Consider the following 57,671-nt stretch of genomic DNA (forward strand, 5'->3'; position numbering starts at 1 on the left):
GTATTTAGATATCAAAACAAAAACCATTGCTCAAGTTAGAGGAACGGTTCAAGCAGATATTTTAAAAGAAGATCAAGCGCAAAACACATGTATTTTTTCTACGGAATTCGCGCTGCGCTTAATGGGTGATGTTCAAGAATATTTCATCGAGAATAATGTACGTAATTTCTATTCTGTTTCTATTTCAGGATATCATATTGCAGAAGCTGGAGCAAATCCAATTTCGCAATTGGCATTTACATTATCTAATGGATTCACTTACGTAGAGTATTATTTATCAAGAGGAATGGACATTAATAAATTTGGTCCAAACCTATCGTTCTTTTTCTCAAACGGAATCGATCCAGAATATGCTGTGATTGGTCGTGTTGCTAGAAAAATTTGGTCTAAAGCATTAAAAAATAAGTATGGTGCAAATTCACGAGCACAAATGCTGAAGTACCATATTCAAACATCTGGTCGTAGTTTACATGCGCAGGAGATTGACTTTAATGATATTCGTACAACACTTCAAGCGTTGTATGCGATTTATGATAATTGTAACTCGTTACATACAAATGCTTACGATGAAGCGATTACCACACCAACTGAAGAATCGGTTCGTCGTGCAATGGCTATTCAGCTGATTATCAACAAGGAGTTAGGTTTAAATAAAAATGAAAACCCAATTCAAGGATCGTTTATTATTGAAGAATTGACCGATTTAGTTGAGGAAGCAGTTTTATTAGAATTTGATCGTATTACAGAAAGAGGTGGTGTTTTAGGAGCCATGGAAACGATGTATCAACGTAGTAAAATTCAAGAAGAGAGTTTGTATTATGAAACGTTGAAGCATAATGGTGAATTCCCAATAATAGGTGTGAACACGTTTTTAAGTAGCACAGGATCTCCAACAGTTTTACCTGCGGAAGTTATTCGTGCTACAGAGGAAGAAAAACAATTTCAAATCAAGACCTTAGAGAATCTTCATAAAGCTAATGATACTAAACAATTGCTTAAAGATTTACAACGTAAAGCCATTAGTAATGAGAATATTTTTGAAGCGTTGATGGATGTTTGTAAAGTATGTTCATTGGGTGAAATAACAGAATCATTATTTGAAGTAGGAGGTCAGTATAGACGAAATATGTAAGCAGAGAACCAATTTTCTATTTCAGAAAATTGTGTGAATCGCTTATCCCAAACTTGTTTTGGGATCTCAACGAATTAATTTTCTATTTCAGAAAATTGTGTGAATCGCTTATCCCAAACTTGTTTTGGGATCTCAGAGAATCAATTCCGATTTTTTTTATCGGAATTGTATGAGTCGCTTCTGTTGAGCGTAGTCGAAGCAACTCATAAAGAAAAATTTTAAAAAAATAATTCGTTGCTTATCCCGGACTTGTTTGGGGATTTCAACGAATTATTTTTTTTGTACATTATTTCTTGGAAGTCTCTTATCCTGAACGTGTTTCGGGATTTCCATGTTTCATGATTTTATATACTAAGCATCAAAACTCATGACTAATTCTCACTTCAAATTCACTTTTCTATAAAGTTTTCATCATAAAATGCATCTTTTTCAAAACTTTATCGTCTAATAGATAAACGATAAATACATACATTATGAAAAATAGAGATTGTACTTGCAACTGTCAAGGTTGTTTAGACGGAAATTGTAAAAACTGTACATGTGATAACTGTTCATGTTGCAATTGTAACTGTTAAGTTATAATTAAATTCTAAAATGATAATGTCTGTTTTGGTAACTTTATACTGAAATAGACATTATTATATTTTTTCGATAATATGACTACAACAAAAGACATTTGGAAGCAGTATGCAGATGATATTAAGTACTTTATTTTGAGTAAAGTTAAGGATGTATCTGTTGCTGATGATTTACTACAGGAAACATTTATTAAAGTCCATACCAAATTAGGTACACTTAAAAATGACGATAAAGTAAAGTCATGGTTATTTTCTATTGCGAGATATACGGTTCTAGATTATTTTAGACAGCGTAATATTGTCTATGAAATGACAGACGAAGATTTTATTTTTGAAGATCAAAAATTAGAGCATACCAAAGAAGATTGTTTGCATGGTATTATTAAGAGCTTACCAAAAAAATATAGAGACCCATTATTTTTGAGCGATATAAAAGGATTGAAACAAGCTGTCGTTTCTGAGCAATTAGATTTACCATTGGCTACTGTGAAATCTCAAATACAACGTGGTAGAAAACTCATTGCTCAAGGGTTTATAGAGTGTTGTGATTTTAAAGTCAATGATGACGGTTATCTCGTTGGAGAACTAAAAGAAAAAGCAGATTGTAAAGTTTGTAATCATAGTTAAAGTATCATAATCCAACGCTCTTGTATGCGAGTTAACTTCTTTAACTTATTTTTGAATCCTATAAACTAAGTTTTGATTTAATTTTACAATGTTTAAAACACAATTTAAAGTACAAGCAAAGTGGTCTGCTAAAGATGCTTTAGATATTTCTGTTAACGGAAAAACACATCAGGTTTTTATAGACGATAAATCTCCATTGACGATTTCCGCAGCAAAAGCATTTAAAGGTGACGAGTCAAAATACAATCCAGAAGATTTATTATTATCTGCATTGACCTCATGTCACATGATGTCTTACTTCTATGTCTGTGCTCAAAACGGAATTGAACTTATTGATTATAAAGATGAAGCTGTTGGTGTTTTAGAATTAAAAGCTGATGGAAGTGGTGCATTCACATCTGTAATATTAAATCCTATTATTACAATTTCAAATAAAAAAAATATTGATAAAGCAGTGAGTCTTCACAAAGAAGCAAATAAACTTTGCTTTATTGCTAATTCATGCAACTTTCCAATTACACACAATGCCATAATAAATGTTTTAGATGAGAAATAACTTATAAAGTCATCATCCAATGACGTTGTAAGCGTTTGAACTTTTTCAACTCATTTTGAAGAATTGGTAAATAATCTTTGCCATTACTATTGCAATGCTGTAAGCGATTACAGTTAAGATGTAAACGATGTGTTAATCGTTCAAGAGCATCTAAATGTTTGTGTTTTCTTACTGAACAAAGTTCTGCCTGAGCTTTTTCAATTTCAGGAGCTAGAGATTCTGACTGCTGAATGATATCTCCCGAAAAATAAATATTAGAATCCTCTGAGCCATCAGGCCTTAGGTATGATAAATCTTGATTAATATACGTAGAGATATTTCTCGATAACACGAGAATATCCATAGCCTTTTGATATATAGGCAGTTCAGATAAATGAGATGGGATATTATAATTCATTTTTTTAATAGCAACGGTATCAAATTTAGTGACAAGTTTTGATATTACACTTTAGATATTAATGTAAATATGTATATTTGATTTAATTATTAACGTATATTTTAATATTACTTTAAAATGAATATTGATACTTTAAATTGGAAGATTTTAAAATGTTTACAGGTAAATGCGAGACAGTCTAATGCCGAAATTGGACGACAAGTAGGCATTAGTTCACCAGCAGTTTCAGAACGCATAAAAAAAATGGAAGACGCAGGAGTTATAGAAAGCTATAATGCGCTTGTATCTCCTTTTGAGGTTGGCTATCAATTAAAAGCGTTAATCACATTGCGTGCTTTTATGGGAATGTTGAAACCTTTTTTGGAGAAAGTAAAAACTTATGATGAGGTGATTAATTGCTATCGTATTACTGGTAATGAAAACATTGTTATGGAAGTCGTTTTAAAAAACCAGAAACATCTCGAATCATTTATCGATCAATTGATTGTTTATGGTGAAACTAAAACACAAATCGTTTTATCTCGTGTCATAAAACATAATGAGGTGAAACCGCTTAAGTAGTATTCAGTCGCAGTTTTCAGTGGTGGTTTTCAGAAAAGAAATCGTTTTTTTAAATATCATCAGGATCAAAAGATAAATCGTCATCAGGATCATGGTCATCGTACTGTATTCCTGGCGGATTAAAAAGTCCCCAACGATCTATAATATAATTCCATTGGTCAAATGTTTTTACCCATTCTGCAAATAAGATTCTAAATTCTTCGATTTCTGCTCTTAATAAATCGAGATATTCGATATCCTTAAAACCATTCATTTGTAAACCTCGTGCATCTGTGATTAATTCTCTGGCTGCTTTTCTAATGATTGCAGCGTTTTCCATTTTGATATCGTAAAGTGTATCTTCACTTTCAGCAATAGCAATTTTAGCTGGGATTATTAAGCTATTCTTTCTCAAAAATTTAAGATTACCTTCAATCATATCTGCCTGGTATTCTATTTTATACTCAATTTCAGTATGTTCAACAGCTTTCACAATGTGATCAACAAGTTTTTGAATGTCCATTGCTTTATTGAATAAAGGCATTTTAGTCCATTTATCAAATGGTTTCATGTCAGTTTTGTTTTATAATTAAATGAGGTACATTTTCTAATTCCCAATCAATCACCAATCCACCAGCCAAACTTTGAGCGATCTCTTTTCCGTAGAGAAACTCACAGAGATATAAGGCAGCTTCAAATGATTTTGCACCTCCTGCTGACGTGATGTATTTCCCATCATGCACAAACAAAACCTCTTTTCTAATATCTAAATTTGGGAAACGCTCACGCATCGTGTCAATATCACTGGGAAACGTGGTAGCTACCGAATTATCCAAAAGTCCAGCTTGTGCCAAAACAAAAGCTCCATCACAGTGAGATGTTATAAATTGTGCGTCTTTATCGACACGTTTTACAAAATCAATCATGGCTTTGTCCTCAAGATCTGTATCCAAATGATGCTCTGCACTTGGGACTACAAGAATGTCAATTTTTGGAAGTTTATCTGTGGTGTAATTATAATCTGGCAGAATACGCATCCCTTCAAAGGTCATAATTGCATCATCCGTATTTGCGACTGTAAAAACGTTCATAGGTTTGATGCTATCTCTAAAAATAGTGTGTTGAAAAATATCAAAAGGTGCAGTCAATTCTGTATTAAAAACGCCATCCATAATTAAAAAAGCAACATTGTAACGATTAGGCTCTATTACTGGAACGTACTTTTCTTCATGCTGAACTTGTTTCAGCATCTCATTATTAGCGTTTTCTTTTTTCTCTTCGGAAGAATTGCAACTTGCAAATAGGAGTATGATAAATAATGATAGTAAATGTTTCATTTTTATAATATAGTGGTTTGTTTTCGTAAATTTAGTCATTCAAAATTTAGAAAAACTATCTATGAAAATTCTTTTAAGACTCATCTTAATCCTCTCTATTGTTTTTACTTCATGTTCAAAAACGAATAAAGACCAGCCCATTTCCGAAGACAAAAAAGTAGAAGATACTTACGTAAAAGACAACTACAACAAGAAAGAAGTTACCATTGAAATGCGTGACGGAATCAAATTACACACCACCATATATTCTCCAAAAGATACAAGTAAAACCTATCCTATGTTGATGATGAGAACACCATATAGTTCTAAACCTTATGGAGAAGGTGAGTTTAAAACGAAGATTGGACCTAATATTCATTTAATGAAAGAAGGAAATATAATCGTTTATCAAGATGTTCGTGGTCGTTGGATGAGTGAAGGTGTTTATGATAATATGCGTGCTTATATCCCGAATAAAACCAATAATTCTCAAATTGACGAATCGTCTGATACTTATGACACTATTGATTGGCTCGTAAATAATGTAGAAAATAACAATGGTAATGTTGGTACTTGGGGAATTTCATATCCAGGTTTTTACGCTACATATTCTACAATAGATGCACATCCAGCTTTAAAAGCAGCATCACCTCAAGCCTGTATTGGAGATTTCTTTTTTGATGATTTTCATCACAATGGTGCTTTTTTATTGAGTTACTTTAGAGCAGTATCGCTTTTTGGAACTTCAAAAGATAAACCTACAGATTCTGCTTGGTATAAATTCCCTGAAATGAAAACACAAGATCAATATCAATTTTTTCTTGACGCAGGACCTTTAAGTAATTTAGATAAGTACTTTCAATATGACACACCAGATGATAAATCTGTATCGCAGTCTGATAGAATTGACGATGTCTTTTGGAAGGAAATTACAGAGCACCCAAATTATGATTCGGTATGGAAACCTAAAGGCTTAATTCAAAATTTGAAAACTATAAAACCTAGTGTAGCTACTATGATTGTTGGAGGTTTATTTGATGCAGAAGATTTATATGGTCCATTTGAAACGTATAAAACCATTGAAAAAAACAATCCAGATAATTATAATACCATGGTTTTTGGACCTTGGGATCACGGACGTTGGGCTAGGAGTGATGTGAAGAATTATGTTGGGAATTATTACTTTGGAGATTCTATTTCTCTAAAATTTCAACGAGATGTAGAAACGAAGTTCTTTAATCATTTCTTAAAAGGAAAAGGAGACAAAAACTCAGGATTGCCAGAAGCTTATGTTTATGACACAGGAAAAAAGGAGTGGAGTAGTTTTGATAGCTGGCCTCCAAAAGCTTCAGAGAAACTAGACATGTATCTCAACAAAAACCAAGAACTATCTACCACTAGAAAACGAAATTCTAGTGAGACTTTTGTAAGTGATTTAAAGCATCCTGTACCTTATTCCGAAGATATAAAAACCGTTTTCACACCACGAAAATATATGACAGACGATCAGCGATTTGCTGCGCGTCGTCCTGATGTTCTTATATTTGAAACCGAAATTTTAGAAGATGATTTAACTTTAGCTGGTGATATTTTAGCGCAATTAAACGTGTCAACGACAGGAACAGATGCCGATTGGATTGTGAAAATTATTGATGTACATCCTGCAGATACAGAGGAACAAGAAGAAGGTATGCAAGACCATTTATCAATGAGTAATTATCATTTAATGGTGAGGAGTGAAGTGATGCGTGGACGTTTTAGAAACAGTTTTGAACATCCAGAACCATTTGTACCTAATAAACCAACAGATGTTAATATCAAATTACAAGATGTGCATCACACGTTTAAAAAAGGTCATAAGTTACAAGTGCAGGTTCAAAGTACTTGGTTTCCGTTGATTGATTTGAATCCGCAAACCTTTGTGCCTAATATTTATAAAGCTAAAGAGAGCGATTTTAAAACCCAAACTCATCAAGTTTTTAATGCTTCTAAAATTGAATTTACGATTTTAAAATAGCGTTTTAGTTAAATACGCCAAGGTGGATTTTTTCTATTTTTTCCTGCGGAAAAGAGAATGATATGATTATTGTCTAAGTCATTAAGATGCGCTTCTCTCCATAACCAAGGTTTATCTTCAGGTAAGGAGGAGAATTCTATGCCTTTTTTCTGAAGGTTTTGCACAAGCTCATCAAGATTATCGTCTTCAAAATAAATAGAGATTCCTTCACCTGTTGGTAAGGTGTCGACCTTATGGATTGAGAACGTTGCATTTCCGTCAGGACATTCAAATCGCACATATCTTGGTAATGCATCTACAATTAAATGTAGCCCTAAAGTTTTATAAAAGGCTGTTGCTTTTTCAACATCTAAAGAATGTATAGTTATTTGATTAAGATTCATAGCTAAAGTGCTTTTTCAATGTGTTTTGCAATCATTTTTGCATGAATTCTAGAATTTTCAATAAACCATTTATGAGTTTCCGTTCCGCCACAAATCACACCAGCGAGATAGAGACCGTCAATATTAGATTCCATGGTTTCAGAATTATATTTTGGGATGAATTTTTCATCTTCGGAAAATTGAACACCTGCTTTCTCGAGAAACTTAAAATTTGGACGATAACCAGTCAAAGCAATAACGTAATCGTTTGCAATAGTTTCAACACCATCTGGAGTATTGATAATTACTTTATCGGTTAGAATTTCTTTTATTTCACTATTAAAATAGGCTTTGATACTGCCTTCTTCAATACGATTTATAATATCTGGACGTACCCAATATTTTACGCGTTCTCCAACCTGTTCTCCTCTAATAATCATGGTCACGTTTCCGCCTTTGCGATAGATTTCTAATGCTGCATCTACAGAGGAGTTGCTCGCGCCAATCACAGCGATATTTTGCAACGTAAAAGGATGTGCTTCTTTATAATAATGCATCACTTTTGTCAAGTTTTCTCCAGGCACATTTAGCAAATTAGGGATGTCATAAAAACCCGTTGAGATGATTACTTTTTTTGCTGAATATTCGGTTTTATCTGAAGTGACTTTAAAATGATTGTCCTCTTTTTCTACGGAAATAATCTGCTCATATAAATTGATGTTTAATTGATTTGAGGTGGTCACTCTTCGGTAATATTCTAAAGCTTCATTTCTTGTAGGCTTAGGATTATTACTGATAAAGGGAATGTTGTCAATTTCTAATTTTTCCGAAGTAGAAAAAAAAGTCATATTCAATGGGTAATTAAATAACGAATTGGTGAGTGCGCCTTTTTCTATGACGCGATAATTCCAATTGTGTTTTTTACACTCTAAAGCGCAGGCAATCCCAATAGGTCCAGCTCCAATTATTAATACATCTAGTTTTATCATGATTTAATTACGCTTAAAGGGTTTGTGATTTTTTTTGATTTGAGTCTGTTATTTAATATAAACAAAATTAGTGCGCATACAAATGCAATGCCTGTGACAATATACCAAGTGTTATCATAACCAAGATGTGCTGTCATTTGCATACCAGCATTGTGTCCAAAAATATGAGCAATAGAAAATGACATCGAATATAATGCCATATACTCACCTTGATTTCCTTTTTTAGCACGATCTACAGCAAAAGAATTTGAAAACGGAAACGCAATCATTTCACCAACGGTCATTAACAACATTCCTATAATTAAAACACCAGACCAAGTCGAAAAATTTAAAACTAAAATACTAAAACCAGTGAGTACTGCTCCAAAAAACATGAGTGATAGTTTTGAATATTTAGAGCCTTCCAGCCATTTGATGAGAGGCATTTCAAAAATGAAAATTAAAAATCCGTTGCCACCTAGGAGCAGTCCTATTTCAAATTCGGTAAGCGTGTGCACATCTTTATAGTAAATAGTAATGGTTGAGAAATATTGTAAAAATACAATCCCAAATAAAACCATGGCTACTAAAAATATTAAAAACGCTTTGTCATTGTACGCAGAATCTGGGTTGTCATTCACAATAGTATCCAGAATCTTCGCTTTTTTAGGATGCAATACTTTTATCATCACCAACGTAGCAATGATGCATGTAATCCCATCAACCCAAAATAAACCAGAATAGCTAAGTCCAGTAATGATGAGTCCACCAATAGCTGGTCCAGCAGAGAACCCAAGGTTAATTGCTAAACGAATGAGCGTTAGTGATCGTATCTTATTTTCGGGTTTGCTGTAAGCGTTTAAAGCCACAAACATTGCAGGTCTAAACGTATCTGCAACGAGCATAACCAGGAAGATACCAATGCAAATAGAGGCAAAAGAGTTTAAAAATTGCAAGGCGATAAATAGAAATCCCGTTGAGAGTAAACTTCTCACCATGACTTTATAATAGCCAATTTTGTCTGTTAATTTACCACCAAGCCATGAGCCAGCAACCGATCCTAAACCAAAAGCGCTCATGATCCATCCAACATCACTCATACTGAAATTCAAATCATCTTTGAGGTATAGAGACAAAAATGGAATCACCATGGTACCAGCTCGATTTATTAATGTGATTAATGCGAGCCACCAGATTTCTTGAGAGAGACCTTTGAAGGTATTGATATAATTATGAAATAGCTTTTTCATTTTGGTTGTTGTATAAATGTAAAAAGTCCGACGCTAGCGTCGGACTTTTTATGATTGGTTGGTTAAATAATTATATTACCATAACACATAGCAAAGCCGACTCTTGGTATAAGAGGTTTGTCTTTTTTTATATGAAATGACGTTGTTTTTCACTTTTTTCTAATTATTTAATGAAGTAAATCTATGAAAAATTTTTTAATAATCAATTTTCTTTGTTTTTGTTTTGCTGATACAGTTTTGAAAAGGAGGTTTGAGAATATCAATAGATTAGAAATACTAATGAGTCCTTTATGTTTTTAGATACTGACTTTTTTATAGTTTGAATTCAGTAATTTTTTCATTTGTATCAAAAATATGAGGATAATGTTCTTTAATATTTCTTGTCATGAATTCTAGAGGGACATCCTCAAAATGTCCATAATCTTCAGTGTATTCCATAAATAGACTTCCTTCATTATTGTATTGTTGTAAAAAGGAATTGTTTTCTCCATCAAATTCTAAAGGTTCTACTTTTAGCTTTACACATAACGATTTATTAAATGCTGGTGACATTTTGAGCCATTTGTTATCGAGATAAACGTTAACCATTCCGTGAGGTGTAAGTTCATTAGAACCAAATTTCTCCATCAATCTCTCTACTGCTACATGATTTTTAACTTTTCCTAAATGTAACCTTGCAGGTATTTTTAAAGCTCGTAGGCAAGCGATTAACAATATTGATTTTTCTACACAATTACCTGTTGGCTTTTTAGCAATGGAACTCGCCTTATAAGTTTCTTTTGAAAGACTGATGCTATATGGGTCATATTTCCAGTAATCTCTTACTTTGGTGTATGTACCAATAGTTTTTTCCTTGTTAGAGATAGCGTCATCTTTATAATCAGATATGATTTCTTGTACCAAATCATTCTCAAAATCAAAGTAATAGGATGATTCCAAATAGTTCATTTCAGTATGGAGTTGTTTGTGGTTTGTGGCTGATGTGTTTTTTGTGTGGTTGGTTGCGGTTGCAAAAACTAAATTAATAAAAGAAAACGAACCAGAGGAAAATCTGCAGGATTTTCTGAGTACACACAGAACCAGTAATTAATTATACTTGTTGTTGTGTGTAGTGCATTTTACAATATTTGAACACTACCTTCTTCATCCCTGGGTCTTACGCTTTTTAATAAATAACAAGAACTATTATCTTCTAAAATTGCTATATAATTAGACTTACTCTTTTTATCTAACAGTTCAGACTCCTTAATTAACCTAGTTTTCCAGTTAGGGAAATTTTCAGGAGGCTCAAAGTTTGCGATGATCTGCTTTAAATCTGTTTGACGTAATTCCAAAATTAATTTTTTAAAATAGTTGTTATATTCACTATACATATAATATTCTAGTTCCCTAAAACTATCAATTAGGCATCTTTTTACAGAATATACCACATACCACAATGACCACCAATAGTTATAATATTCATATTTTCCATCTACTTCAATAGTTAAAAATGCTCGCCTTAAATCATTTGATATAATAGATTCTTCTTTGAAGTATTTAGAAAAAATTGATTGTATGTCTTGAAACAAATTATCATTAAATTCTTCAATATTACCATTGAAATTGATACAATGAAAAGGGAATTCGAGTCTTCCTCTCAAAAGATCATTGTCTTCGATTTGAAAGATAGTATTTTTACGACTTTCTTTATCTATTATCAATTTAGCCTTTACTCTTTCTTCTTCAACCTGTTCTTTAGCAAAAGTTGATTTAATAGAATCGACTGTAGCTAGATGCAAATAGATATCTTTACAGCCTAATGATAATTCAGAGATTAGATTTATCAAACCATCAAAAGCAGCAGGGCTTCTTGCGATTGTTGGTCTATTTCCATTTCTTTCTATATCTCCTCTTGAAACCAAATTTCTTATTACTCTAATCCAATCTGAATATTTATCAGGATCAATTATTTCATTTACAAGGAAATATTCAGCTTGAGCAAAGAACAATAACTTTTGAGTATATGATGCATTTTCATCTTCAAAGACAACCTCTTTTAAGAAATTGGTCTTTGGTTTGTGTTGCCAAAACGGAAAATTTAGATTTAAATCACTTATAACTTGAAATTTCTCATTATATAACTCAAAATATTTTATAAGGTATTGAAAATCAATTTCATCAAACAATAGTGGTCTTACAAAATTAGGATTGTCTTGTAAACCTCTAATTATAGACAATCTTTCATCAGTTTTACCTTTTCTTTCAATAGATTGACGTATCATCGAAATTGTTGAAATAAAACGAATTAGTGCATCATCAATACGATTATCTTTTTTGAAATTATTCCAGAAAAAATCTGTCCAAATTGTATCAATTTTAAAAACAAATGTACTTTTAAGAGATTTTCCTTTTTCCCAATTATTATCATTGATGTGTTTTTGAAAACCAGCTTTAAAGTTTTCAAAAGATGACAATAATTTTCCACGAGCATTCATTTTTATATATAGATCATCAGTAAGACCAATATTTTCTAACTCAACGTGATAAAAACTAATTAAATTTTTATTTGAAATTAACTTACTCCATAAGTCGGGAATATTAAAAAAGAGATTGTGTATATCATCTAAGGTTCTTAACATAGCGTCAATGGTAGGGTCTTTTTTCCAAGAAAGAAAAAACCAAGAGGAGTCTATTATTTCAGAACTTAAGGAAGTTTCTTTAAATATTTCAATATCATTTGAAACTAGTGATGAACAAAAATCCCTTGAAGTAATTCTAGTTTCGTAACTAAATTTACCGAGAACACTTATTTTTTCTGTAGTTAATAATTTTTCCCTATTTGCACCATACCAATGTAGTAAGAACAGAGTAGTAAGTCTTTGCTGACCATCTAAAGGCTGAAAAGTCTCTTTAACATTACTCCCGTAAATGAAATCAAGTTTAATTGGATTTTCCTCTTCGATACTTGTCAAAAGAGCATTTAAAAACTTTAATCGAATTTCTTGCTTATCCTTTCTACCTTGAGCATAATCCCTTTGAATTATTGGTATTTCAATTCTATGTTTATTTAAGAGTTCATAGAAACTTAAAATTTCTCCTTTATACTTATCTTCTTGCATTTGAATTATTTTGAGGTTAGGTAACCGTTAAGTATATTGAATAAGTCTTTTTCATAATTTTCTCTATCATTTTGTGTCCAAAACGAAATCTTGGGAGGATATTCACTAAAGTATTTTAGAAAGACATTTTTTGTGCAAATCGGAATAAAAATTCCTTGCTTATCTCTATTTATAATAGTTTTTCTTTTTAATGGAAAAACAGCGTTTTTATAGCCTCTGTTAGTTTGCGAATCTAATAAAGTTAGATTTGATATGTCATTAATATCTTCATCTTGAAGTTCGGAATTAAAGTGGGCAACTATATCTTGAAATAATGATTTGAATTCGTCTTCTTTTTTTACAGAACATTTGTTTGCTCTTTTAAGCAAAATTTTCCCTTCTTTTTTTGAATTATCAATGAAAGTCTTAGCATCATTTAACCAATCCTCTCTATTTTTGTCAGGTATTTTATCTTTAACTGAAGTTATGTGTTCAATATCCCATTTTTCGTTTTTGTAGATATCAAAAGGGAAATAGGAATTATCTTTTTCACTGTTTAACATTGTTAAGATATTATATAATAATAAGACCTTTCTTACATTCTTTCCATCTGAGTATTGTAGTTCGTTTAAATTAATGTTCTTCAAACTTTGCTTTATGGAATCATCTAAAAATTGCTTGAACTCATTCTTAGTTTGATTTTCTGAATTTTTAAACAAATCCTTAATCCTTGTTGCATCTATTGAGATCAGATAGCCAATTTTATGATATAAATCTCTTTCATTATACCACTCATTAAATTTTTGGTAATAATTTTTGACATCCTTCCAGTTTTGCTCAATAATTTTTTCTTCTTTTTTTAAGAATTTTTTATTAAAAAACCTGAATGTAGAATAATTGTCATTACCATCAGGTTCTTCGTTCATTAAATCAAAAATAAATTCGATTCTATTAGTTTGTCTTTTGTTTTCATTTAAAAAGTACCAAAATTTATCATTTTGTAGTGATTGTTCAATAAAATCCCATTCAGTCGATATCTCAAGTTGTCTCAATCTTAATTTATCGTTGTTTTTGTCGAAATTGGAACTATTAAGAAACAATGCTTTAATTAGTTCTGCATTTGTTAATGGTATTTTACCAATATTAATTCTAGTGAAAATTGCAATCGCATCATTTTCAGTGCTTAAGTACCAAATAACTTTTGAGTGAAATTTAAATTTTGATCTAAATTCTCCTTTATCTAGATAAGATTCTCTTTTTGAAAACCATAGGTTAATTGCTTTATATGCATTTGATATATAGTAAAAGTCAATATTATGTTCTTCATCTTCTGGATTTTCAAGATTTTGAAGAAATCTTTTTGAATTTGATCTAGTTTCATAGTCTAAAGAAAAAAGTTTGTCTCTTCTGTTTTCTACGAAATCTTGATTTAAATAATATAATATTAAATAAATCGTTGTGAGTCTTTGTTGTCCATCAATAACTTCGAATGAAGAATCTTCTCTTTCTTTGACAACTATTGGTTGTAGGCAATACCAAGATTTTTGATCATCTTTATCAATGATTCTTGGTGTAAAATCAGATATATCATTCAGCAACTCAATTACTTCTTTTTCACTCCATCGGTAACCACGCTGATAAGAAGGAATGAAAAAGTTATATTGTTGCAACTCATTAATAGTCTTAAGTTCTAATATATTCTCCATAGTTTTTTTTGCATTACCAACAACGGTTTTGTGTATGATTAGTTGCGTGGTTAAGAACCTAATTTAGTAAACAAAAACGAGCGCGAGAAAATTCTGATGGAATTTTCCAGATAAGCACTTGCCTAGCAATTAATTATACACGGTGTTGTAAGCAATTTTTTAGGTTTTTATTAAATCAATATTTTTAATGAAATAAGCTAATTTATCTCTGTCTCCAATTCCAAAAAAATGTCCACGATTAAATTCAAATCCGTTACTGTGAGTATGAGCAATCCACATGTCAAAATAAAACCTTTCACTTGAAGAAAGTTCATTACGACGACTATTTCTAGTTTTTATGGCACCAATTGTATCTCTTTGCGTATCCACTTCAAACTCATGGTCGAAATTCATTATAGGTGTTTGGAAGATGTAATTAAAAAAATTTCTAATTGCTTTTATTCTTGTGTAAATAGCATACTTCTCCAAAAGTTGTGTTTTGAAATTCTGTAATATAGTTCTCATTGTAATTAAGGACTCAAATAGATAATCTTGATTAATTACTAATCTTCTTTGTAATCCTCCACCTTGAACATTTCTCTTATTTGGTCCAGCTGTTTCAATATAAAATGAATTCTCAATAAGATTGTTATGTAGAAGAAGATTTCTTGTTGCCTTAATTTCAGTCAGCGAGTTTAGTTCCTCTTCGTCAACTACATTTTGGTTTATTCCAGTGATTTTAGTAAAATATTTAAGAATATCTGGTAAACTTTTATAGCTTACATTTTGAACTTTAATTTCTATAGCATGTCTTAAAGGATTTCCATCAATCAAATGTTCCTTTGATATTTGTTCGCTTTTAATGTCAAGTTTATTAGGGATTTCTCTTAAAATTATCCTTAAAGTATCACTCATTGAATTTTCAAATGAAGCAACTCCTAAAACAAAAAGACCTTCCAATATTATACTATCGTCATTATTCATTTTTCTTTCACGAATATTTTCAATTCGCTCTAATGCTTGTTCGATGGGATTAATTAGCTGTTTTTTCTGTAGTAATATTGGTCTGTTCATCTATTTTTCTGAAATTGCTTACAAATCTTGTTATAATAAATTAAACTTGATTTTGCCATAACATATTACGGGATATGCCAAGTTTTCAAGGATAAAAATAAGGCAACTGTTTTATGAAACCTATACGTAGTTCTACGTATATTTCAATAAAAGTATGTTAAAATAATTTGGTTGGTTTACGGTTTACCGTAGTGAAGCAAGCTTTGCTTTAAGATTAGCTTAAAATTGCTTGTTTTTTAATTTGGTTTTTTGTTTTAAAATGTTATTTCATCAGAGTGTTTTTCCTGTTTTTAATTCAAGATTCACGTCGTCATATTTATTTACGGATGAACTTTGAAATATGATCTAACCATTTTTATCCTTCATATATTTTAAGAAGTTCACAATATGTTGTTCAGAGTGCGTTTGCACTAAATCCTTAAAGCACCATTTTGCATTTTTCTCACTCGTATTCTCAAATTGCCATTTAATTTCGAGCATATCCTTAATGATATCAGTTAAATCGTCAATTGCATCTCCAGTGACGAGGTAAGCATCTGGTATTATTAGGTGAGATTCTAAAATGGAATGATACCATCCAAAATCCGGAAAGTTTGCCTCAACGTTTTTCTTTATCGCGTCATAGTCGAAAGTCGGTTCTTCTTCAAAATCTCCATCATCAAATTCTGCTTCTAAATTCAGATATTCATAGTAAAGTCCTACTAAGAGTTTTTGTATTTCTAGTTCTTTATTATCTGATTGAACTTTATCACTAAGGCCAAATTCTGTAATTCGTTTTATGTACTTTTCTATCTCGTTCAATGTTTATCTCAAATGTGTTATAATGTGTTTATGTGTGGTTTGTTACATGTTTAAGCAACTAATTTAGTAAATAAATCACTGATAGAATATTCCGAAGAAATGTTTGTAAGTGGAAGAGAGGCGAGCAATAAATTATATAAGATGTGGTATGTAGTTTATTTTAGATTTCTTTTAATTAGTTTGAAGTTATTCTCTTTTTATGTTTGCTAACGCTTTTGTTTGAATTAAACTTGATTTTATTATAACCTCTTACGGTTTATCGTAGTGAAGCAAACTTTGTTTTAAGATTAGCTTAAAATTGCTTGTTTTTTAACTCAGTTCTTTGTTGGTAAATGTGTTTTACTTTTTGATTTACTTGTGAGTAGAGGCTTTCAGAACGTTTTATTGAAATATTATTGCTGTGGTGCCTTTTGTTAATTTTGTATTTATTAAAGTCCCAAAACCCATCTCATCATTTGCACAAGCAGATAAAATTTTAATAGGCATTCTTTCATTTCCTGTATAAGCAAATATAGCCTCATTATTTTTAGATATTCTCATAGATCCATAAACTTTACCACTAGAAACTAAAGGGATAGAGTTTAAGTTTGTAAATTTAATTACAGAATTAGCCTTTATGGTATCATTTTCTATCTCCCATAAAATGTCACTTTCATCAAAGCCAAAATGGTTTCCATTCCATTCTGAATCTGTAAAACGAATTTTGGTTCCTGGAAGCAGGTTTACAGAAGTAATAATTGAAAAGCCATCACTATTTGCAGATTTCATAGAAGTAAAAGAAATATCTCCAATTTTCAGGTAGTTATCATTGCTTTTTATTTCTACTACTAAGAGACTTGTAATCAATAATACTAAAACGAATACTACTTTATGTTCTTTCACTTCAATTAAAATATTTGAAGTAAAATTAACGAGTATATATTTTTATGAAGTTATTGAATATTTATTAAATTGTTAAGTTAAACAGGATCGTGTTTAATTAATGTAATTAGCTTGATTTTATTCTCTCTGTATGTTTGCTAACGGTTTTGTAAATGGTTAAGTAATTAATTTAGTAAAGAAAACGAACCTGTGGAAAATTTGTAGGATTTACCAAGTAAATACAATACTGGCAATTGATTATACATGTTATTATGCTCAGTTTTTTTTATTCCAAGTCCATAAACCTAAGTCGTCATAAGATTTAATAGTCAAATTCAATGTTTGAGAAATATCTAAATTGTTAGTATTACTCTCAATCCATTTTTCAATTATTTCTCGTTTATTTTCAATCGATTTTAATTCGAATAATTCATCTTCTTTTGCGTTTTCATATAAATCCTCTCTTAACATTTTGTTATCAATTCCCCATTTTTGGAAAAGAGGAATGAATTCCCTTAATTCAGTCGGTAAATCTTGTTTATTGATTTTAGTAATGAAATCAGCTTGTTTGTTTTTCAGTTCCGTTAAATGCTTACTTTTTATTTCGGTTTTTCTGTTTTCTATTTTTTTCTTTTTATAAATTCCTTCATACCAAATATGTCCAATAAAAAAAGCAAAAATAAATACCGTTAGATATGGATTTTTTTCAGATTCAAATTTTTGACTTTTTACAATAAAATAAATTGCTATCCAGAAAAGCATAGTAAAAATTAGTCTAATCTGTTTTTTTATATTCATTCACTTAAATTAAGTATAATGTATTCGTACATCGTTATTAGCGTTGGCTGGAACTAAGTTAGCAAAAGAAAACGAACCAGAGAGAAAACCGTAGGATTTTTCGAGTATACACAGACTAAGCAATTAATTATACAAGATGTTGTAACACGTTTTTATGTTTTTTTATAAGCTAAATAAAATGCATTTTTAACTTCACCAGTTTTTAAGTCGTATAAGTATAAATACATTTTGGATAGCCTATATTCCTCGTTTAAGTCAATTCTAAATTCAACTAATTCGTCTGGTCTTAATTCACAATCTATTTTATACCTCATTGTTTTTACAACTCCATGGTCGATGACTTGAAATAAATTTTGCGAATAAATTTCACCCAAATGATTTTCAATAATCCATGGTGTCCAAGAATATGGACCTTTAGGTTCAATGAGCAAACGATGTGCTACAGGAGTTATATAATCCTTTTTTCTAAATTCTTGAAGTCCATCATCTGTTTTACCGAGAGTGAAAAAATCAGATGTAATTTTATTCGCTGTTATTTTCAAGTTAGAGTCAACATCTTTTAAATCAATCGTTGGGTTCTTTTTTCCGTTGCAAGAAATAGATAAAAATGTCAGAATTATAATGGGTAATAATTTTTTCATCAAATGTTTTACAACGTGTTATGTATGGTTAGTGACTTGTTTAAGCAACTAATTTAGTAAATAAATCACTGATGGAATATATCAATAGTAGTTACTAATTTTCTAATTATTCTTTTTAATTTATTGCTCATTATTAAATATTATTTTCAATTGCCATATTTAGCTAGTTGCTAATGTTTTTTATTGGTTTCCAAGTTCCTATTAAATGAGTGTTTTCAGAATTACCATTATCATCATTAGAGCAAGATTGGAGAGTTGTAATTCAAATTAATGATAATACAGAAAGTTTTATTTTGTTCATTCGGTTAAGTCATGTTAAGTTCGGTTAATTCATTAATTCTATTTGAAATTTTGTAGCATCAAATGCCATTTTTAGACCTTTAATATTAGGCTCAGATTTATTGATTTCAAATAGTTCATTTAGGTATGCGGTTTGCTTAATTAAATTGTTGTTATCTTTTTGAAAAATTTGATATTTCAAGAGAATTAAATTAGTCATTATTTTATCTGACACACTCAAATCACTTTCATTTAGAAATTCGTCTATTGTACTTTTTATCTCGGTATCATTTTTAGATAGTTCGTCAAATAGATATGCATTAGCTAAATCAGATTTGGTCATATTTGAATAGTCATTTTGATCAGACATATCTTTTCTATAAGTCATTTTATTTTCATTAAGAAAATACCATCTCGTGTAGGAATCGTTTTCCATTTTTATTTCTTTTTCAAATATTCTTTCTTTCGTACTCCAGTTTGTAAATGCAATCAAAAGTTCAGTTCCGTCATCTTTCTTTAATATGGCAAATCGAATTAAATAATTTCTTTTTCCAGGTTTTTCAATTTCAATATCTAAATTGTTTTCTACTGAAACATATTTTTTTAGTGCTTTTAATATTGAAGAAACATCTTCTGGACTTGCATCTGGAAATAAATTTTCTCTCAAAAATAAATCGATATACAGATAATGAGTTAAGTAGAAATCATCCATTTGTAGATAATTCGATTCGGTTAAATCGCCTGTTTTTATATCAATTTTCTCTGATTGAGCGTATCCAATATTGGTTAATAGGATTAAAACTAAAAGTATAATTATTTTTCTATGCATAGTGTTTGTTTGTATTTTGTAAAACGGTTTTGTGTATGGTTAGTTGCGTAGTTAATGAACTGATTTAGCAAACAAAAACGAATGCGAGAAAATGCCGAAGGAATTTACCAAATAAGCAACGACCAAAGCAATTAATTACACATATTGTTGTGTGCTGGTGGTATCAATTACACAGTTCCTTATATTTTTTGATGGCAGGTGTAAAAGTTTTAACATAAAATTCAGTCCATTTTTCTCTTTCAAATTCTAGTTTTTCTTCTTTGGATTTAAAATCTTTTTTACCCTTTTTTATTTCTTTTTGAAGTTTTTTGTAATCTTCTCTATTGCTTTCATTTGTTTGGGAATAAAACTTTTTATCGAGCCAATCATGAAAAGTTGGGCAATTTCCAGAAACAAATTTGTACGAACTAATAATTCGTTCAATAAGTTTTTTTCGTGCAGAAAATATTTCGTTAAATCTCATATCATATGGTGCAACCGCAAAATTATCTTTCGGATTATTTAGGTAGAAAATTGTAGTTGCATATTGTCCATTTGAATATAAATGGTATCCATATAAATTAATAGAATCTTTTTTGAAAACTGGTAAGAATATTGTTCGCTTGGTTTCATTAATTTTTCCGTTAATGCTTCTTACAATTTGTAATCTCCTAAATTCGAGGTTTTTGTTCAGTTCATTGTCAAAAAAGTTGATCGTATCAATAGAGTCAGCTGGAATTAGTTGATATTGATCATCCTTACTTTTTCTGAATTTAATTTGTTTACGATTTAGATTTAAGTCTTTTTCTAGTTCTTCAGTTGCTGACATTGTAAAGCTAAACGGGTTACCAATAATTTCAATAGTACTTGGTGAGTTAAAATCTTGAACTTCACCAATTAGAGTTTTTCCATTTGTTAACAAAAGGCTCGCGTTGTCAAAATCAGTTTTTCCTAGTGTGATTTTAAGATTTTGACTTTGAGTTTTTTGAATCAAAAGTAACAGCCCTATAAATAATAAAATTCTATTTTTCATAATAATCAAATTTATTATTTTACAAAGTGTTGTGTATGGTTAGCTAGGTGTTTAAGCAACTAATTTAGTAAATAAAAACTGAATAGAAAATCCGGGAGGTTTTTCATAAGCAAGCTTGAATTAGCAATTAATTATATCTGGTGTCACCTGTTGGCTTTTATTTTTTCAATTCTATATTTATCCATTCCGCAACCGGAATTCAATACTTCAAATTCTTCGTCTCCACTTTTTGTCAAATATTTGATTAATTTTTTCAAACTATTAATTGAGTTCTATGGCGTTTTATCTTAATACAGTCAAAGGGTTTTGAATTACTTCAACTTCTTCAATAAATAAGAAAATTTCAAAGCGTGTGATTTAGCACGTTGGTCGTTTGTAGATGAACCTGCATGGCCTCCTTCGGTATTTTCATAATAATAGGTTTTATAACCCATATCGTTCATTTTAGCTACCATTTTTCGGGCATGTCCAGGATGCACTCTATCATCTCGTGTAGAGGTGACAAAGAATACTTCTGGATAATCTATTCCTTTTTTCAAGTTGTGGTAAGGAGAATATTTTTTGAGGTATTCCCACTCTTCAGGAATGTCTGGATTACCGTACTCGCCAATCCAACTAGCACCTGCCAACAGTTTATTGAAACGCTGCATATCTAATAATGGAACTTGACACACCACAGCATTGTATAAATCTGGTCGTTGGGTAAATGCAACACCCACTAATAAGCCACCATTACTGCCTCCCATAATACCTAAATGCTTTGGCGAGCTAACTTTCCTGGAAATTAAATCTTCAGTTACTCCATATAAATCGTCAAATACATTTTGACGTTTTTCTTTCATTCCATCTTGATGCCATTTTGGACCATACTCACCACCACCACGTATATTAGCCACTACATAAACGCCTCCTTTATCTAGCCACGATACACCAATAGTTGAAGCATAATAAGGTATTTCTGAAATCTCATAGCCACCATATGCATAAATTAGCGTGGGATTAGAACCATCATATTTCATTCCTTTGGCACTTACCATAAAATAAGGCACCATTGTACCATCTTTGGATTTCGCTTTATGTTGTTGTATTTCGTATTTACTTCCGTCAAAATATGCTGGTAACGATTTGTAGGTTTCAAATGTATTCTTGCTGGCATCAGCAAAATACATTGTAGATGGTGTCGTGAAATTTGTAAACTCAAAGAAATAATCATCTGAAAGCTCATTTGTACCCGCAATGTAAATACTGCCAAAATCTGGCGCATTTACCTTTTCGCTACTCCACTTTTCGTTATTGAATGAATAGATGTATAACTCACTCTTAACGTTTGTTAAAAGGCTGATTAGTAATTTGTTTTTAGTTGTGGAAACTTGTGTGATACTTGAAAATTCATCAGGTTCTATAATGAGTTGAATTTCCTTATTACCTTTTAATAATTCGGTGAAATTTAGACTTATGAGTGCTCCTGTTTTATAGGTTTTGCTGTTTACTGACCAGTCTGATTTTAATTGTATAATAAATTGATTATTTAAAATATTAGAAGGCATAGCGTCATCAGGAATGTCTAAGAAGATTGCTTTATTGTTGTGCCAAACAAAATTGCGGTTTGTAAAAAATGTTGATGCTTGAGTGATCATTGTATATGCCTGTGAACCATCTCGAAAAACAAAGCCCCAAGTACCAACATCTGTAGTTTCTCCCTCATAAATTAGTTGTGCATCTTTTAACAATGTCCCACGTTTCCATAATTTTACCTGTCTAGGGTAACCAGAGGTTGTCACTGTACCTTCTCCAAAATCAGATGCTACTACCAAGGTATTTTCATCAACATAATTAACACCTCCTTTAGTGTCATCTATTGAAAATCCGTTTTCTATAAATTGTTTTTTATTTACATCAAATTCTTTGATAAATACAGCATCGCCACCACCATTAGAAAGCTGAATTAAAAATCGATTATAATCAGGATATAAGCCATTACTACCTTTGTACACCCATTTTTTACCCTCTTTTTTTGAAAGTTCATCTAAATCAAGAAGGGTTTCCCAAACTGGATTTCCGCTGGTATAGCTTTCTAAAGAACTTCTTCTCCAAATTCCCCTTACGTGATTTTTGTCTTGCCAGAAGCTGTAAGCAAAATCCCCGAGAATTGCAGGATATACTAATTTTTCTGAAGAATTATAAATCGCTAAGCTATTGTCAAACATAGACTGATAATCATCTTCAGCGGTGAGTTCTTCAAGCGTCGCTTTATTTTGAGCGTTTACAAACTCCAGTGATTTTTGGCTGTCAATTTCTTCTAACCACAAATAGTTGTCTTCCTGTGCATTCATTACTTGGTTTAGACCTATTAAAGTAACGAGTAATAAAAAATATTTTTTCATAATTCTATTGGTTTTAATTTTTCTTCGGAAATTTTAAACAATTGAAATTTCCGAAGAGAAAATACTAGTTAATCTTATTTAAAAATGTAGCCTTTGTTGTGAATGTTTTTTCATGAATTATTACTTAAATTTACTTCAACATCAACTCTCGTATATATTTTACGGGCGAATTTCCGTAGCTTAAAAACTGCTCGTGAAATTCTTTTAAATCAAACGAATCTCCTTTTAGTGCTTTCATCTCTTCTCTAAGTTCATAAATTTCAGAAAAACCGGTAAAATAAGAACTGAGTTGTGCAGAACTTAAGGTAACTCTTACCCACTTTTCTTCAGCCTCTGTTTTTTCTTGAAAAGCTTCTGCAATCATCAATTGCATCGCTTCTTCTTTTTGAAGATTAAGCACATGATAGCTATAGTCCAAAATGGTATTTGTAACAGATCTTAAGTGCCATTTGCTTCTCATCAACCACATTTCTGGCGAGTTATTATAGCCTTCTTCTAGCATCATTAATTCGGCATAGTTTGCCCAGCCTTCAACCATAGCACCATTGGCTAGTATAGACTTAATGATACTTGGAGATTCATTCCCATACACAAGCTGCGTATAATGACCTGGAATTCCTTCGTGGATATTCAGAATTTGAAGGATATAGTGGTTGTATTCTCTTAAAAAACTTTCAGCTTCTTCATCGCTATAATCGTCAAGTGGAGTGACATTGTAATAAGTGTCTTTTCCTTTTTCGTAAGGACCAGGACTGCTTACAGATGCACCACTAACTCCACGCATATGTACTGGCATTTCGCGCACTACTAAAGGCTTAGAAGGGTCTTGTGTTAAAAGGTCGTGTTCTTTTACAAATGCAGCGAGGATGGGCATCTGACGTCTAATTTCATCAACAAAGTCTTCACGAGCTACGTGTTTTTCGGCAATTTTATCAATTAGCATTTTTACCATCACAATCTTATCTGTGGGCTTCTCAACATTTGCTAGATGATTATCCCAAATCGAATCTGAAATTTCAATCATTTGCTCGTGTATCTTCTTCTTCTCTTTTAATGCGTTATTATATATTTCTTCAGCTGTATAAGCTGAGTTGTTTTCTAAGGCATATTTTTTATCGAATAGCGCTTTCCCTATTCTTGGGCTTTCGGCTTTACCATCTGCAAGTTCAACTTTAAGTTTTTCAAGTGAAGATATATAGTTACTAACCGCCTCTTTTGATGCTTGTACTCTTGCTATAAGCGTTTCTTTTTTAGTATCGCTTAGTGTTGAACTTGAAATAGACTCCAGAAGATTATCTCCTAAAATACTCAAAGCTCCCTGATTTTGATTTAAGCCAAGTTCAAGATGCTCCATAGTAGGCCTTGTAAGGTTTTCAATTGCTTTTTCATAATAGGCGGGAACTTTTGCTAGCAGTGCAGACAAAATCTCTAATCGGGTTTCAAGATCTGCATAATCACCGTTCACAATCGTCCATACGCGACCTGTTATATTGTAACCAGATGCATCCCATTCATGTCCTTTAAACTCGTTAACATACCATGCTCCAGATTCCAACGTATTTTCTATGAGGTGGTAGTCAATTTTATTACCATCATCTAAGTTGGCGAGCTCAAACGTTTGGAGCTTAGAATCCATTTCTTTAAGCGAATTGAGGAATTTTTGTTTGTTTTCTTCTGAATCGATATTCAATATAGAATCGTACTCATGTAATCCAACGTATGATGCCCAACCTGGACTTTGTTTCCAAAGACCCTTTAAGAATTCTTCTTTATAGATATCAAAATTCTCGTTTTGGTCAATGACGACTTCCTTTTTTGGTTGTTCTTTGCAAGCTGATACTGAAATAATAAGTATCATTACTAAAAGGATTTGTTTTTTCATGATTTATACTTTGATTGGTTGATAGTTAAATATTTAAGGCGCTTGGTCGCCTAAAAAAATCATATATCTTCTATTGTTATAAATTAAACTTTACTGTAGAATATTACGGTATATACAAAGTTCTCTATGCTAAAGGTAAAGCAACTGTTTTATTAAACCTATAGGTAGATTTACGTGTATTTCAATAAAAGTATGTTAACGGAATTTGGTTTATTTACGCTTTACTTTAGTGATGAAAACTTTGTTTTAAGATTAGCTTAAAATTGCTTGTTTTTTAACTCAGTTATTTATTAGCTACTGTTTTTTAATTCTGACTTTCATTACGGGAATAGAATCTTTTACAGCAATAATTTCTCCAAACATACTGTATTTAGTATTTACTTTCAAAGTGTCTTTTTTAAAATAGTAAACTCTTTTATTTAAACTTCCTTCGTGAAAATCGGATTCAATTTCCACTTTATCAATTGTAGTTTTTAAGTATGTATTTAGTTTTTCAGGAATTTTTAAATCATCTTTTGTAATTATAATGTATTTTTTGTTCCATATTCCTGAAAATTCTGAATCATATTGCCCAGTACACATTTGAATAAGGACATTTTTAGAGTTTTCAATTTTTATTTCTTGAGAACATGGTAGGTAAAAAATACTTCCATTCCATTTGTATTCACTTCCTCTCCAAATGGTTGCTTTCAGCATTATTAAGGCAGTAAATATTGAAAAAAAAAGTATAAAAATAAGGTGTACAGCCCTTCCTTTTTTATGAGATTTAATAGTTAATACTATGTGAGTTATTGTTCCTATATAAAGCACTAAATAGCCTATCATATCACCAAGTCCTAGACCAAAAGAAATATGCTTGTAAAAAGTTCCAAGTCCACAAATAACAATTAATATTCCAAGGATAAGTAAATTAGATATTTTTAAGAATTTTGTCATTCGTTCAATTGCAACTGAAGTTTACGTATAAGAATAGTGCGGTTTTGTGTTCGAGGTTTTACCGCAGGAAAAATTAGAAGCTTGTAAATGAGCAACTAACTTTGTATTAGCTAAAAAAGCATTTTTTTATATATAGTGTTAGGCACTAGCTTTTCATGTTTTCTTTTGTCTCAAATTATATAGGTCAATAAATTTGTGTAAGTCATCTTCCATATCGGCAGTAGGAAAATATTTTTTCATTTCTGTATCAAATTCTATCCATTTTTCTAAACCAGCATCCTTGGCAAAGGAAAATATGTTTTGCTCTAAACTCTCAGTCCTTTTTGATGTACTATCATCTTTTATTTTATGACTGTTTAACATCCATTCACCACAATATACTATAGTAAGTAGAGTTTTATATTCCTCTTTTGTTAATTCTATTTTCATGATTTTATTCAGATGGTTCTTTTGGGAGTTTTTTTAAATTTTTTATATATCTATCATTATCAAATGGTTTCCCCATTTTAATAATTTCAAACAATTCTATAGACACACATTGTCCTATCATTTGTAGGGATTGAAAGTCATTATAACCACTTTTCGTCAATTTGTTATAAATGATTTTTGTTTCAGGAGGATCATTATTTTCTAGTTGATTTTTCACTATTTCTAGAATCTGCTCTTTTAATATTTCATTATTATTCATGGTCAAACGGATTTTACAGCTTGTGCCTAACGTTTATGTATATGGAAAGTTGTGTGTTTGTGTGCGAGGATTTTCCGAAGGAAAATTAGAAGCTAGCAAACAAAGCAACTGACATTGATTAAGCTAAAAATAGTAATTTTTTATATACTATGTTGGTAATAGCCTTCTTATTCAAAGTGTATTTTCATTCTTTGGTGAGTTGCTTTAAATCCCAAATCTTCATAAAATTTAATTGCCATTGTTCTTTTTTTTGTCAGTCGTTAATTGTAATAAATGAGCATTTCTTTCTTTAGCTCTATTTATAGCCCACTCAAACATAGTTTTTTCAATTCCGAGTCCTCTTGTCTTTTTCTAATTCTTACAGCTTCTATCTGTGCTCTAATTCCTCCATGATAAGTCAGATATTGAATAAATGACAACTGTAAAGTTCCGATAATTTCAGAAATTTCATTTTCCACAACAATTAATTCTTGATTACCGTCAGATTTTATTTTTTCAAATGCATTTAGATCTTCTTTTGGTAAAGGTTTTTGGAAATTTTCTCTTTTTTTTGCCAAGTTCATCGTCAGCAATCATTTCTACAATTGTTGAAATATCATTTTTTGTTGCTTTTCTAAAGTTCATTTTTTGTTCGGTTTTTTGGCTTACAAATAACTAGTTATATTACATCCAATATATGTTTTTATCAGCTAATCAACATGTGTTATCCAACTTTTTTATTTCCTTCAGAAATTAGAAATCAAATCGTATTTTTGAAATCTCAAACTATTTGAAATGAAACATATATTTTTATTACTGCTATTTATATCTACATTAAGTTGTGCTCAAGACAAAACACCAATTGCTGGTGATACTGAATTTCAAAGAGAGATGAATTCAGAATACAAAGACGCTACAAAATCACCATTAAAGGCTAAAGATCGCAAGAGTTTTAAAGGTTTAGATTTTTTTAAATTTGATTCTACATTTGTTGTTAAAGCTTCGTTTAAGAGAACGCCAGATGAGGATGTATTTAAAATGAAAACGACGACAACTCGATTACCAGAATACGTAAAATATGGTGTGGTTTCATTTGAATTACATGGGGAAACGTATCAACTAAACATTTATCAAAATCAAGGGTTAATGAAAAAAGAAGAATATAAAGATTACCTGTTTTTACCTTTTTTAGACAATACTAATGGAGAAGAAAGTTATGGAGGTGGACGTTACATCGATATGACAATCCCTGAAGGTGATGCTATAGAAATAGACTTTAATAAAGCATACAATCCTTATTGCGCTTATAACGAAAAGTATTCTTGTCCAATTGTTCCAAGAAGTAATTATTTAGACTTAGAGGTTAGAGCAGGAGTGAAGGTTTTTAAAAAGCACTAATTTATATTATTTAGCTAAGTACATTCCGAAGAAAACCGCCAAAAATCCCAACACAAAACTTGCAATTGTATATATAGCAAATGTCATAAAATCTCCCGATTTTAAAAGCACATGATTTTCATAAGCAAATGTTGAAAAGGTGGTAAAGCCTCCACAAAACCCAGTTGCCAGTAATAATGTTTGATTAGATGATAGTGTGTCATTTTTTGCAGCAAAGCCTAAAATTAGTCCTATTAAAAGACTACCTATGACGTTTGCAGCGAATGTTCCGTAGGGAATTCCGTTTTGAGGATTATTGAGAAATTTTCCTAAAGCAAACCTGAGCATACTCCCAAAACCACCACCAATAAATACGAGTAGAAACTGTTTCATCTGGTGATTTTTATTTTCTTTATAATCAAATGGAATTCGCTTAATGACATATGATAGTTTGATACATGTTTTGATATGCTACTCATTCATTTGTTATTATTCTACAGCTAAATAAATTTCTGTAATCCAATTTGCAGGATTAGGCGTTGAGATAGGATCTGTCAAATAAGATTCTAAAACAGGACCTGTTAAAGGCTCTACAAGATTATTATCTTTTATATAAGCCATGGCTTTGTTCCAAGCTTCTTCAGAATTTGCATAATCACCTCTAAGAACTGTTTTAACAGCTTTGAAAGGTTCTAATTGTCCTGTTAAAACATTAGGATTAGTCGTCACTATTTTAGATGACGTTGGGATACAGCATGAAAACATAACAGTATTGTTTTCTGTATCCCATTTATGATAAAGTACAAAAGGTTTTCCTGCCATTGTGATGTTATTTGATATGGCATAACCACCAATGTTTGACATCATTTCTTGCTTATTCTGTTCTAAATCTTCCATTTTACAAGACATGGTATTGTATAAATAAAAACCACCACTATGTTGTGTAATACCTTCTACAGTGATGCTGTATTTTTTTATATCTGCTTGTACAATACTATCTAGTTTGAAAAGACCTCTTTCAAAATCTGGTGCTGTATTTTTTTCTATAGAACCAGCAAACGCAACATACATTTTAGTCATAAAATCTTGCTTGCCATCCATGCTCCAAGTTACTTTTGTGCCTTTTTCTACTTGCTCAAAAGTCCAATTTATATTTGAAATTGATTCAAATGGTTTTACAAACTCGATCTGTTGATTTATCTTTTTATTATTGAGCACATCAACGGTTTCTGCATTACCAATACCTAAAATTTCACCTTCCCAACTGTATCCTGCGCCAACACCAGACGTTTTATCATTAAACGTAAGTATAGCATTGGTATCCTTTTCTATCCAAGGCGAGAATCGTGGCCATTCTTTAAAATCGTTAACTACATCATAAACTACAGGAGTTGGAGCTTTAATGATTTTGCTTCTATTGAATTCATAATCATTGGGTTGTACCGCAATATATATAGCAAAACCTATAAAGAGAATGAGTAATAAAAAGAGAATATATTTAAATGCTTTCATTATGAATTTTGTAGTTAAATTAATTAGGTAATCAAAGATAATCAATTTTAAGAGATGTGAGAAAATAGGTATAAATGTTTACATTTGTGAGACAATAATTAAATTTTTAAAAATGAAATTAAAACAGATATTAGCTCTTGCTATTTTTACTAGTGTTATGTTCTCATGTGGAGAAGATAAAAAAGTTGAAAAGGTAGAGTCTGAGAAAGTAGAAAAAACTGCAGATTTTGACTTTAATGTAGAACAATTTGCAGATATTAAAGTATTACGTTATCAAATTCCAGGATGGGAGGATTTGACTTTAAAAGAACAAAAATTAGTATATTATTTGACACAAGCAGGTTTGTCTGGACGTGATATCATGTGGAATATGAATTACAGACATAATTTAAAAATTAGAAAAGCTTTAGAAAATGTGTATGCTACTTATGATGGAGACAAAAAATCAAATGATTGGCAAGCTTTTGAAACTTATTTAAAACGTTTTTGGTTTTCTAACGGAATTCACCATCACTATTCAAATGATAAAATTAAGCCTGAATTTTCTTCGGATTACCTAAAAGGCTTATTAGCTAAAACAAACACAACTTTAGAAGGTGAAGCGTTTGATGTTATTTTCAATGATAAAGATGCTAAAAAAGTAAATTTAGCTAATGGTGTAGACAACGTTCTTATGTCTGCTGTAAATTTTTATGGACCAGATGTAACTACTGCTGATGTTGAATCTTTCTACGGAAAAAAGACATCTCCAAATCCAGAGAAACCATTATCATATGGTCTAAACTCACAATTGGTAAAAGTTGATGGTGTGTTAACAGAGCGTGTTTATAAATCTGGCGGATTATATGGCGAAGCTATAGATGAAATCGTAAAATGGTTGGAATTAGCTCAAGGTGTTGCAGAAAATAAAGCACAAGGTGATGCACTTGGTTTATTAATCTCTTATTACAAAACTGGAGATTTACAAACTTGGGATGATTACAACGTTGCTTGGACAGCTGCAACCGAAGGAAATATCGATTACATCAATAGTTTTATTGAAGTATACAACGATCCTGCAGGTTATAGAGGTTCTTATGAAGGTATTGTACAAATCAAAGATTTTGATATGTCTGAGAAGATGTCTGTTTTATCTGAAAACGCACAATGGTTTGAAGATAACTCTCCTTTAATGGATGCTCACAAAAAAGATAGTGTTGTAGGTGTTACTTACAAAGTTGTAAACGTTGCAGGAGAAGCAGGAGATTCGTCTCCAAGTACTCCAATTGGTGTTAATTTACCAAATGCAAACTGGATTCGTGCTGCTGTTGGTAGTAAGTCTGTATCATTAGGGAATATTATCCATGCTTATAATAATGCAGGAAGTACAGGACGTTTAAAAGAGTTTGTAAACGATGATGAAGAATTTGAATTAGAAGAAAAATATGGTCAAGTAGCAGATAAGTTACACACTGCACTTCATGAAGTGATTGGTCATGCGTCTGGACAATTAAACCCTGGAGTTGGAGAAACAAAACAAACGCTTAAAAAATATGCGTCTACTTTAGAAGAAGGTCGTGCAGATTTAGTTGGATTATACTATTTATATAATCCTAAATTACAAGAACTAGGTTTGGTTGATGATTGGAAATCTGTTGGTAAAGCAGCTTACGATGGTTACATTAGAAACGGACTAATGACTCAATTAATTAGATTGAATCTAGGAGATGATGTTGAAGAAGCACATATGGTTAACAGACAATGGGTTTCTGCTTGGGCTTTTGAAAAAGGAAAAGCAGATAATGTTATTGAAAAAGTAACTCGAGATGGTAAAACGTATTTCAATATTAATGATTACGAAAAATTACATGAGTTATTCGGACAATTATTAAGAGAAACACAACGTATCAAATCTGAAGGTGATTATAAAGCAGTATCAGATTTAGTTGAAGGTTACGGAGTAAAAGTAGATCAAGCTATTCATGCAGAAGTTTTAGAACGTAATAAGCAATTTACAGGTGCTCCTTATAGCGGTTTTGTAAATCCAGTTCTTGTTGCAGAGAAAAATGATGATGGAGAAATTACTGGAGTTAAAGTGACACAACCAAATACATTTGAAGGGCAAATGATGAGATATAGTAAGGATTATGGTTTTCTTCCTACGGAAAATTAAAAACCTCACAAATGGATTGATAAAAAGGATGTAATGAAAATTATATCCTTTTTTTGTCAAAACTATATCTTAATTAATAACCTGTAAGGTTTTCAAAACCTGATAGGTTTAAAGAAAAGTCAGATTAGGCAATTGTAATCACTGTTTGTTTTTCAACAGTTATGGTATGGTCGTTGTTTCTTTGTATGTTGTTGGTGGAAAATACCAACAAAGGCCTAAAAGAGAATTACATCCTTTTTTTATTGACACTAAACTTCAATAAGATAAGATTAATGGCGAGTAATGTAAGTATAGAATAAATGACTATCATGATTGGTGTTTGTTAATCATCGTTGGACTTGGATTTTGTCATCATAAGCCTTACAAATTGTATGCAAAAAATCCCCAAAAAGAGGATTTTTATATCGTATCATCGTTTGGTTTATAAAAAGCTAAAACCTATTCCGAAGTTAAAATTAGGAATACCTGAAGTCTCAATTCCAGGGATTTCTGGGATGTCTTCAGAAGTGGTTTGAGTACCATCGTTATTTGTGACTACAATAAACTCTGGGATATCACCAAAACCATATCCTACCTCAATTCTAAAATAGAATGTGCGACCTAGTTTTGCACCTAGTTTTAAGTTTATTGTGTTAAACTCAATTTTTCCTGTTCCGTCTTCAATAGAGCCATTATCAAATTCTGTTTCTGTAAAAGTGCCTTCTCCATCAAATGAGAAATAAGATAAACCACCATATAATCCTTTGCCTTTTTTATTGAAATAAATATTTGTACCTATCTCAAAATTATTATAGTTGATAGATGTTTCGTCTACGGTTTTAGAAAGCGACATCCAATCTATTGCCAAAGCAACTCTATTGCCTAAAAGAGGGGTTACATACTCTGCATTTGCTGTAATAATGTTTGGTACACCAACTTTGACACCTATTCTAAGTGGTTTAATACTTTTTGTTGAGTCATCGTCATCTTGTGCAAATAGAGGTTGTGAAAAGATGAGCATTAGACAACACAGCCAAGCGATATTTGTGTTTTTTTGTTTCATAATTTATAGTTTAGTATATGTATCTGTATAAACGTCACCACCATCAGAATCTTTAAGAGTTAGCGTTGTGCTGTTAAGCGTTAAAATTTCCGAAGTAAACGTTTCGTTATTTAAAGATAATAAAATATTATTACCGTTAATGGTATAATTTACAGATTCAGATCCTGTGTCCTCACAGTTAACGCCTTCAAAATAAGCGAATGTTACTTGACTAGTAGTAAATGTTGCAGTATCCATAAGATCACAGTCGTTAAGCGTATCTGCTTCACCATTTGTTGTACTAGATGTATAGCGCCAAGACCCAATAATCTTTGCTTGATTGTCTCCAGTTGTATCACCAGAACTGTCATCGTCACTACTACATGCAAAAGTTGCAATTGAGATAAAGGCGATAATACATACATTTTTAATTGTTTTCATAAGTATAAGTTTTATTGAATTAATAGATGTACAATGTAGGAAAGCACTTTATACAAAAAAATCCCCAATACAGGGGATTTTTAAAATAGTTGATTTTAAGAATTCAAATCTCCCTATGAATTAATAGCGAATCAACTATCGTTATTAATAAACAACTAACTATTATTTATTGTTTGATGATTTTTTTAGTGATTTGCCTGTCTTCCGAAAACAATTTTAAAACATAAAGTCCGCTTGATAAGCTACTTAAATCTAAAGAGGCAATAGATGTATTGAAGGTTTGCTCTAATATTATTTTACCATTTACGTCTGCTAATGATGTTTTAAATTCACCTTGAATCCCAACATCTAGTGTTAACCAATTTTTTACTGGGTTTGGATAGGTTTTAATTTTAAAAATGTCATTGTCATTAATAGAGAGAGAACTATCAACTGTAAGTGAAATATCTGCTCTTTCTATAATTAAGTCTGCAACAATTGTATTTGTAATTTCACAATGGTAAATACCACTATCACTTTCTTGTGTGTTAAGTATTGTAAACGTATTGTTTGTTGCATCTGTAATTAACACATCATCTTTAAACCATTGGTATTCGTTATTCATTGCTGTGTTTTCAGATTCTCTGTTAATATTTTCGTCTTGTATTGTGAACGTAATATCTAATTCTGTACCCATCTCAATGGTCTCAGGTACATCTGGTGTGCGTTGAGGTGAATATTGAAAGAACGCGTAATTATTTGCCAGTATAAAAGGTTCTAAGTCACTAAAATCAAAATTGTTGAGAGTAGCATAAATATTTGCATTAGAAGCATTAAAAGGTAAGGTTCCTTCAAATTTATTATCGTCAAGAAATATACTTGTTAGGTTAGTTAGATTACTAAAACTACTTGGCAGAGTACCTTCAAAATTATTAGTAGCAAGATTTAAAATTGTAAGGTTGGTTAAATTGCCCATTTCTGATGGAATCGTACCTGTAAATTCATTGTTCCCCAAAGTTAAACTAGTTAGGTTTGTTAAATTAGAAATAGTAGGAGGTAAGTCTCCTGTTAGCATATTTGAATAAAGATTTATAGCTTTTAATTGATCAAAGACTCCAATTTCAGTTGGAAGATTTCCAGTTAAATTATTGTTATAAAGATTAATGCCAACGACCTTGTTGTTTTCATTAGTTACAACACCTTCCCATGACCAAAGTGATTTTGTAGTGTCTAGCCAGTTGATTGAAGAGGTCCAATTGTCTCCATCAGTATTGTTGTAAAAACTAACTAGTGTTGCATAATCTGGACTCGTAGTTGGGTCTACATAAGTTGTGTTTAATTTTGATATTTTATTGTTAGATTGTTGTGCTAATAAGATATTACTACCATCCAGCAATAAATCCCAAGCAGTACCAATCCCTGAAATTATTGATTCTGGAGTAGCATTTTCATCTAATAGGTCTAACTTGTTTATATAATTATTACTATAATATAAGTTATCTCCTTCTACTTTTACCTCTAGTACGCCTTGAGCAGCAACGACATCAACTAAAGTTGGATTGCTTTGGGTAATATCTATTTTTGAAATACCATAAGTACTTCTTGTCATATATAAATCGTTGCCATAAATATCAATGTCATTTACATAGCCACTTAAACCAGTGATAAGTGTTTCAATAGTTGGATTAGTTTGAGTATAATCAAAACGAATAATACCGCCATTATCATAAGCTCTTATACTCACATACATAAAATTATCTTTAACGACTACGCCAAAGGGTGAATTCAAAGCACTTATTACAGGTACTACTGTCGGGTTGGTTGCCGTAATATCTACCTTTGATACGGTTCCTGCCAAAGTTGTGAAATACATATCATTACCAATAATCACCATTTTAGTCGCAAAAGATATATTATTCACAAAATCAACAGCGACAGGGTTTGTGGCTGTCATATCTATTTTTTGAATTTTTTGTACGCCAACATCTGTAACAAAAAGTGTATTACCACTTTTGGCTATTCCTACAGGACTCGTAAGACCTGTAACATAGTCTGAGATTTGGGCAGTCATACTAATTGTACAACAAAAACTTAATACTAGTAATACTCGTTTCATAATGCTTTGATTTAAATTAATAGCACTCCAAACTTATGAATTGATGTAAATTAAAAAAATACCCAATTGAGGGTATTTTATGTTTTAAACTTATTTTATAATATGAAGTTACAAGACTCAATTAATAAGCTAAAACTTGTACTTCTTCTCTAGTGCATATCGCATTAACTCACCTTTCCCACTCAAGCCTAAAATACGAGCCATGTTTTTACGATGCGTATCAACAGTATGAATACCAATAAATAGTTCGTCTGCAATTTCACGTGAGGTTTTACCCAGTCCAATAAGTTCTAGGATTTCTATTTGTCGTTTAGTTAGTATGCCTTTGGTTTTAGTTGAGTTTTCAGAATTTATAACGTTAGTGTTGATATTTGCATCAAAATACGTCTCACCATTAGAAACAGATCTAATTGCGCTTAAGACTTCATTAAGCGATGAATTTTTTAAAATGTAACCCTTTGCTCCAGCATCGAGCATTTGTTGGATGGCATCTGTTTGGTCAAACATGGAGAAAGCTAGGACTTTAATTTCTGGGTTTGATTCTATAATACGCTTAGTAGCTTCAATACCATCCATTTTTGGCATTCTAATGTCTGTTAGTACAACCGTAGGTCGTTTTTTTTCTACGATTTCTAATAGTTCTTCACCATCATTAGCAGTACCAATAATAGAAATGTCATCTTCATATTCTAATAGTAATTTTATACCATCAATAAGTGATTGATGATCTTCTGCTATGGCTAATCGTATCATATTGGTATATCTATTATTATCGTTGTACCTTGGTTGTTCTCAGACTCTATAGTCATTGTGCCATTGAGATGTTCTACACGTTTGTCTATGCTGCTTATTCCCATACCTTTATTAGTTTTGGTCACTTGGCTTGGGCTAAAACCTTTACCATTATCTTCCACCATAATGTTCAAACTATCTTCATGATTTGTGATATGAATAGTGACTTCAGTTGCATTAGCATGTTTAATAACATTTGTTATTAATTCTTGTATTATTCTGAAAATGGTAAGTTCCAAACTATTTTCTAATCTGTTTTCTAATCCATGATCTATAACATCAATCGTAATTTTATTTAATGCTGAAATTTTAGTAGCCATTTCATTTATAGCTTTTAAAAGTCCTTGTTTAGCAATAACACCTGAGTTTTTTGCGTGTGCAACAGTTCTTACTTTATGATAAGCTTCATCGATAAGTTCATTGGTTTTTGTATAAAGTTCTGGAGTTTGTTTTTCTTTTAATGCATTGAAGTGTAACTTGACGGTTGCCATCAATCCGCCTAAATCATCATGCAAATCATTAGCAATACGCTGACGTTCTTTTTCTTGACCTTCAATCATGGCGTCTATCGTCGTTAATTCTTGTTCTTTGAGTACTGTTGCCAGTTTTTGGGCTTCTAGTTCTTTTTCTTTTTCTGCAATGAGTTGCTTTTTCTTGGTGTTTTTATGTGTAAGATAAGCAGTTGAAATTCCAAATATTAATAACATTATTGAACCTATCCAAAGATTTCTTTTTTCACGTTTTTCGGTTTCAATTTCAGCACTAAGTTGAATGTTTTCTAGTTGATTTTTTTCAGTTTCATATTTGGTTTCATATTCTGAAACTACTTGTAAGTTTTTTGTTTGATTTTGAAGTAACTGTTGCGTAAGTGCTTTATTTTGAAACGTCAAAGCATTCATTTCGTCTCCTAATGCTTTGTAATTATGGTATTTATATAAATTTACATAACTGTCAAGGATTTTAAATATGTAGTCGTCACTCTTAAACGTTAAATCATTTAATATTTTTAATGATTGCTTGAATTTCTTCTGACTGAATAATAGTGAAGCTAAATTAATTTTTAAAGCAATGTGTTTTTCATTTTCAAAATACCCATGATTGTTACTTAAAAACGCTTCAGCTTTATGAATGTAATAAAAGCTGCTATCTATGTTTTTGGTTATTCTATTATGATAGCCAGAATTACTTAGATATAATTTTGCAGTAGTAAAATTTAAAGTGTCATTTGCAAATAATGAATTCACTGTCTTATACTTATGAGCTAAAACTTGAGCAGAATCTTTATAAAAATAACGCATCGTAATTTTAAAATCATACAGATATGCTGATTTTTCATCGAATTTTTCATCAGCATATTTTAAATAATTGTCAATGATATATTGGTACGAAATATCCTTAATTGTGAATAAAGACCTGCTGTATAGTTCTAGAATTAATCTAGAGTTTAAACATATTAAAGATTGGTTTTTGTCGCTTTCTGAAAGTTTTAAGCTTTCTTTTAATAATTGATAAGCTTTTGTTTCATTACCGTCTTGTAAATAATATTTCAAGGCTTTATTAATATTTAATAATGCCTTAGTACTCTTATTATAAGATTTTAAAGGTATTTGAGCAAGGTCAATGTCTTTGAAATGACCATGTTGTATTACGTCAATATATGTTTTTAATTGTGTTTTTAAATCGAGGTTTGAAATGAAGTTGAGTTCACTTCTAGCTTTTTCATATTGACCAAAATGACAAGACTTTAAAAAAATACTTTCTTCATTGTTTCCAAATAGACTATTTGAAAACAAGAAGAAAATAACAATCCATATATGTCGTTTTGAACTAATCAAAAATGCAAATGTCTGGTATACAAAAACCCATTCCTGGCCATCCCATATTTCCAGGCGATTGAAATGGTTGGTCTGTGCCGCTTTTTCTAAATGCAACTTCGGTATATTCGTCCCCATCTCTTAAATGTGTGTAAGGATTTAAATATAAGGAGTTATCTAAATCGTTAGGATTAAATAAATCAATAGGAGGTGATAAAACAAATACATTGATTACAGTCACAAGTTTGCTTTCAATGGGTTTTAATAGTTTTATTTTTTCATTTCTTAAATAGTCGTTCTTTTTAAAAGGGCTTACTTCTAAGTTGAGGTTTAATATTTCGCCTAGTTTTGCTTCACTGGTATCTGTTGTAAATTTTGGAATTTTTGACCTTACTAATCCCATTGTAATTGCTCCTCTATAATTTTGTAATCTAAATTCACAATTGTATGTGTGTTCTGTTTTTCCAAAATCATTTTGAACTTTCTCATAACTTTTAATTTTAATATAAATCATATAAAAAGTACCATGATGTTGCGCGCCAAATATGGGTTGCCAAATATCATTTTTCACTAAACTAAGAGGGAATTTTAAATTTTCATGTGCCATAATTTGAATGTTTATTAATTAATAGATAATTTTATTTTTTGTGATGGTCTTGTATTTAAATCTTCATTAAAGTAAACTATTTTAGGATTTATAGAGATTTGATTTTTAAATACTTCATAAGTGGTCCATTCGTTTTTGATCTCATAATCTTTAGGGTAGTTTATGGGTTTAACCATAATTGTATCGTCGTCAACTTTTATTTCAATACTTGTAGCAAAGTCTTTTATATAAGATAAAGCATTGCCTTTATTTATCTTATTGATTAATCGGGTATTTATGTCCTTTTGTGTGCTTTCATCTAAAAAGGATTGATTTATGAAATTGATATCTGTATAGACAACCAGATCTTTATTAATTTCTTGTTCGCAACTTGATAAGTTTTTAACGTCACTATCATAGGTAAGCTCATCAAAAAAATTAAATAATTCAAAATCTATTGTCAACTTTTCATTGCTCATGAATTCTTTGATGGATTGAGCAACATATAAAGGGTCTTTATTGGCTAAATATTTCCAAGGGTTACTTAAAGCACTGTTTTCTAGTCCTTTTTCACTACTATAGTGTTCAATATTAGTCAAGAATTTATTAATAAAATCATTGACAATTTCTAAGCTTTTTTCTAAATAAGCATCATGTTCTAGATTCTCGACACCTAATTTCGTAATCCAAACTCTATCAATTTCTCGTGGATTAATTAGACCTGAGAATTCTTGATACGTTTCTCCAATAGACTCCAATGGGTCGCTAATTAATAAATATTCACATCCATTAAGTTTTCCGTAGCCACTTATGATATTCATGTGAGCTTTACCATTTTTTCTAACTTTTAATACTATTGGCGATTGATTATCAATAAGCGTTTGTTTTATAAAACCAAAATCTTTTAATGAATTGCAGTCTTTAATTTCAGTGGCATTAAAACCACTAAAACCAAAAATTGATTTTAAATCATTCTCTTCTAAAGCTATATTGCATCCATTTGGGATTTTATTTGATGCACTACAACAATTAGAACTTTTGTAATTATTAATGTTTCCTATTAATAAACTGTCAATTGGATGATTTTCTTTGATGTCTTTGTATGTACTGGCAAGTTCACATTGTTTTGTCCCAATTTTTGATTTTGCATTAAGACCTTTTATCATTTGTTCTAAGCACGCAGCCCAACACCAATAAGAATAACTTGGTTGAGATACATATTTCAAACTCTGAAAACAAAAAAACGAGTGACTCATGGAAATTAATTAATAGCTCAAAGATGCAAAGCAGGAACACATCAAAACATACCTAGTATAAGGTATATTGAATCAATAAGTTACATAAAATTTTAACAGATTATTGAAAATTCTGTCAAAGTGTTAAAATTTCCAAAGAAAAGAAGATGAAAAGAAGATGAAAAGAAATTACACAAAAATAAATTTAATAGCAGCAATCATGAGCAAAAAACCAATAAAAGCAACCAATACCCAAACGCTTCCTTTGTAGTACTTTTTGTGTAAATTAATATCTTTTTTGTAAGCAAGAAATATGAATACAGCAAAAACCAATGCGAATAAAACTCCGAAAATCAATTGACCATTACTAAACATATCGTTATTTTTATGCAAAATTACGAAACTAAATAACAAGATTTCCGTTTTTACGGAAATGAAAATATATTTTCATGAAGAATAAAATAGAAGCAGTAAAAGCATTTCATACCGCGTTTAAAATTGGTCATAGAGAAACGCCTAAAGCCGATTTAGGAATTGATAAAAACATGCTGCGTTATAAATTAATGCGAGAAGAAAATGAAGAATACTTAGAAGCAGCAAATGATAACGATTTGGTTGAAGTTGCAGATGCTCTTGGTGATATGCTTTACATTCTCTGCGGTACAATTATAGAACACGGTTTACAACATAAAATAGAAGAAGTTTTTAACGAAATTCAACGTAGTAATATGAGTAAGTTAGGTGAAGATGGCGAACCTATTTATAGAGAAGATGGTAAAGTTCTAAAAGGACCAAACTATTTTAAACCTCACATCAAATCGATTTTAGAGTTATAAAAAAAAGAGCCAATTGGCTCTTTTTTTTTTTGTTTTTTACTTTACTTCGAATCTCCATCCGTTTTTATCTTCAGCGAGATTATGTTGTATGTTGAGCATGTTATTTTTTAAGATGCTAGAGTAGGAGTGATCTCCAATTTCAGGAAGCTCATAATAAGTTTCTTTATATTCAAAACCTTCAATTGGGCTTATTACAGCAGCAGTTCCTGCTCCAAAAATTTCTTTAAGCGTTCCGTTTTTTGAAGCTTCTACAATTTCAGAAACCTTGATAGGTCTAACTTCACATTCTATATTGTTGTCTTTTGCTAATTGTATTAAACTCTTACGTGTAACACCATCCAAAATACGATCACTTATTGGAGCTGTAATAAGCGTGTCGTTTATTCTAAAAAACACATTCATTGTACCTGCTTCTTCTAAAAAGGTATGAGTATCAGCATCTGTCCAAATAACTTGTTGGTATCCTTTTTTCTGTGCTAAACTTGTTGGGTAAAATTGAGCTGCATAATTTCCAGCTGCTTTTGCAAAACCAACACCTCCATTTGCTGAGCGACTAAACTCTTCAGCAATAAGTACTTTAACAGTTCCTTTATAATACGCTTTTGCAGGAGAACAGATAATCATAAACCTGTAACTATCTGAAGGTGCTGCAGCAATTGCAGAATCTGTTGCAATCGCAAAAGGTCTCAAGTATAAAGAGTTTCCAATACCAGGTTGGATCCAATCTTTGTCAAGATTTAAAAGTGTAGTTAAACCTTCAAAAAAGTAGTTTTCAGGAAATTCTGGCATTGCCAACCTCGCACATGATTTATTAATACGATTAAAATTTTCTTTTGGTCTAAATAAAAAGACTCCACCATCGTCATCCTTATAAGCTTTCATACCTTCAAAAACTGCTTGACCATAATGGAATACACGAGCAGAAGGATCCATTGACATCGCTTGGTATGGAATGATTTTAGGTTGTTGCCATTCACCATTTACATAATCACAAATAAACATGTGATCTGTAAATGTTCTTCCAAAGTTTAAATTATCAAAGTCAACATCTTTAATCTTAGATGTTTTAGCTTTCTCTATGTGTAAATTACTAGTATATTTATTTGACATTTTGTTGTGTTATTTTGTTTTGCAAAAGTACACATTTAGCATGATTTTTTTTAAATTAAATTTTCTAAAAAAATCCGTAGCTTTGATATCTTAAAATTAAAAATAAATAAATTAAAATGAAACATATTTTAACAGTAGTATTTACAGTTCTATTATTAGTATCCTGTAAAGAAGAGAAAAAAGCTGAAGGAGACCTTGCAACAGTAGAAACTGAAGCACAAACAGAACTTCAAGATGTCAAATATGCATCATTTGGTAAAAAGATTATAGCATCAGATGCGCTCTCAGCAGAACGTATGGCTGTTCATTATTCTAATATGAAAGTTGGTGATACGATTGATGCGAAAATGATTGCTAAAGTTGATGAGGTTTGTCAAGCAAAAGGTTGCTGGATGAAATTAGACTTGCCAGATGGAGAACAAGTGATGGTAAAATTTAAAGACTACGGTTTTTTTATGCCTAAAGATATCTCTGGTAAAGAGGTTATTATTAATGGTAAAGCTTATGTAAATGAAGTTCCAGTTGATGAGCAACGTCATTATGCAGAAGATGGTGGAGCAACTCCAGAAGAGATTGCAAAAATTACTGAGCCTAAGAAAACATTGTCTTTTGAGGCAGATGGTGTACTTTTAAAAGAAGACTAATGAAAGTTTTTTTTGGATCCTTGGTTGTGTTTTTATTTTTAAGCTGTAATTCTTCGGAAAAGGTTGAAAATAAAGTCGTCATAACCGATGGTACCAAAACTTATGATGTTTATCAGCCTTCTGAAATGTCATCGCTCATGAAAGGCATGTATGCTTATAACATGCAGCTAAAAGCAGATATTGAAGCAGGAAAAGAATTAACTGGCGAATTTCCAGAGGAGTTCTTAGATATTCATTCGGCAGTATTATCAGACACTAAGTTGCGTAATGAAAACTTTAAACATTATTCGGCTAAATTTATTGAAGCGCAACGAGATATTTTTTCTCAAGACTCTCTATCATCGGTAGAAGAGCGTTACAATAACTCCATCAATATGTGTTTGTCATGTCACAAAACAGAATGCACAGGACCAATACCAAAAATCAAAAAATTATTGATTAAATAAATAATGTGCAACGAAAAATAATTACCACAGCAGATGGCTCAAAAACCATTCAAATAGAAGATTGGAATGAGCAATATCATTCTGTTCATGGTGCAATACAAGAAGCAAATCATGTGTATATAAAACATGGTTTGCTTTTTTTTTCTTCGGAAATATTAGCACAACAAGAATCTGAAATATCCATATTAGAAATTGGTTTTGGTACAGGTTTAAATGCCTTACTCACGCAATTAAAGGCAGAGGAAATAAACCTAAAAGTCAATTATGTTGGTATAGAAGCTTTTCCTATTTCTTCGGAAGAATTAGAACAACTAAACTATGCTGTAGAGTTACAAGTTCCTTCAGATAAATTGAATCAACTTCATAGTTGCTCTTGGGAAGAAGAACATGAAATTTCCGAAGCATTTAAACTTAAAAAGCAACAGCAGTTATTTAAAGATATTTCTGCAGAAAACAAATTCGATGTTATTTATTTTGATGCTTTTGGAGCACGAGTACAACCAGAACTTTGGACAGAAGAAATTTTTAAGATCATGTACAAAGCACTAAAACAAAATGGAGTGCTCACAACCTATGCTGCCATTGGTAAAGTTCGTCGTACTTTAATCGCTTTAGGCTTTGAAGTAGAACGTCTGGATGGTCCTCCAGGAAAACGTCACATGCTTAGAGCTGTCAAACGTTAAACCCTTATTAAAACAGTATTGCTTGATTTGATATTTGATTAAATTTGTTATACTATGAAAACAGTTTTAATTACAGGTGCTACGGGTTTAATTGGCAAAGAAATTGTGCAAATTTGTCATGAGCAAAATATCAATGTTCATTATCTAACAACTTCAAAAGATAAAATTAGCACTCTAGATAATTATAGAGGGTTTTACTGGAATCCAGATAAAAAAGAGATTGATGCATCATGTTTTGAAGGTGTCACTTCTATCATTAATTTAGTTGGAGCTTCCATTTCTAAACGCTGGACAGATAGTTACAAAAAAGAAATCATTACTAGTAGAACTCAAACTGCACAGTTATTATTTGATACGATTACAGCTCACAATTTCCCTGTAAAACAAATTGTTTCTGCTAGTGCGATTGGGATTTATCCAGATTCATTAACTAAATACTATGATGAAGAGGATAAAGAAAAATCTGATTCTTTTTTAGGACAAGTTGTGAGACAATGGGAAGCATCGGTTAATCAATTTTCATCTGTGGGTATTAAGGTCGCAAAAATTAGAATAGGTTTGGTGCTCTCAAAAGATGGAGGCGCTTTACCAGAAATTGCAAAGCCTATTCGTTTTGGAGCAGGTGCTCCATTTGGAAGCGGAGAACAATGGCAATCATGGATTCATGTTAAAGATTTAGCTCGTTTATTCGTTTTTGCTGTTACAAACGATTTAGAAGGGATTTATAATGGTGTTGCTCCAAATCCAGTTTCTAACACAGAATTAACCAAAACGGTTGCTAAAACACTTCATAAACCACTTTTCTTACCAAATATTCCAGAATTTGCAATGAAACTCGTTTTGGGAGAGATGCATATTTTGCTTTTTGAAAGTCAGCGTGTGTGTGGTTCAAAAATTGAAAAAACTGGATTTAATTTTGAATACCATCATCTAGAACCTGCATTATTGGAGATTTTTAGTTAGAATTCTACTTCTCGTTTTTCTTTACAGTATCTAATCTATTTAGCCATATTTTTTTTACTTGAAAATAAATAGTTTTAAAAAATTTGTGATTTTCAAAATGTAAAGTATATTTGTCATATAGTAAAAATAATTTTACTTAATATAAAATATACTTGTCAGTCATGGGGAAACAGAATTATATAGAATGCGAAAGAAGAGGATTAGAAAAACTCATTAATTTTAGATTACCACATAATTTTTATACAATCGGTATGGTTATTATAGGAGCTGCAATCGTTATGATGTTTGTTAGGGCATTTGCTTTAGAAGGAGATCAAAACGTATTGAAGGAGGTATTACGAAAGTTGCTTTTAGTTGGTATGTTGTTGATGTCTATTGCAAAAGATAAAGATGAAGATGAGATGGTTGTAAAATTAAGAATGCAGTCCTATACCTATGCATTCATTGCAGGTGTTGTATATGCTTTAATTATGCCATTTGTTGATTATGGTGTATCAAATGCATTGAAAGCTGAAGGTGAAGCATTTCATGATATTGGAGATTTTCAAGTCTTATTGTTCATGCTTATGATACAATTGTTGTGTTTTCACGCTTTAAAGCGCATGAGATAATGGAAAACACGATAAAAGTAGAACGTGCCATTTTGAATTTAACTCAAGGTGATTTAGCTGAAAAAATTGGTGTATCACGTCAAACGATAAATTCTATTGAAGCTAATAGATATGTGCCATCGACGGTTTTGGCGCTTAAACTTTCCGAAGTATTTGGAAAACCAGTAAATAATTTTTTTAAACTCTCCAGCGATGATTAATTTATGTTTGTTTTTGTCAGTATTGTTATTGAAGATTATTTTAATGATTCTATAAAAGAACTCATGCCATTAGTTGCGGTATCTGCAATTACTGTAATGTGTTTTGTACTCGCAATTGCTGGTTTAGGATCAATAAAATAAACAGGAGTTCTACTTGGTACATAATTCATTAAACCAGCAGCAGGATAAACTTGCATTGATGTACCGATAATTAATAAAATATCTGCGGTTTCGCAAATGTCTATTGATTTTTCAATCATTGGTACATCTTCACCAAACCAAACAATGTGTGGTCTAAGTTGATGACCTTTGTCGCATACATCACCTAAAATTAGATCACCTGTCCATGGTTTTATATCCTGTTCATTTTTTGTGCTTTTCACTTTTAGTAATTCGCCATGTAAGTGAATTACATTACTGCTTCCTGCTCGTTCATGTAAGTCGTCAACATTTTGTGTGATTATGGTTACTTTATAATCTTTCTCTAATGCTGCTAAATCAAAATGCGCACTATTAGGTTTAACTTCATGCAATTGCTTTCGTCTTTGATTATAAAAATCTAAAACAAGCTCTGGGTTTTTGTTAAAGCCTTGAGGTGTTGCAACTTCCATTACATCATGACCTTCCCAAAGTCCATCAGCATCTCTAAAGGTTTTTATTCCGCTTTCGGCACTTATTCCTGCGCCAGTTAATACGACTATGTGTTTCATTTATTCTGTTTTTTTCCAGTCTGCGAAGTTCTTAGATATAGAATATCCATTTAATATATTCTCTCCATTTTCATCTTCTTCTTCAATATATTCTACGAGATCTTGTTTGTCGTAACCTTCGGTAATCAACCTATCTAGATATAAAGTAGCGTCTGCATAATTTTCCATCAACACTAAAGTGCTTAGATAACCAGATTGACCTTCAAAAAAATCTGGATAATTGTCAATTGTATATGTATATAAGTTGAGTGCTAAATCATAATTGTTGTCTTCAAATGCTATTCCAGCTTTTACAAAGTTTAAAAAATCATCTTCCGTTTCGTTTTGAAGCTGATTAACCACTTGAATAGCTTCATAATATTCTTCTTTATAAAGATAGTAATCAATCTTGTTGAGTGCGATTGTGTGGTCGTTTGGAAATGTAGAAATCAAATCCTCTAAAGACTTTAAATACTTTTTTTCATCTAATTGACCAGCAATTAATGTTTTTAGTATGAGAAGAAATTTTTCTTTAGAAAGTTCAGATTTAAAGCCATCCATGATTTTGTAGGCTTTATTGTAATTACCATTATTATTGTATAAAAATGCTTTTAAAAGCTCCAGAGATTCAGGGTTCGGTTTTTGACTTTCTACAATAGAGTTTTTGGGAACAGTGTATTGCATGAGCCTACCAATTGTACTAGCAAAATGTTCTCCAGTTAAATAAATATACATATCTGAGAATTGTAACTCTCCATTAATTTTAACAAGTCTATAATCATGGTAATTCATTCCTGTTTCCGAAGAATATAATCTGAATAAAGCATAATACGTTTGTGCTTCAGTATCGTATCGATAGTTGACAAAATCATAATATGCACCACTTTTTACATCTGTAATAATTTCATTTGGAAACCCTTTTAATGCGTTATCCATGCCTTTTAAATAGCCTTTAATAAAAGGGTCTTCACGATTTGCTTTTGGGAAATCACTTAGAACACGATCAAAAAAAATGTTCTTATTTAGTTTAGCCAGAAATGTATCTCCATCACTTTCATGAATAGAAGTTTCGATCAATTGACCAAATTCAATTACTTTTTGCGAGTTTTCTTCACTGTAGGCTATCGTATCTTTCAGTGTTTTATTTATACTATCTTGCGCATTGATATTTAGATGGCTGATACCAAATAGTAGAAAAATAAATGGTAGATTTATTAGTCTCATAGAGAATATTTTTTTCATAAATATAATTATTTTTAATGATTGATATTAAACTTTTACAACATCTAGAAGGTTTCCTTACAGAGAATCGCATAGAAAAATTTGCTAAAGTGTTGTCTCAACGTACAAAACATTTTACGGTTGCTACAGAAGATGTGTATCAACTTCACAATACAAGTGCTGTCATGAGAAGTTGTGATGTGTTTGGTGTGCAAGAACTTCATATTATTGAAGAGCAAAACTCTAAAGATATTGATCGGGAAATTGCAATGGGAGCTCAAAAATGGGTGGATTTAAAGCGGTATCACTCTGTTAAAGATGCGCTTAAAAATTTAAAAAGCGAAGGTTATCAAATTGTTGCAACGACACCACATGAAAAGGATAATGTTTTATCAGAATTTGATATCACCAAAAAATCGTGTTTTTTCTTCGGAAGGGAAACCAAAGGATTATCTCAAGAAGTCATTGATGAAGCAGATTGCTTTTTAAAAATACCTATGGTTGGTTTTACTGAAAGTTTAAACATATCGGTTTCTGCAGCTATTATTCTTCAGGATGTAACTTCCAAATTGAAAGCGAGTGATGTGAATTGGCAACTTACTGAAGATGAAAAAATAGAAAAACGAATCGATTGGTGTAAAAAGACAATCAAGAGCTATGAACAAGTGATTGAGCGCTTTTACGAAAACAATTAAGAAAATATCATTAGAAATTTCTATAGATAGATCTAAAATCTACCAGACTTATTTCTATTAAGAATTTTATACTCTTCGTAGCATTCGCTAATAGCATCAAGCATTTGAAGATCATTAGCAGAATTTATAAAGTCTTTAGAGTAATTACATTGATTGACAATTTCATCTAAATCATATTTATCAACTTGCAATAAAACGGTTAGCATTTCTCTATCAAAACGAGAGGCGAGGAGGTTTCTAATCTCATCATCTTTCTTCATTTTTTTAAGCTTACGTAGTTCTTTTGCCTTTTTTCCGAAGATATTATGCAAAAAATCTGCAGGATTAAAAATAGCACCTAAAACTTTATTTACCGCATTAGGTCGTCTATCTCCAGCTTCATAACCACTATTTAAACCAGAAATACTATATCTGTGATTGGATTTAATAGGCACTTGTTTAACATCAATTTCTAAATAACCTGTTAGTTTTAATTGATTGACAACCACCTCTTCCAATGCTAAAGCAGATTCTACCATACCAATTTTTGTTTCACCAAATTTCAACCAGTCATTTGTGACTCTAACCTTAATAGATTTATAACCTAAGTAAGATAAATGTAAGGTATCGTTGAGTTGCGCCCTGATTTCAAAACTACCTTCTTCATTTGAAGACGTTCCAATAACTTGGTTTAGGTTCACAATATTAACTCGATCAATTGGCTTATCTGTAGTTAAATCTATAATAGTTCCTTTTACAGAGGTTTCAATTTCTTGGGTAAAACCAAAACTGGTTATAGAAATAAATAAAATTAGAGTTATAATGTGTTTCATATTGTTGTTTGATATGTTAAAAATAGTAAACAAATTGCATATCACATTAGAGTGGTCGCAAATTTGACTAAATATTAACAAGAAGGCAAAAAAAAACCTCGCAACATTGTTGCGAGGTTTCTATATTTAATCTCTACGTCTAGAGCGTCTTGGTCTATCTGCTCCTGAAGAACTTTCAGAGCTTCTTGATGGTCTAGATTCTCCTCCAGAACTTCGTCTATCACTTCTGTTTCCAGATCCTCCTTCAATAGAACGTCTATCACCACCTCTAGAATCACTACGTCTTGAGTCACCACCAGAACTTCGTCTTCCAGATGAGCGTTTATCATCGTTGCGTCTTCGGTTTCCACCACCAGAACCACCATCACGACGTCCACCACCAGAGCGTCCGCCACGACTTCTTCCGCCACCGCCTTTGTCTTCACTAACTTCTACGTTAACAAAGCGTCCGTCGTGCTTATAGTCTGTAAAGAATGCCAATACTTTTTCTTGACTTTCTTTTTCAGTATTAAAGAAAGAAAAACTCTCTTTAACATCTACTTTGAAAACATCATCACGACCTAACTCTAAAACTTCTTTTAAGAAATCTTTAAGTTTCATCCAATCGTAACCATCTTTTTGTCCAACATTAATAAAGTAACGTGTTTCATTTGCGCTACCTCCATAACCTCGTCCGCCAGAATCTCGTCCAGAATCTCTTTCAGAATCTCTAGATGAACTTGGTTCATTAAGCTTTTTAGATTTTTGGTAGTAGTTAAAGAAACGTGTAAACTCTACAGAGAAGAATTTTTTAATCAATTCATCTTTATCTGTATCTACAAATAACTCATTAATGCTTGTTAAATACTTGTCAATCTCATGATTAACTTCTGTATTGTGAATCTTATTAGCGAGAGACATTAATTGTACTTCGCAAATTTCCATTCCGTCAGGAATTTCTTTTTTCTCAAATTCTTTTTTGATGATACGCTCAATACCTCTAATCTTACGTACTTCACTTTTAGAAACAATCACCATAGAAATACCAGTTTTACCAGCACGTCCAGTTCTTCCAGAACGGTGAGTGTAAATTTCTGGTTCATCAGGTAATTGGTAATTGATAACGTGAGTAATATCATCTACATCAATACCACGAGCAGCTACATCTGTAGCAACAAGCATTTGTATTTGTTTGTTTCTAAACGATTTCATTACTAAATCACGTTGATTTTGACTTAAATCACCATGTAAAGCTCCAGCACTATAACCATCTTCGATTAAGTTTTCGGCAACTTTTTGAGTATCACGTTTTGTACGACAAAAAATCACAGAAAATATATCTGGATTAGCATCACACAAACGTTTCAACGCTTGGTAACGATCTCTAGCGTTTACTAAATAGTATTCATGAGAGACTTGACTTGTACTTTCGTTTTTATTTCCAACAGTAATTTCTATTGGATCATGCATGAAATCTTTTGCAATTCTAGATACCTCTCTTGGCATTGTTGCAGAAAATAACCATGTGTTTTTATCTTCAGGTGTATGCGATAGAATATCTGTGATATCCTCATAGAATCCCATGTTTAACATCTCATCTGCTTCATCTAAAACCGAATATTCAATTTTAGAAATGTCAACCATATTTCTATTGATCATATCTTTCATACGACCAGGAGTAGCTACAATAATTTGTGCACCACGTTTCACAGCTCTCGCTTGATCTTGGATGCTTGCTCCACCATAAATAGCAACAACATTTAAACCTTTAGAATACTTACCGTAAAGTTTAAGTTCGTTTGCAATTTGTAAACAAAGTTCACGTGTAGGAGATAATATTAATCCTTGAGTGGTACGACTACCTACATCAATTTTGTGTAACATTGGGAAACCAAATGCTGCAGTTTTACCTGTTCCTGTTTGCGCTAAGGCAACAAGATCAATATCTTTTTCTAATAATAATGGGATTGCTTTTGCTTGTACATCACTAGGTTTTTCAAATCCTAAATCTGTAATAGCGTGTAAAAGGTCTTCATTAAGACCGAGTTCTTGGAATGTGCTCATTCTTTTTGTTTTGTATTCGATTATGTCTTTTTGGTGTTACAAAAGAAGCGAATCGACATACTAAACACTTAAACTTCCAGGTAACACATCCTCACTCTGAGGAATTTAACTTTTCCGGTTCTTCGGAAATTTCAAGTTGCAAAGGTACGCTTTTATTTGGAAGTAAATTATAATTGGGTAAATATGTTTTATAATGGTGGTTTTTGGGGATGTTTGTTTAACGTCTCCGTATATGAAACGTAGCTTGTAAAAAGATGCTATGGTTTCGGATTATACACGAGCCAAATTTAAAAATTTGGCGACCTCGCAAAAATGCCCGAACCTTCGTGTTAACAACAACTCGCACTATGTTTTATATACGTTGTTGTGCTTTCGTTATTTTTATTCAGCTTTTTCTATTTTTTCCAATATTGTAGTTGCTGATTCTTTGTAATATCTTAACAAAGGCAAATAATTTTGAATCGCTACTAATCTATATGTGATAACTTTATTTTTAAAAATTTCATTTTTTACAAAAAAATCTATCGCTTCAGGATTGTATTTAATATTCATATAGTCAGAGTACCAAGAGAATTTCTCAAAATATTTTATATTATCAAATGACTCTTCTTTTAATTTATCAAGCACCAAAATTAATGGTTCTACAATTTTATAGAATTGAATAATTTCATTAGTAAAGTCTCTATTTCCGCTTGTGTTAAAGTTATTATAAGTTTTAATTAATCCTAAACCTTTATCTTGAACTTCAAAATTTATAAAATTATTTATATCCCTTTTGCCAGGAATAAAATCTGAATAATTAGTAGCATCAATTGAATCCAAAGGAATGCTTGAATATTCTCCAGTAATCATTTTTTCAAGTCTTATTTCTAACTGCTCATATTGTTTTATAACAGCATCTATATTTGAGAGGTCAGACTTTAAATTCAGTTCAACTTCATTGTAAATATTGTTAAGTTGATTTTCGTTTATTTTATTTTCATTCCAATTATTAATTGATAATGCTATTAAAATTCCAATCACGACAAGAATAATTTCTCCGATTGCATAAGTCAGATATTTTCCGAACTTATTTTCAGTCAGAGTTTTTTGTCTTATTTTTCTAAATAATTTTATCATTGGTTAGCGGTTTCTGATAATGAAGCACAATAGACGCTAAATAACAAGATCTGATTCATTTTTATGGTTTTAAAATTATGCATTATATCTGTAGTTGTGCTTTCGTTATTTTATTACGATTAATTTTAACTCTCATTTAGTTCAATTTTTATTAATTGTATAATTGATTCAATTTCATTATGCAAATCTTTCCTGTAGCCTAATGCTTCATTAGTAAGAACAGATTTGATTCCCATTAAGTTGCGTATTTTCGGTTGTGCCATAATTTCAATGTAGTCGTTTTTAGGACCTAATGAAATATTATAATCTGGTATTTTAAATTTCAAAAGGGGCAGAAAGTTAACATATTCAGCACAAATTTCATCAATCCTAATTTGATGAACATTCATTCTATCCTGAATTAGCTTATCTAAATTATAAACATTTGCTTCTAAAATACTAAGTCTGTCTCTAATAGAATCGTTTTGAATTATTGCAATTTTTCCAGCATTTTTCAAATCCGAGTATGTATTAATTACAGGAATCTTTATCTCAAAATCCCAAAACGCTTTGTTGAAATATTCTATTGTGTTATTATTATTTAAAACTGTCTTTATTGAATCATTATGCAATATTTTTTCTATAATATCAAGGTAACTTTGTTCATTTTCAATATACTGCTCCGAATAATTTTTTGCTGAATTTAAATCTTCAAGTAAAACATACAGAGTTTCTTTTTCTACTTTCTTAATTTGTCTTGTTTCATTCCAATTGTTTATCTGCAAAGCAATCAAAATTCCCATAACGACAAGTATAATTTCGCCAACTGCGTAAATCAGATATTTACTAAATTTATTTTCAGTCAGCATTTTTTGTCTAATTTTTCTAAAGAATTTTATCATTGGTTAGCGGTTTCTGATAATGAAGCACAACTCGTTTTATAATAAATTAAACTTGACTTTAACATAAAATATTACGGTATATGCCAAGTTTTCAATGATAAAAGTAATGCAACCGTTTTATTAAACCTATACGTAGTTCTACGTATATTTCAATAAAAGTATGTTAAAATAAATTGGTTGGTTTACGGTTTACCGTAGTGAAGCAAAAAAAAACTTTAATAGTTTTTTTACAATATTATTAGCTTGTAGACTTTTAAAGGAAAAGTGACATCATCCTAATATTTTTTCTTCGGAAATAGCCATGAATTTTAAACATGGTCTGCTTTTTGTAATTCAGTTAAAAAATAATTGATGATGTGCATTTCAAAAGTATGAGATGTATTATATTGTCAACCTAAACAAATTTAACATGAAAAAATTACTTATTGCTCTTCTTGTTTTTACAATGGGAGTACAGGTGCAAGCTCAAGACACAGCAGCACCAGAAATGGATGAAGCACAAATGGCTCGAATGATGGAGCTTATGGCACAAAAAATTGAAATGGATGTAGATACGACGCTTTTTACAGCTGTGAGTACAAACACTTATGTGTCTGAAAACCCTAAAGCTGTTGTGATGGCTATGATGGTGCCTGAAACGTTTGCTAAGGCTAAAGAAAAAATGGCTGCAGATGATACTGCCCAATTTAAAATCACAGATAGAGGTGAGAAAACAATTAACGGAGTAAATGTGTTGTTTATGGAAGGGACATCTGAAGCAGAAGGATCAACTTTAGATAATGCAGTCTACTGCATGGAAATTGATGCAAATACGTGCTTAATGTTTATTGGTATGGTGGATCAAAAAGCAGATGCTAAATATACTGAAGCAATGAATAAAGCAATGAACTCGGTTATTAAGAAATAGTTCTTATTTATAAAATAGATTAAAAAAAATCCAGCAGAAGCTGGATTTTTTTTGTTCGTCTAACGTGTTGTGTATGGTTAGTTGCGTGTTTAAGCAACTAATTTAGCAAATAAATCACAGATAGAATATTCCGCAGGAATATTCGTAAGTAGGCTAGAACTAGCAATTAATTATACACGGTGTTGTGCTTTCGTTATTCTTTTTTTACTAATTCAGATTCAATTTGTGCTATAATATTTTCAACAAACTTTAAAATATTTTTTTGATATTCCAATCTATTCTTTTCTAAATCAGATTTTGTTACCAAAACACCTAAAAACGAATCATTTTTTTGATGTCTAATAATTGCACTATTTCTTTCTTCTTCAGTTATTGGTTTGTTTAAGCCATTCCTTTTTCTATCTCTTTCAGGTTCCAAGTATGCAGCATAATTACTCGATTTCTCCACCAATGATGATGTTAAATCTAAACAAAAGTCTTCATCTTCAAAACCATATTTGATCTCTGCAGAAAACTCTGCAAGTAAACTTTTCAATTTTTGATTTTTTATAACGTCAGTTTTACCAGAGCCAATCAGTCCATCATAAGTTCCATTAACAGGTTCTACTCTCCAATATGATATTGCTCCGCGATAAATATATTCTCCAATAGAATCAATATTTTTTTGTTCATTCATTGTAATTTGCAATTTGTAGCAAAATTCCACGACAGTTGTTTGATTTTTGATTGTCGCTTTAGTCCTATTTTGGGTTTCCAGAAAATCTGTTTTCATCGCCTTTAGAATTGCGACTTCTTCATTTTCAGCAATCCTGTTTTGGTTCAAATTATTTATACCTAGAGCAATTAAAATCCCAATAACTACAAGAATAATTTCTCCGATTGCGTAAATCAGATACTTACTGAATTTATTTTCAGTCAGCAGTTTTTGTCTAATTTTTCTAAAGAATTTTATCATTGGTTAGCGGTTTCTGATAATGAAGCACAACGTTATCTCTGATAAAAAATCGTTTTAATGTTTTTTATCAATCGTTAGACGAAGTTCGTCTATTTTTTTGACAAAGTCAAGTTTTGAGATTTAACCAAAATCGATGATAATACTATGTTTTCTGGGAACTTAAACTATTGTATTTCGCAATACTTTGTTTTATGATTTTCTTATCTTTCTAAAATTGATTATTATAAATAGGGTTATTAATTTTTATATTGATAACCTGACATATTTTCATACTTGATATGTCTTTTTCGTACAGCTTTAGATAGGTGTGTTAATCTTGCGTTTGATTGCTATCAAAGGCCTAGGGTTGAATTGTTCCAATTTCCGTAGATAAAAATATAGATCTATAAATTATTATTGTCAGGCTTTTAGTTCTTTGGCTTGATTTTGGTGTTTTGAGTAGTAAGAATAAATTTAAACTAAAATAGTTGCTGCGTAAAAATTATGCAAAAAGTATTTTTAAAAATTAGATAGTATAGTATGAGTCAAGTTAAAGAGAATAACACAATTAAAGTAAATTACACAGGTAAATTATCTGACGGACAAGTTTTTGATAGTTCTGAAGGAAGAGAGCCATTAGAATTTACTTTAGGACAAGGTCAATTGATACCAGGTTTTGAGAAAGGTGTAATTGATATGAAATTAAATGAAAAGAAAACCATTACAATTGCAAAAGAAGAAGCATATGGAGACATCAATGCTGCATTAATTCAAGAAGTAAACAAATCTGAGCTTCCTCAAGATGTTGAGCCAAAAGTTGGTATGGGTTTAGTTTCTAAAACTCCAGATGGACGAGAAATGAATTTACTTGTGGTTGAAGTTAAAGAAGAAAGTATTGTTATAGATGGTAATCATCCTTTAGCAGGAAAAGAGCTTATTTTTGATCTAGAAGTGGTTGAAATTAAAGACGCAGAGATTAAAAAATAAAATAAGTTACTTGTTTTAAAATATCAAAACAGCCTTTGCTTAAACATTGTTTAAAAAAGGCTGTTTTATTTTTATAATTGATCATACCGAAGAAACCCAATTTCCAGCTTCAGTTTTAAACTAATGTTGATCGATTTATCTTAAAATAAACAATGACGTTAAAAATGACTACAAGCTTTTTAAAACTATTGCTTCATTTGACCAACGAATGATTTTAAATGTTCTTTTTTCGTAAATCCATTCATTGTTTTTCCAAGGCCATTTCTTAGTTTGATAGTCAATAATTACCATATTATTAGCAAACACAAAAGTGTTTATTCTTTTTAGAGACTCACCAACAGGACAAGACATGTTGTTAGAATAATTCACTTTTCCAGATTCAAAACTTATACGTTCTCCATAAGTATTCCTTTTTGCTTTTAAAAACTTTTGCTTAGTAGTTAGGTCTTCATAAATTGTGTCAATCTTTGATTTAGCCATAAGTACAACAGTATCTTTTTCAATCCATTGTAGAGTATGCCAATCTGTTTTATGTAATAGACTTAGAGAATCTACAGTTTGAGAAAAACCAAATGAAATAGTCATTAAAAACCCGATAAATACTGCTGTTTTTTTCATTTGATGATTATTTAGTTTCCGCTTCTACTGTATTAAAGATCTTATCTAGATTGTATTCAAGTATTCTACTAATAATCGCACAGCTTTTCCACGGTGACCAATTTTGTTTTTCTCTTCTAGAGTTATTTCTGCAAAGGTTTTATCATAACCATGAGCTTTAAAAATAGGATCGTAGCCAAAACCACCTTCTCCATGTTTGGTTGTAGTGATTTCTCCTTTACAAATTCCTGTAAATGTTTCTAATTTGTTATTGAGATGTAATGCAACAACGGTTTTAAATTGAGCTTTTCTATTGGTGTTATTTTCTAGATTTTTGAGCAATTTGTTGGTGTTGTCATTTGCATCTCTTTGTTCTCCAGCATAACGAGCGCTAAAAACACCAGGTTCTCCATTAAGTGCTTCAACTTCTAAACCAGTATCGTCTGCAAAACAATCAAAACCGTAATGCTCTTTGATATATTCTGCTTTTTGTATGGCATTACCATTAATTGTGAGTTGGGTTTCTGGAACATCTTCAAAGCAGCCAATGTCTTTTAAACTCAACAGTTTTATGGACTCTGGAATAAGGGATTGGACTTCTTTAAGTTTATTTAGATTGTTTGTAGCGAAGACGAGTTTCATTTTATATTATTTTTAGCTTAAACCAAAAATAGTGATTACAGTAATTTAATTTTATTTAAAAAAATGAAATCATTATTTTTTTTTGATCTTTTTCCGAAGAAAAAAGAATTACAATATGATTTTTTATATTTAGTATTAAATCAAAAGATCGAACTGAATTATTACATCCTGTTCGATCTTATAAGAAAGTATTTTCAATCTCTAGTTTAAAACACCTTGAGTAGCTAATTTCTCTTTGATATAGCGTTCAGCTATACTAATTTCCCATTCGTTAAATATAGAACTTAGAGAAACTTGATTACCTTTTCCTGGTTTAATACCACAACTAGATAAATCTAACTGAGAATGGTAGTTATCAATTGTTTCAATAACTTGATTGTACTTGTCGTATTCTTCTACTAAATTTGCTCTATCAAGTTTTACACTTGCTAATGCCACGTCATAAGCAGCTTTTGTAGATACAAAATCTTGTGGATTTTCTTTTAAAATAGTTTTTAAACTTTCTACTTGAGCAGTTCTAATATCTAATATTAGACTATTAAGCATTTCTAACTCTTTTCCTGTTACTACTAGCATTTGTTGCAGGCCAATTGCTTTTGCTTCATCCACACTCATATAGACTTCAAATACAATTTGAAATGATCCTATAAACTGATTTGTAAAAAAAGTATTATTGGTATAAACCTTACCTGAAGATCCAAAAAATAGATGTAGACCTCCACTTAATGGTGTGTCTTGAACCAATGTTTTTCTCGTTACATCTGTAGCTACTGCAAATTGAGAAAGCACACCAGAAATTAAGGCTTGCACTCGAGCAATAATTAATGAGTAATCACCACCAAATGCTCCCATAAATTCTTTGACTTGGTCAATTGTAGATTTATCCGCATCCTTTGATCCAGGAACTTTTGTGGATGGAAAGTCACCACCTGCTAAAGCGTTACCTATAGAATC

60 protein-coding genes (2 of these 60 cut by a window edge) are annotated in these 57,671 nt (G+C 31.1%); 17 read left to right on the forward strand and 43 right to left on the reverse strand.

Annotated elements, in window-relative coordinates; all coding sequences use genetic code 11:
* From IM744_RS07185 to IM744_RS07195, 3 genes are all read left to right on the forward strand, one after another.
* On the forward strand, window positions 1-1,132 hold the 3' portion of the coding sequence (locus IM744_RS07185; RefSeq protein ID WP_194507450.1) for a methylmalonyl-CoA mutase family protein. 2,285 nt of this gene lie to the left of the window's left edge; only the last 1,132 of its 3,417 coding nucleotides appear in the window; its start codon lies off the left edge, out of view; its stop codon occupies window positions 1,130-1,132.
* A 656-nt stretch (window positions 1,133-1,788) separates the two neighbouring features.
* Window positions 1,789-2,337, forward strand: a complete 549-nt coding sequence (locus IM744_RS07190) for a sigma-70 family RNA polymerase sigma factor (protein ID WP_194507451.1) — start codon at window positions 1,789-1,791, stop codon at window positions 2,335-2,337.
* 88 nt (window positions 2,338-2,425) lie between these two features.
* The gene (locus IM744_RS07195; RefSeq protein ID WP_194507452.1) at window positions 2,426-2,893 is read left to right on the forward strand and encodes an OsmC family protein; all 468 of its coding nucleotides are present in this window, start codon (window positions 2,426-2,428) and stop codon (window positions 2,891-2,893) included.
* Between the two features lies 1 nt (window position 2,894).
* On the opposite strand, the gene IM744_RS07200 is transcribed toward IM744_RS07195, so the two are convergent.
* Window positions 2,895-3,290: a hypothetical protein gene (locus tag IM744_RS07200; RefSeq protein ID WP_194507453.1), complete on the reverse strand. Its 396-nt coding sequence runs from the start codon at window positions 3,288-3,290 to the stop codon at window positions 2,895-2,897.
* Between the two features lie 117 nt (window positions 3,291-3,407).
* Between IM744_RS07200 and IM744_RS07205 the strand changes: the two genes are divergently transcribed.
* Window positions 3,408-3,851 (forward strand): Lrp/AsnC family transcriptional regulator, encoded by a 444-nt coding sequence (locus IM744_RS07205; RefSeq protein WP_194507454.1) that lies wholly within the window; start codon window positions 3,408-3,410, stop codon window positions 3,849-3,851.
* A 49-nt stretch (window positions 3,852-3,900) separates the two neighbouring features.
* On the opposite strand, the gene IM744_RS07210 is transcribed toward IM744_RS07205, so the two are convergent.
* On the reverse strand, window positions 3,901-4,401 hold the full coding sequence (locus IM744_RS07210) for a hypothetical protein (RefSeq protein ID WP_194507455.1): 501 nt from the start codon (window positions 4,399-4,401) through the stop codon (window positions 3,901-3,903).
* A gap of 1 nt (window position 4,402) precedes the next feature.
* Window positions 4,403-5,167, reverse strand: coding sequence for a DJ-1/PfpI family protein (locus IM744_RS07215; RefSeq protein WP_194507456.1), 765 nt, complete (start codon window positions 5,165-5,167; stop codon window positions 4,403-4,405).
* A gap of 61 nt (window positions 5,168-5,228) precedes the next feature.
* Between IM744_RS07215 and IM744_RS07220 the strand changes: the two genes are divergently transcribed.
* Window positions 5,229-7,163 carry a CocE/NonD family hydrolase gene (locus tag IM744_RS07220; protein WP_194507457.1) on the forward strand — a complete coding sequence of 645 codons (1,935 nt, stop codon included), beginning with the start codon at window positions 5,229-5,231 and terminating at the stop codon, window positions 7,161-7,163.
* Window positions 7,164-7,171: 8 nt separating this feature from the next.
* On the opposite strand, the gene IM744_RS07225 is transcribed toward IM744_RS07220, so the two are convergent.
* From IM744_RS07225 to IM744_RS20625, 19 genes are all read right to left on the reverse strand, one after another.
* Complete coding sequence (locus IM744_RS07225; RefSeq protein WP_194507458.1) at window positions 7,172-7,546, reverse strand: VOC family protein; 375 nt, start codon at window positions 7,544-7,546, stop codon at window positions 7,172-7,174.
* A 2-nt stretch (window positions 7,547-7,548) separates the two neighbouring features.
* Window positions 7,549-8,514: a YpdA family putative bacillithiol disulfide reductase gene (locus tag IM744_RS07230; RefSeq protein WP_194507459.1), complete on the reverse strand. Its 966-nt coding sequence runs from the start codon at window positions 8,512-8,514 to the stop codon at window positions 7,549-7,551.
* A complete protein-coding gene (locus IM744_RS07235) occupies window positions 8,511-9,743 on the reverse strand; it encodes an MDR family MFS transporter (protein ID WP_194507460.1) in 1,233 nt (410 codons plus the stop codon). The genes IM744_RS07230 and IM744_RS07235 overlap by 4 nt, the downstream gene beginning before the upstream one ends.
* A gap of 312 nt (window positions 9,744-10,055) precedes the next feature.
* The gene (locus tag IM744_RS07240) at window positions 10,056-10,691 is read right to left on the reverse strand and encodes a transglutaminase-like domain-containing protein (protein ID WP_194507461.1); all 636 of its coding nucleotides are present in this window, start codon (window positions 10,689-10,691) and stop codon (window positions 10,056-10,058) included.
* A gap of 170 nt (window positions 10,692-10,861) precedes the next feature.
* The gene (locus tag IM744_RS07245) at window positions 10,862-12,844 is read right to left on the reverse strand and encodes a DUF262 domain-containing protein (RefSeq protein WP_194507462.1); all 1,983 of its coding nucleotides are present in this window, start codon (window positions 12,842-12,844) and stop codon (window positions 10,862-10,864) included.
* Between the two features lie 5 nt (window positions 12,845-12,849).
* A complete protein-coding gene (locus IM744_RS07250; protein WP_194507463.1) occupies window positions 12,850-14,529 on the reverse strand; it encodes a DUF262 domain-containing protein in 1,680 nt (559 codons plus the stop codon).
* Window positions 14,530-14,688: 159 nt separating this feature from the next.
* Entirely contained in the window at window positions 14,689-15,582 is an 894-nt protein-coding gene (locus IM744_RS07255) for a hypothetical protein (RefSeq protein ID WP_194507464.1), read from the reverse strand.
* A gap of 345 nt (window positions 15,583-15,927) precedes the next feature.
* On the reverse strand, window positions 15,928-16,383 hold the full coding sequence (locus IM744_RS07260; protein ID WP_194507465.1) for a DUF5063 domain-containing protein: 456 nt from the start codon (window positions 16,381-16,383) through the stop codon (window positions 15,928-15,930).
* A gap of 381 nt (window positions 16,384-16,764) precedes the next feature.
* Window positions 16,765-17,265: a hypothetical protein gene (locus IM744_RS07265; RefSeq protein WP_194507466.1), complete on the reverse strand. Its 501-nt coding sequence runs from the start codon at window positions 17,263-17,265 to the stop codon at window positions 16,765-16,767.
* Window positions 17,266-17,520: 255 nt separating this feature from the next.
* On the reverse strand, window positions 17,521-18,042 hold the full coding sequence (locus tag IM744_RS07270) for a hypothetical protein (RefSeq protein WP_194507467.1): 522 nt from the start codon (window positions 18,040-18,042) through the stop codon (window positions 17,521-17,523).
* Window positions 18,043-18,194: 152 nt separating this feature from the next.
* Window positions 18,195-18,683 carry a hypothetical protein gene (locus IM744_RS07275; RefSeq protein WP_194507468.1) on the reverse strand — a complete coding sequence of 163 codons (489 nt, stop codon included), beginning with the start codon at window positions 18,681-18,683 and terminating at the stop codon, window positions 18,195-18,197.
* 325 nt (window positions 18,684-19,008) lie between these two features.
* Window positions 19,009-19,791 (reverse strand): hypothetical protein, encoded by a 783-nt coding sequence (locus IM744_RS07280; RefSeq protein WP_194507469.1) that lies wholly within the window; start codon window positions 19,789-19,791, stop codon window positions 19,009-19,011.
* Window positions 19,792-19,954: 163 nt separating this feature from the next.
* Entirely contained in the window at window positions 19,955-20,803 is an 849-nt protein-coding gene (locus IM744_RS07285; protein ID WP_194507470.1) for a hypothetical protein, read from the reverse strand.
* A 311-nt stretch (window positions 20,804-21,114) separates the two neighbouring features.
* Window positions 21,115-23,187: a prolyl oligopeptidase family serine peptidase gene (locus IM744_RS07290; protein ID WP_194507471.1), complete on the reverse strand. Its 2,073-nt coding sequence runs from the start codon at window positions 23,185-23,187 to the stop codon at window positions 21,115-21,117.
* Window positions 23,188-23,317: 130 nt separating this feature from the next.
* Window positions 23,318-25,069 (reverse strand): DUF885 domain-containing protein, encoded by a 1,752-nt coding sequence (locus IM744_RS07295; RefSeq protein ID WP_194507472.1) that lies wholly within the window; start codon window positions 25,067-25,069, stop codon window positions 23,318-23,320.
* 294 nt (window positions 25,070-25,363) lie between these two features.
* The gene (locus tag IM744_RS07300; RefSeq protein WP_194507473.1) at window positions 25,364-26,005 is read right to left on the reverse strand and encodes a hypothetical protein; all 642 of its coding nucleotides are present in this window, start codon (window positions 26,003-26,005) and stop codon (window positions 25,364-25,366) included.
* Between the two features lie 153 nt (window positions 26,006-26,158).
* Entirely contained in the window at window positions 26,159-26,434 is a 276-nt protein-coding gene (locus IM744_RS07305) for a hypothetical protein (RefSeq protein WP_194507474.1), read from the reverse strand.
* A 4-nt stretch (window positions 26,435-26,438) separates the two neighbouring features.
* Window positions 26,439-26,693: a hypothetical protein gene (locus IM744_RS07310; protein WP_194507475.1), complete on the reverse strand. Its 255-nt coding sequence runs from the start codon at window positions 26,691-26,693 to the stop codon at window positions 26,439-26,441.
* Window positions 26,694-26,992: 299 nt separating this feature from the next.
* Window positions 26,993-27,250 (reverse strand): hypothetical protein, encoded by a 258-nt coding sequence (locus tag IM744_RS20625; RefSeq protein ID WP_241738300.1) that lies wholly within the window; start codon window positions 27,248-27,250, stop codon window positions 26,993-26,995.
* 217 nt (window positions 27,251-27,467) lie between these two features.
* Between IM744_RS20625 and IM744_RS07320 the strand changes: the two genes are divergently transcribed.
* Complete coding sequence (locus IM744_RS07320; RefSeq protein ID WP_194507476.1) at window positions 27,468-28,070, forward strand: DUF1684 domain-containing protein; 603 nt, start codon at window positions 27,468-27,470, stop codon at window positions 28,068-28,070.
* A gap of 6 nt (window positions 28,071-28,076) precedes the next feature.
* Here IM744_RS07320 and crcB read toward each other — a convergent pair whose 3' ends face one another.
* Both crcB and IM744_RS07330 read right to left on the reverse strand, forming a co-directional pair.
* The gene (gene crcB, locus IM744_RS07325) at window positions 28,077-28,442 is read right to left on the reverse strand and encodes a fluoride efflux transporter CrcB (protein ID WP_194507477.1); all 366 of its coding nucleotides are present in this window, start codon (window positions 28,440-28,442) and stop codon (window positions 28,077-28,079) included.
* 96 nt (window positions 28,443-28,538) lie between these two features.
* Window positions 28,539-29,561, reverse strand: coding sequence for an SRPBCC family protein (locus IM744_RS07330; RefSeq protein WP_194507478.1), 1,023 nt, complete (start codon window positions 29,559-29,561; stop codon window positions 28,539-28,541).
* 112 nt (window positions 29,562-29,673) lie between these two features.
* On the opposite strand from IM744_RS07330, the gene IM744_RS07335 reads away from it, so the two are divergent.
* Window positions 29,674-31,713, forward strand: coding sequence for a dipeptidyl-peptidase 3 family protein (locus IM744_RS07335; protein ID WP_194507479.1), 2,040 nt, complete (start codon window positions 29,674-29,676; stop codon window positions 31,711-31,713).
* 421 nt (window positions 31,714-32,134) lie between these two features.
* On the opposite strand, the gene IM744_RS07340 is transcribed toward IM744_RS07335, so the two are convergent.
* The 8 genes from IM744_RS07340 to IM744_RS07375 form a co-directional block, all read right to left on the reverse strand.
* The gene (locus IM744_RS07340) at window positions 32,135-32,755 is read right to left on the reverse strand and encodes a hypothetical protein (protein WP_194507480.1); all 621 of its coding nucleotides are present in this window, start codon (window positions 32,753-32,755) and stop codon (window positions 32,135-32,137) included.
* Window positions 32,756-32,758: 3 nt separating this feature from the next.
* Complete coding sequence (locus IM744_RS07345) at window positions 32,759-33,175, reverse strand: lipocalin-like domain-containing protein (RefSeq protein WP_194507481.1); 417 nt, start codon at window positions 33,173-33,175, stop codon at window positions 32,759-32,761.
* A gap of 166 nt (window positions 33,176-33,341) precedes the next feature.
* Window positions 33,342-35,270 (reverse strand): T9SS type A sorting domain-containing protein, encoded by a 1,929-nt coding sequence (locus IM744_RS07350; protein WP_194507482.1) that lies wholly within the window; start codon window positions 35,268-35,270, stop codon window positions 33,342-33,344.
* A gap of 129 nt (window positions 35,271-35,399) precedes the next feature.
* Window positions 35,400-36,023, reverse strand: coding sequence for a response regulator transcription factor (locus IM744_RS07355; RefSeq protein ID WP_194507483.1), 624 nt, complete (start codon window positions 36,021-36,023; stop codon window positions 35,400-35,402).
* Window positions 36,020-37,897 carry a sensor histidine kinase gene (locus tag IM744_RS07360; RefSeq protein WP_194507484.1) on the reverse strand — a complete coding sequence of 626 codons (1,878 nt, stop codon included), beginning with the start codon at window positions 37,895-37,897 and terminating at the stop codon, window positions 36,020-36,022. Before IM744_RS07360 ends, IM744_RS07355 begins: the two co-directional genes overlap by 4 nt.
* Window positions 37,890-38,483, reverse strand: coding sequence for a hypothetical protein (locus IM744_RS07365; protein WP_194507485.1), 594 nt, complete (start codon window positions 38,481-38,483; stop codon window positions 37,890-37,892). Before IM744_RS07365 ends, IM744_RS07360 begins: the two co-directional genes overlap by 8 nt.
* A 14-nt stretch (window positions 38,484-38,497) precedes the next feature.
* Window positions 38,498-39,718 carry a hypothetical protein gene (locus IM744_RS07370; protein WP_194507486.1) on the reverse strand — a complete coding sequence of 407 codons (1,221 nt, stop codon included), beginning with the start codon at window positions 39,716-39,718 and terminating at the stop codon, window positions 38,498-38,500.
* Window positions 39,719-39,886: 168 nt separating this feature from the next.
* A complete protein-coding gene (locus tag IM744_RS07375) occupies window positions 39,887-40,072 on the reverse strand; it encodes a hypothetical protein (RefSeq protein WP_194507487.1) in 186 nt (61 codons plus the stop codon).
* A 74-nt stretch (window positions 40,073-40,146) separates the two neighbouring features.
* On the opposite strand from IM744_RS07375, the gene IM744_RS07380 reads away from it, so the two are divergent.
* Window positions 40,147-40,533, forward strand: coding sequence for a pyrophosphohydrolase domain-containing protein (locus IM744_RS07380; RefSeq protein WP_194507488.1), 387 nt, complete (start codon window positions 40,147-40,149; stop codon window positions 40,531-40,533).
* A 36-nt stretch (window positions 40,534-40,569) separates the two neighbouring features.
* Here IM744_RS07380 and IM744_RS07385 read toward each other — a convergent pair whose 3' ends face one another.
* Window positions 40,570-41,643, reverse strand: a complete 1,074-nt coding sequence (locus IM744_RS07385) for a branched-chain amino acid aminotransferase (RefSeq protein WP_194507489.1) — start codon at window positions 41,641-41,643, stop codon at window positions 40,570-40,572.
* A gap of 116 nt (window positions 41,644-41,759) precedes the next feature.
* On the opposite strand from IM744_RS07385, the gene IM744_RS07390 reads away from it, so the two are divergent.
* The 6 genes from IM744_RS07390 (at window position 41,760) to IM744_RS07415 (ending at window position 45,190) form a co-directional block, all read left to right on the forward strand.
* On the forward strand, window positions 41,760-42,287 hold the full coding sequence (locus IM744_RS07390) for a DUF4920 domain-containing protein (protein WP_194507490.1): 528 nt from the start codon (window positions 41,760-41,762) through the stop codon (window positions 42,285-42,287).
* Entirely contained in the window at window positions 42,287-42,733 is a 447-nt protein-coding gene (locus IM744_RS07395) for a hypothetical protein (RefSeq protein ID WP_194507491.1), read from the forward strand. Before IM744_RS07390 ends, IM744_RS07395 begins: the two co-directional genes overlap by 1 nt.
* 5 nt (window positions 42,734-42,738) lie before the next feature.
* Window positions 42,739-43,416 carry a tRNA (5-methylaminomethyl-2-thiouridine)(34)-methyltransferase MnmD gene (mnmD, locus tag IM744_RS07400; RefSeq protein ID WP_194507492.1) on the forward strand — a complete coding sequence of 226 codons (678 nt, stop codon included), beginning with the start codon at window positions 42,739-42,741 and terminating at the stop codon, window positions 43,414-43,416.
* A 54-nt stretch (window positions 43,417-43,470) separates the two neighbouring features.
* Complete coding sequence (locus IM744_RS07405; protein WP_194507493.1) at window positions 43,471-44,379, forward strand: TIGR01777 family oxidoreductase; 909 nt, start codon at window positions 43,471-43,473, stop codon at window positions 44,377-44,379.
* A 161-nt stretch (window positions 44,380-44,540) separates the two neighbouring features.
* Window positions 44,541-44,990: a hypothetical protein gene (locus IM744_RS07410; RefSeq protein ID WP_194507494.1), complete on the forward strand. Its 450-nt coding sequence runs from the start codon at window positions 44,541-44,543 to the stop codon at window positions 44,988-44,990.
* A complete protein-coding gene (locus IM744_RS07415) occupies window positions 44,990-45,190 on the forward strand; it encodes a helix-turn-helix transcriptional regulator (protein WP_194507495.1) in 201 nt (66 codons plus the stop codon). The genes IM744_RS07410 and IM744_RS07415 overlap by 1 nt, the downstream gene beginning before the upstream one ends.
* A 35-nt stretch (window positions 45,191-45,225) precedes the next feature.
* Here the strand turns inward: IM744_RS07415 and IM744_RS07420 are convergent, their stop codons facing one another.
* Together IM744_RS07420 and IM744_RS07425 are read right to left on the reverse strand one after the other, a co-directional pair.
* Entirely contained in the window at window positions 45,226-45,900 is a 675-nt protein-coding gene (locus IM744_RS07420) for an SIR2 family NAD-dependent protein deacylase (RefSeq protein WP_194507496.1), read from the reverse strand.
* Window positions 45,901-47,121: a hypothetical protein gene (locus tag IM744_RS07425; RefSeq protein WP_194507497.1), complete on the reverse strand. Its 1,221-nt coding sequence runs from the start codon at window positions 47,119-47,121 to the stop codon at window positions 45,901-45,903.
* A 17-nt stretch (window positions 47,122-47,138) separates the two neighbouring features.
* On the opposite strand from IM744_RS07425, the gene IM744_RS07430 reads away from it, so the two are divergent.
* Window positions 47,139-47,795, forward strand: coding sequence for a TrmH family RNA methyltransferase (locus tag IM744_RS07430; protein ID WP_194507498.1), 657 nt, complete (start codon window positions 47,139-47,141; stop codon window positions 47,793-47,795).
* A 32-nt stretch (window positions 47,796-47,827) separates the two neighbouring features.
* Here IM744_RS07430 and IM744_RS07435 read toward each other — a convergent pair whose 3' ends face one another.
* The 4 genes from IM744_RS07435 to IM744_RS07450 form a co-directional block, all read right to left on the reverse strand.
* Window positions 47,828-48,607, reverse strand: coding sequence for a carboxypeptidase-like regulatory domain-containing protein (locus IM744_RS07435; protein ID WP_194507499.1), 780 nt, complete (start codon window positions 48,605-48,607; stop codon window positions 47,828-47,830).
* A gap of 126 nt (window positions 48,608-48,733) precedes the next feature.
* Window positions 48,734-50,650 (reverse strand): DEAD/DEAH box helicase, encoded by a 1,917-nt coding sequence (locus IM744_RS07440; protein WP_194507500.1) that lies wholly within the window; start codon window positions 50,648-50,650, stop codon window positions 48,734-48,736.
* Between the two features lie 381 nt (window positions 50,651-51,031).
* On the reverse strand, window positions 51,032-51,769 hold the full coding sequence (locus tag IM744_RS07445) for a DUF6090 family protein (protein WP_194507501.1): 738 nt from the start codon (window positions 51,767-51,769) through the stop codon (window positions 51,032-51,034).
* 125 nt (window positions 51,770-51,894) lie between these two features.
* Window positions 51,895-52,650, reverse strand: coding sequence for a DUF6090 family protein (locus tag IM744_RS07450; protein WP_194507502.1), 756 nt, complete (start codon window positions 52,648-52,650; stop codon window positions 51,895-51,897).
* Between the two features lie 409 nt (window positions 52,651-53,059).
* Between IM744_RS07450 and IM744_RS07455 the strand changes: the two genes are divergently transcribed.
* Window positions 53,060-53,557, forward strand: coding sequence for a hypothetical protein (locus IM744_RS07455; protein WP_194507503.1), 498 nt, complete (start codon window positions 53,060-53,062; stop codon window positions 53,555-53,557).
* A 193-nt stretch (window positions 53,558-53,750) separates the two neighbouring features.
* Here the strand turns inward: IM744_RS07455 and IM744_RS07460 are convergent, their stop codons facing one another.
* Entirely contained in the window at window positions 53,751-54,512 is a 762-nt protein-coding gene (locus tag IM744_RS07460) for a DUF6090 family protein (protein WP_194507973.1), read from the reverse strand.
* Between the two features lie 519 nt (window positions 54,513-55,031).
* Here IM744_RS07460 and IM744_RS07465 point away from each other — a divergent pair.
* Window positions 55,032-55,478, forward strand: coding sequence for an FKBP-type peptidyl-prolyl cis-trans isomerase (locus tag IM744_RS07465; protein WP_194507504.1), 447 nt, complete (start codon window positions 55,032-55,034; stop codon window positions 55,476-55,478).
* Window positions 55,479-55,646: 168 nt separating this feature from the next.
* Here the strand turns inward: IM744_RS07465 and IM744_RS07470 are convergent, their stop codons facing one another.
* The 3 genes from IM744_RS07470 to IM744_RS07480 all read right to left on the reverse strand — a co-directional run.
* Window positions 55,647-56,096: a hypothetical protein gene (locus IM744_RS07470; protein WP_194507505.1), complete on the reverse strand. Its 450-nt coding sequence runs from the start codon at window positions 56,094-56,096 to the stop codon at window positions 55,647-55,649.
* 45 nt (window positions 56,097-56,141) lie between these two features.
* Window positions 56,142-56,717 (reverse strand): non-canonical purine NTP diphosphatase, encoded by a 576-nt coding sequence (locus tag IM744_RS07475; RefSeq protein ID WP_194507506.1) that lies wholly within the window; start codon window positions 56,715-56,717, stop codon window positions 56,142-56,144.
* A 201-nt stretch (window positions 56,718-56,918) separates the two neighbouring features.
* Window positions 56,919-57,671, reverse strand: partial view of a hypothetical protein gene (locus tag IM744_RS07480; protein ID WP_194507507.1) — the 3' portion only. Its footprint extends 240 nt past the window's final position; 753 of the gene's 993 nt are visible here — the last part of the coding sequence; its start codon lies off the right edge, out of view; its stop codon occupies window positions 56,919-56,921.

It is taken from the genome of Psychroserpens luteus (assembly GCF_015319355.1).
Lineage (GTDB): Bacteria > Bacteroidota > Bacteroidia > Flavobacteriales > Flavobacteriaceae > Psychroserpens > Psychroserpens luteus.

Excerpts from the sequence above, each read along its gene's own strand:
- IM744_RS07320 (WP_194507476.1), top strand. The coding sequence starts at position 27,468 with ATGAAACATATATTTTTATTACTGCTATTTATATCTACATTAAGTTGT.
- IM744_RS07230 (WP_194507459.1), bottom strand. The coding sequence starts at position 8,514 with ATGATAAAACTAGATGTATTAATAATTGGAGCTGGACCTATTGGGATT.
- IM744_RS07430 (WP_194507498.1), top strand. The coding sequence starts at position 47,139 with ATGATTGATATTAAACTTTTACAACATCTAGAAGGTTTCCTTACAGAG.
- IM744_RS07305 (WP_194507474.1), bottom strand. The coding sequence starts at position 26,434 with ATGAAAATAGAATTAACAAAAGAGGAATATAAAACTCTACTTACTATA.
- IM744_RS07410 (WP_194507494.1), top strand. The coding sequence starts at position 44,541 with ATGGGGAAACAGAATTATATAGAATGCGAAAGAAGAGGATTAGAAAAA.
- IM744_RS07405 (WP_194507493.1), top strand. The coding sequence starts at position 43,471 with ATGAAAACAGTTTTAATTACAGGTGCTACGGGTTTAATTGGCAAAGAA.
- IM744_RS07445 (WP_194507501.1), bottom strand. The coding sequence starts at position 51,769 with ATGATAAAATTATTTAGAAAAATAAGACAAAAAACTCTGACTGAAAAT.
- IM744_RS07290 (WP_194507471.1), bottom strand. The coding sequence starts at position 23,187 with ATGAAAAAATATTTTTTATTACTCGTTACTTTAATAGGTCTAAACCAA.
- IM744_RS07235 (WP_194507460.1), bottom strand. The coding sequence starts at position 9,743 with ATGAAAAAGCTATTTCATAATTATATCAATACCTTCAAAGGTCTCTCT.
- IM744_RS07270 (WP_194507467.1), bottom strand. The coding sequence starts at position 18,042 with ATGAATATAAAAAAACAGATTAGACTAATTTTTACTATGCTTTTCTGG.
- IM744_RS07470 (WP_194507505.1), bottom strand. The coding sequence starts at position 56,096 with ATGAAAAAAACAGCAGTATTTATCGGGTTTTTAATGACTATTTCATTT.
- IM744_RS07215 (WP_194507456.1), bottom strand. The coding sequence starts at position 5,167 with ATGAAACATTTACTATCATTATTTATCATACTCCTATTTGCAAGTTGC.
- IM744_RS07255 (WP_194507464.1), bottom strand. The coding sequence starts at position 15,582 with ATGAACAGACCAATATTACTACAGAAAAAACAGCTAATTAATCCCATC.
- IM744_RS07420 (WP_194507496.1), bottom strand. The coding sequence starts at position 45,900 with ATGAAACACATAGTCGTATTAACTGGCGCAGGAATAAGTGCCGAAAGC.
- IM744_RS07395 (WP_194507491.1), top strand. The coding sequence starts at position 42,287 with ATGAAAGTTTTTTTTGGATCCTTGGTTGTGTTTTTATTTTTAAGCTGT.
- IM744_RS07355 (WP_194507483.1), bottom strand. The coding sequence starts at position 36,023 with ATGATACGATTAGCCATAGCAGAAGATCATCAATCACTTATTGATGGT.
- IM744_RS07300 (WP_194507473.1), bottom strand. The coding sequence starts at position 26,005 with ATGACAAAATTCTTAAAAATATCTAATTTACTTATCCTTGGAATATTA.
- IM744_RS07245 (WP_194507462.1), bottom strand. The coding sequence starts at position 12,844 with ATGCAAGAAGATAAGTATAAAGGAGAAATTTTAAGTTTCTATGAACTC.
- IM744_RS07465 (WP_194507504.1), top strand. The coding sequence starts at position 55,032 with ATGAGTCAAGTTAAAGAGAATAACACAATTAAAGTAAATTACACAGGT.
- IM744_RS07365 (WP_194507485.1), bottom strand. The coding sequence starts at position 38,483 with ATGGCACATGAAAATTTAAAATTCCCTCTTAGTTTAGTGAAAAATGAT.
- IM744_RS07440 (WP_194507500.1), bottom strand. The coding sequence starts at position 50,650 with ATGAGCACATTCCAAGAACTCGGTCTTAATGAAGACCTTTTACACGCT.
- IM744_RS07295 (WP_194507472.1), bottom strand. The coding sequence starts at position 25,069 with ATGAAAAAACAAATCCTTTTAGTAATGATACTTATTATTTCAGTATCA.
- IM744_RS07210 (WP_194507455.1), bottom strand. The coding sequence starts at position 4,401 with ATGAAACCATTTGATAAATGGACTAAAATGCCTTTATTCAATAAAGCA.
- IM744_RS07225 (WP_194507458.1), bottom strand. The coding sequence starts at position 7,546 with ATGAATCTTAATCAAATAACTATACATTCTTTAGATGTTGAAAAAGCA.
- IM744_RS07205 (WP_194507454.1), top strand. The coding sequence starts at position 3,408 with ATGAATATTGATACTTTAAATTGGAAGATTTTAAAATGTTTACAGGTA.
- IM744_RS07450 (WP_194507502.1), bottom strand. The coding sequence starts at position 52,650 with ATGATAAAATTCTTTAGAAAAATTAGACAAAAAATGCTGACTGAAAAT.
- IM744_RS07200 (WP_194507453.1), bottom strand. The coding sequence starts at position 3,290 with ATGAATTATAATATCCCATCTCATTTATCTGAACTGCCTATATATCAA.
- IM744_RS07285 (WP_194507470.1), bottom strand. The coding sequence starts at position 20,803 with ATGAAAAATAGAATTTTATTATTTATAGGGCTGTTACTTTTGATTCAA.
- IM744_RS07335 (WP_194507479.1), top strand. The coding sequence starts at position 29,674 with ATGAAATTAAAACAGATATTAGCTCTTGCTATTTTTACTAGTGTTATG.
- IM744_RS07415 (WP_194507495.1), top strand. The coding sequence starts at position 44,990 with ATGGAAAACACGATAAAAGTAGAACGTGCCATTTTGAATTTAACTCAA.
- IM744_RS07475 (WP_194507506.1), bottom strand. The coding sequence starts at position 56,717 with ATGAAACTCGTCTTCGCTACAAACAATCTAAATAAACTTAAAGAAGTC.
- IM744_RS07190 (WP_194507451.1), top strand. The coding sequence starts at position 1,789 with ATGACTACAACAAAAGACATTTGGAAGCAGTATGCAGATGATATTAAG.
- IM744_RS07380 (WP_194507488.1), top strand. The coding sequence starts at position 40,147 with ATGAAGAATAAAATAGAAGCAGTAAAAGCATTTCATACCGCGTTTAAA.
- IM744_RS07350 (WP_194507482.1), bottom strand. The coding sequence starts at position 35,270 with ATGAAACGAGTATTACTAGTATTAAGTTTTTGTTGTACAATTAGTATG.
- IM744_RS07340 (WP_194507480.1), bottom strand. The coding sequence starts at position 32,755 with ATGAAACAAAAAAACACAAATATCGCTTGGCTGTGTTGTCTAATGCTC.
- IM744_RS07195 (WP_194507452.1), top strand. The coding sequence starts at position 2,426 with ATGTTTAAAACACAATTTAAAGTACAAGCAAAGTGGTCTGCTAAAGAT.
- IM744_RS07375 (WP_194507487.1), bottom strand. The coding sequence starts at position 40,072 with ATGTTTAGTAATGGTCAATTGATTTTCGGAGTTTTATTCGCATTGGTT.
- IM744_RS07385 (WP_194507489.1), bottom strand. The coding sequence starts at position 41,643 with ATGTCAAATAAATATACTAGTAATTTACACATAGAGAAAGCTAAAACA.
- IM744_RS07390 (WP_194507490.1), top strand. The coding sequence starts at position 41,760 with ATGAAACATATTTTAACAGTAGTATTTACAGTTCTATTATTAGTATCC.
- IM744_RS07220 (WP_194507457.1), top strand. The coding sequence starts at position 5,229 with ATGAAAATTCTTTTAAGACTCATCTTAATCCTCTCTATTGTTTTTACT.
- IM744_RS07345 (WP_194507481.1), bottom strand. The coding sequence starts at position 33,175 with ATGAAAACAATTAAAAATGTATGTATTATCGCCTTTATCTCAATTGCA.
- IM744_RS07370 (WP_194507486.1), bottom strand. The coding sequence starts at position 39,718 with ATGAGTCACTCGTTTTTTTGTTTTCAGAGTTTGAAATATGTATCTCAA.
- IM744_RS07460 (WP_194507973.1), bottom strand. The coding sequence starts at position 54,512 with ATGATAAAATTCTTTAGAAAAATTAGACAAAAACTGCTGACTGAAAAT.
- IM744_RS07330 (WP_194507478.1), bottom strand. The coding sequence starts at position 29,561 with ATGAAAGCATTTAAATATATTCTCTTTTTATTACTCATTCTCTTTATA.
- IM744_RS07425 (WP_194507497.1), bottom strand. The coding sequence starts at position 47,121 with ATGAAAAAAATATTCTCTATGAGACTAATAAATCTACCATTTATTTTT.
- IM744_RS07310 (WP_194507475.1), bottom strand. The coding sequence starts at position 26,693 with ATGAATAATAATGAAATATTAAAAGAGCAGATTCTAGAAATAGTGAAA.
- crcB (WP_194507477.1), bottom strand. The coding sequence starts at position 28,442 with ATGAAACAGTTTCTACTCGTATTTATTGGTGGTGGTTTTGGGAGTATG.
- IM744_RS07275 (WP_194507468.1), bottom strand. The coding sequence starts at position 18,683 with ATGAAAAAATTATTACCCATTATAATTCTGACATTTTTATCTATTTCT.
- IM744_RS07455 (WP_194507503.1), top strand. The coding sequence starts at position 53,060 with ATGAAAAAATTACTTATTGCTCTTCTTGTTTTTACAATGGGAGTACAG.
- IM744_RS07240 (WP_194507461.1), bottom strand. The coding sequence starts at position 10,691 with ATGAACTATTTGGAATCATCCTATTACTTTGATTTTGAGAATGATTTG.
- IM744_RS07250 (WP_194507463.1), bottom strand. The coding sequence starts at position 14,529 with ATGGAGAATATATTAGAACTTAAGACTATTAATGAGTTGCAACAATAT.
- IM744_RS07280 (WP_194507469.1), bottom strand. The coding sequence starts at position 19,791 with ATGCATAGAAAAATAATTATACTTTTAGTTTTAATCCTATTAACCAAT.
- IM744_RS07435 (WP_194507499.1), bottom strand. The coding sequence starts at position 48,607 with ATGAAACACATTATAACTCTAATTTTATTTATTTCTATAACCAGTTTT.